Raw genomic sequence first — 57,671 nt, 5'->3', positions numbered from 1 at the left:
GCGCCGCCTGATAGATCGCCGTCTCCGGGTCCATGCCCTGATTGCGCTCGGCGTCGAGGGCAAAGTCGATCATCATGATCGCGTTCTTCTTCACGATACCGATCAGCAGGATGATGCCGATGATCGCGATCATCCCCAGGTCATTGCCACTCAACAGCAACGCCAGCAAGGCGCCGACCGCCGCGGACGGCAAGGTCGAGAGAATGGTAATCGGGTGGATGTAGCTCTCGTAGAGCACGCCGAGCACGATGTACATGGTCACCACCGCCGCCAGAATCAGCAGCAACGTGCTCGACAGCGACGCCTGGAACGCTTCGGCCGCGCCCTGGAACTGGGTCTGCACGCCAATCGGCATGCCGATGTCTTTCTGCACCTGCTCGATGATTTCCACCGCGTGCCCCAACGCCACGCCGGGCGCGAGGTTGAAGGACATCATCACCGCAGGGAACTGGCCGATATGGGTGATCGCCAGTTGTGCCTGACGCTCTTCGATATGCGCCAGGCTGGACAGGCGCACCTGCCCGCCATCGGTGGTCTTGACGTGAATCTGGTTCAGCGCATCCGGGCCGATTTTCTCGCCGGACTGCGATTGCAACACCACGCGGTACTGGCTGGCCTGGGTGTATATGGTGGAAATCTGTCGCTGACCGAAGGCGTCATACAGCGCGTCGGTAATGTTCGACACCGACACCCCGACCCGCGACGCTGCATCGCGGTCGATCACCAGATACACCTGCAAGCCTTTGTCCTGCAGATCGCTGGCGACGTCGGTCAGCTCCGGCCGTTGGGCCAGCGCTTCGACCAAGCGAGCGCTCCACAGGTTGAGCAACTCGGAGTCTGGCGAAGACATGCTGAACTGGTACTGGGTACGGCTGACCCGGTCTTCGATGGTCAGGTCCTGCACCGGTTGCATGAACAGGCGAATGCCGACCAGCTTGTCCAGTTCCGGTTGCAGCCGGGCGATCACCTCAGTGGCGCTCAGGTCGCGGTTACTGTGGGATTTGAGGTTGATCAGCAGGCGACCGCTGTTGAGCGTCGAGTTGTCGCCATCGACGCCAATGTAGGACGACAGGCTCTCGACGGCGGGGTCCGCCAGAATCACTTTGGCCAGTTCCTGCTGCCGCTCACTCATCGCTGCAAAGGAAATCGACTGCGGCGCCTCGGAAATGCCCTGGATAACGCCAGTGTCTTGCACTGGAAAAAAGCCCTTCGGCACGACCATGTAAAGGAACACGGTCAGCGCCAAAGTGCCGATCGCCACCAGCAACGTCAGTGGCTGGTGCTTGAGAACCCACTTTAACTTGCGCCCGTAAGCCGCGATCATCCAATCAATTGTGGCGCCGCTGGCCCGGTAGAAACGGCCTTGTTCTTCTTCCTTGGGTTCGCGCTTGAGCAGCCGCGCGCACATCATCGGCGTCAGGGTCAACGACACGACCAGGGAAATCAGGATCGCCACCGCCAACGTGATCGCAAACTCACGAAACAGGCGCCCCACCACATCGGCCATGAACAGCAACGGGATCAGTACTGCGATCAGCGACAAGGTCAGGGAAATCAGGGTGAAGCCGATCTGCTTTGCGCCCTTGAGCGCCGCATTCAGCGGACTGTCGCCCTCTTCAATAAACCGGGAAATGTTTTCCAGCATGACGATCGCATCGTCCACCACAAAACCGGTGGCGATAGTCAGGGCCATCAGGGTCAGGTTATTGACCGAAAAACCGGCGAGGTACATCACGCCGAAGGTGCCGATCAACGACAGCGGCACGGCTACCGATGGAATGATCGTGGCACTCGCGCGCCGCAGGAACAGGAACGTCACCATCACGACCAGCGCAATGGCAATCAGCAATTCGTGTTGCACGTCGGTGACGGACGCGCGGATGGTCTGGGTGCGGTCGGTCAGCACGGTGACGTCGAGGCCGGCCGGCAGGTTATCCGTGATGCTCGGCAGCAAGGCCTTGATCCGGTCGACCACTTCGATGACGTTGGCGCCGGGCTGGCGCTGGATGTTCAGCAACACGGCCTGGTTTTCATTAGCCCACGCCGCCAGACGTTCGTTCTCCGCCCCATCGACGATTTCCGCCACGTCCTTGAGCCGCAATGGCGCGCCGTTGGCGTAGGCCAGGATCAGGTTGGCGTAATCCTTGGGCGAGGTCAGTTGATCGTTTGCATCGAGCATCGAGACCCGGGTCGGGCCGTCGAAGTTGCCTTTGGGCTGGTTGACGTTCGACGCGCCGATCAGGGTGCGCACGTCCGACAGGTTCAAACCGTTGGCCGCGAGGGCTTCGGGGTTGACCTTGATCCGTACTGCCTGTCGCTGGCCGCCGGCAATGCTGACCATGCCGACGCCGCTGATCTGGGCAATTTTCTGTGCCATGCGCGTATCGACCAGGTCATTGAGCTTGGGCAGCAACATGGTCTTGGACGTGATCGCCAGGGTCAGCACCGGGGTGTCCGCCGGGTTGACCTTGTTGTACACCGGCGGCGCGGGCAAGTCCTTGGGCAGCAGATTGGTGGCGGCGTTGATCGCGGCTTGCACCTGCTGCTCGGCGACATCCATGTTGATGTCGAGGCTGAACCGCAGGGTCAGCACCGAAGCGCCGCCGGAACTGGTCGAGGCCATCTGGGTCAGGCCGGGCATTTGCCCGAACTGACGCTCGAGCGGCGCGGTCACGGCGCTGGTCATGACGTCCGGGCTGGCGCCGGGATAGAGGGTCATCACGCGAATGGTCGGGTAATCGACCTGAGGCAGGGCCGACACCGGCAATAGCCGATAGGCAATCACACCGGCCAGAATAATGGCCAGCATGCTCAGGGTCGTGGCGACCGGGCGAAGGATGAACAGCCGCGAGATGTTCATGCGCCGCCCTTTTTCGCCTTGTCGGTGGTGGCCGGCTCAGCCGCGTTGGCCGCCGATTTGCCTTGCAGGTGCCCGGTCGGCGTGGTCGGTACGTCCTTGGTGTCGTTGACCACTTCTACTTCGCTGCCCTCCTTCAGGCGGTCGGTGCCTTCGAGGACTACGCGATCGCCCGCCGCCAGGCCTTCGGTGATCACGGTGTTTTCACCATCGCTGGCACCGACTTTCAACTGACGGATCGTGACTTTCTTGTCGCCATCCATTGCATAGACGAAGGTGCCATTGGTGCCGAACTGGATAGCTGCCGACGGTGCGAGCACCACGTCTTTGAGGGTGTCGGCCAGCAGATGGACATTGACGAACTGATTGGGGAACAGCGCCTGATCGCGGTTTTCGTAGCGCGCCTTGAATTTCAGGGTGCCGGTGGTGACGTCGATCTGGTTATCTAGGCTCTGCAACACGCCGGTGGCCTGCAGTTTGGTGTCGCCACGGTCCCAGGCTTCGGCGGGCAGTTTGGCGCCACTGCGATAGCGGGCCAGTACCACGTCGAGGCTGTTCTCCGGCAAGGTAAAGGCAACGCTGATCGGTTGGGTCTGAGTGATGATCGCCAGCGCCGTGGTGTCATTGGCGGCAACGAGGTTACCGACGTCGAGCTGACGCAGGCCCACACGACCGGCAATCGGCGCGCGGATTTTGGTGAATTCGAGGTTGAGTTTGGCGTCGTTGACCGCCGCCTGATTGGTCTTGACCGTGCCCTGATACTGGCCCACCAGCGCTTCGGCGGTGTCCAGGGTCTGCTTGGCGATACTGTCTTCGCGGTACAGACCACGATAACGCTCGACATCGACCTGGGCGTTCTTCAGTTGCGCCTGATTCTGCAGCAAGGTGCCTTCGGCCTGCAGCAAGGCGTTCTGGTAAGGACGCGGATCGATTTCCGCCAGCAGGTCACCGGCCTTGACCATCTGCCCTTCTTCGAACGACACCTTGATCAGCTCGCCGCCCACCCGACTGCGCACATTGATGGTGTTCAACGCCGTCACGGTGCCCAGCGCCTTGTAATACAGCGGGAAGTCACCCTTGACCGCCGGCGCCACACGCACCGGAACCGGCCCGGTCGCCCCACCGAAACCCGGACGCATGCCGCCCGAACGGCCAGTGTGCCCCGCCACGGCTTTTTGTCCGTTGCCTTCTTTTGGCGCAGCGCTGCCGGGCCAGAATTTCCAGCACAGGCCAGCGATGACCAACAGGACAAGCAGGCCGAACAGCCAGCGACGAGGACTACGGGAAGCGGAGGATTGCATTGAATGATCAACCATTGGGCGCGTGGGCTTCTTCTACGGGAGGCTGAACGATAAGCACTGGCGGGCATTAAGCAAAGCGCCTTTACCGGCAATTTACCTTCGGCTTACGTAACAGGAGATTTATCTAAGACACTGAAGCACAAATGAAAACGGCCTGGACAGGGCCAGGCCGTTAACAATTGTAAAGGTATGCTTATTTCAGAACAGCGAGTGCCGCTTCGTAGTTCGGTTCTTCAGCGATTTCCTTGACCAGCTCGCTGTGCAGCACGTTGTCATTTTCGTCCAGGACTACGACAGCACGGGCAGTCAGGCCTTTGAGCGGGCCGTCGGCAATGGCCACACCGTAGTTCTCGATGAACTCGGCACCGCGCAGGGTCGACAGGTTCTGCACGTTTTCCAGGCCTTCGGCGCCACAGAAACGGGCTTGAGCGAACGGCAGGTCAGCGGAGATGCACAGCACCACGGTGTTGGCGACATCGTTGGCCTGGGCGTTGAACTTGCGAACCGACGTCGCGCAGGTCGGGGTGTCGACGCTTGGGAAGATGTTCAGTACTTTGCGCTTGCCGGCGAAATTCGCCAGGGTCACGTCGGACAGATTGCCGGCAACCAGGGAAAAGGCTGGCGCCTTGGAACCGACTTGTGGCAGTTGGCCGTTGACTTGAACCGGGTTGCCTTTAAGGGTGACTTGAGCCATGAGCGGAGTCCTTCTGAACGTTGATGTGGAGAATTCGACGAGGCAGAAGTTAACCATGAAATGGGGGTGATGACCTATGGCTGGATACAAATCGTGATGAGTTATCGAGCACAAAGGGGATTCGTTTCGACGTTGATGGTACTGCCCGCCTCGGGCCTGCACATGCCAATGTCGGATGCTGGCGAGTTTGGGCTGGCCGGATATTACAAAGAATGGTGATGTCAGCCAATTGCTGCCCCTGACAAACATAGCCCGCGACATCTTCATTACTGCAAAGGAACTGCGGGCACATTTGCGATTTCAAAGTTAAAAATCAACGCCTTTTCAATTGCAACGCCGACTTACAACTTAAAACCAGGAGCCGCCTCTAAAACTTCTTTCTTTATAACTTCAACAGGAAGTGTATGCTTAACTCCATTCTCATAATTTAAAACCAATTCAACTGGACCATAGTAAACATCATCTACATTTTTATAGCGCATCCTAAAAAGATACGTACCGTCTTGAAAGGAATCTGCATGGTTTGTTCCGCCCTCGTTCGCAAGGGACTTCGCCCCCGTCATAACCTCCACGAAATATTTGGCATTTTCGGGAAACGTAATGCTTTTTACCGACCCCATGAACTCTGCCCAATCATCTCGCAGGTTTATTTTAACTTTATAGTACTGACTGTACGTGAGAAGTATATCATGATCACCTTGATCAACATTTTCAACCTCGAAGGTAGCATTTCCTCGAAGATCGTCTGGAGCAGACAAAACATCTAATTTAGGACTTGTATTATGACTAGGAGACGAAATCGTAAAATTATATATATAGCCTTCTCTATGCAGATATAAGTCAAACAAAAAATGATAAAAAGATTCACTCCTCCAAACCACTTCTGGCGCAATCATCTCCCAAACTTGAGGATCCGGACTAAAATCAAACTTCAGATACGAACCACGGAGAAGCACTATCTTGCTAAGGCCACGTTCAAGTGGCCGCCAGCCTATTGGTCCAGGCGGTGAATAAGCAAAGTAGGTACACGACTCCCAAAAACCAGACGTAAGTACTGACTCCGACCCCGCAGGCTGAATATGTGTTTTATCGTTCATCATTGCGTCCTCTATGAAAAAACAAGCGTCGTATAAAATCATTAATCCTTAACGCAGTAAAACACCTCAACTGCGCAAATGCTGTTTACAAATCACTTCTCGTCACTCTCAAGCTGATCAATCTCAAAAGTGATTTTTAACTCATCAAACTCTTTAAATGCCACTGGCATAACAACCCTCCCACCATTAAACCCCTCCATTTTCTGAGCCCTCACGGTCATCTTACCGCCTCCTAATGAAGGCGCCTTAATAATCACATCTTTATTGCTTGACAGGCACGCCACTTTAATGCCCTGACCTTCAACATCAGCGAACGTACACATCCAGTCTTCAAAAACACTATCTTCTATTTTAGGTACGATTGATAACTCATAGCTTTTATTGAACTTCAGCAATACCGGATTGTTTCCCTGATACACACCTTCACAAAGAATTTTCAACTCATTGGAAGGTAGACCGTTGAAGTATCTGAAAATCCAGGGTTGAGATATAGCACCCTGATAGTCCAAACAAAGTTGATGACGCTTACTGGCTGCAGGATCGTCCACCCCCTTAATTTCCACGCGGGTAGTAGCACTCACTACAAACTGCTCAGGAAACTCGATCGACGGATTCAGGCCGTCCAGCCACTTTAATGCAACTGTTCTCCCAAGAAGCGGACTCGACTCGGGTAACGTTATCGTCAGCTCCGCTGAATCTTTCGTCAGCCACATTCCTTCTTTACTTAGATCAACCGGTATTGGAGATCCCCCCGCCTGCGTAATACTGATACCACTCACCTCATCATTTAAATCAGGGGATAGAACAAGAGTGGTATCCATGACAAATTCTGCGCCCCCCTCACAGGTAACTTTCGCACCGAAAGTACCGCTTCGGTCAGCTGGGCCGGTGAGTGTCCAATCATGGACAGCGTCGGGAACTCCGAATCCTGGCTGACTATTAATTGCGGTCTCAGGCAGGCTGCCTCCAGGTACATATTTGAGGCTTAGCGGTACACCGGCAATCGGGCTGTTCGACTTGGGCCTGATTGAAAAAACACCTTGTCGCCCTCGCAACATCGCAACCCCTTCAGCCGGCACCGGATTGCCGGCAAACAACAGGTCGGCTTCGTCGCGCAAATTGGCCGAAAGCAAGGTCATGACCGTGAGGGTGATCAAGGTGATCCCACCCGGGCCGGCCACCACCAGGCTGAATGTGCCGCTCTTGTCCGCCGGCCCCGTAATGATCCAGCTATGAGGCTTGATCAGTTGCTCGAGCGGCGGTTGCCAACTGAAATTCTCTTTACCCAGACCCGTCCCGCTACCCCACTGCAAGCTCATCATCAGATCAGCCACCAGGCTGCCGGGTTTCGGCTCGAGGGTCAGCGTATGCGGCTTGCTCCGGATGAAAACCTTTCCGCTGGCCGGAATGTCGGCGCCATCGATCTTGATGGTCACGTCATCCTCAAGGTTGCGCGACAACAACATGCAGGCTGGCAATTGCACCAGCGGGACCATTCCAGGCCCGACCAGTTTCAACCGGAACCTGCCGCTCTTGGTGGCTGAACCGGTAATTTTCCAGCTGTTGATCCTGGTCTCTTCGTCCAGCGCCGGCCCGCACGTAAAGTCCTCTTTTACCAACCCGTCACCGCTGACCCACTGCAGGCTCTTGAGAAGATCGCCGACGGGGCTGCCCTGTTTTGGCACCAGCGTCAGGGTTTGTTCTACGCCTCTGGTCCAAACCGTCCCGTCTGGCGTCAATTCAGTACCGCCGACCAGGAACGTGCCTTCATCGTCAAAGTTCTTCGACAGCACCCAGCACACTGGCAGTTCAAGTGGCGTCGACATGCCTTCGCACGCCAGTTTGAAACCGATGGTGCCGCTCTTGCCCACCGGACCGGTGATGCTCCAGCTATGGGCCTTGATCTTCTCGTCCAGCGCCGGATCGCAGAGAAAATCATCAGCCTCCAGCGTTCCGCTGGCCCATTGCAACGACACAGGCAAGTGACCGAACGGGCTGCCCGACTTGGCAACCAGAGTCAATGTGTTCGCCTCGCCCCTGAACAGCACCGTGCCACCCGGCGCAATGACATCTCCCTCGAGCCGGGCTTCTGCCTCTTCGTTCAGGTCGGTTGACAGCAAGACATTGAGCGGCAGAACAAAGGGCATAGTGATGCCCGGACAGGTGAAGATCAGGTTGAAAATCCCGCTCTTGGTTGATCCGGTCAGGCTCCAGGACTGCGCTTTGACTGGTTCGCCAAACCCTGGACTGCATCGCAGATTCTCGTCGTCGAGATTGCTCTTGATTTCGTAGGTCAGCGCAATTGGAAGCCCTGCAATTGCACTGTCTTCCTTGGGGGCCAGCGTGATGTCGCGGGGATCTTCGCGAAAGAAAAAGTTGCGATCGTTCGCGATAGGCTGACCGTCGTAACGAACATAGAATTCATCACCAAGATTGGGTGAGAGTACCCGACAGTCATGCTCCCAGTTTTGGGTCACCTCCTGACTCACGAACAACAAGGTGACCCTCCCACCCAGGCCCGTCTGCGGTGTGAGTGTCCATTTGAATTTGCCGTCGACGGGATCGTGAAGTTCGTTTTCTTTCGGTTCGACTTTAGTGATCGGACCGTTGACATCAACCAGATTCAGACTAAGTTTTTTCGCGATTTCCGGCGTGACTTCCACGGTCACTTCGCTTGGCTGCCCATGGGGTAATACAACGGGTGAACCCCATGGCAGAACCACACCATTAACCGTCAATTTCGCTTCTTTCCAGGGGCTACTCTCATAAACCCTGACTGGAAATGTGTGCGAAGTCCACGTGTCGTCATAGGGGTTGTAAACACAAGCCGTAATTGTGTGGAGGCCTTCCTTCTGGAATGCATATATAAACTTGCTGACACCTAATTCCACGGTGTCCTCGTTGCGCACGAACTCTTCATCGACATGCCACTTTACTTCGACACCTACCAGTTTTTTCTTGGTGTATGCAGAGATCACCTGAACTTCGATTTCTAATTTTTCATCAATCAGCGGAGAGGGAATATGGGTTTTTATACCCGTAAACTCGTGCAGATAGTGCCCCATACGCATTGGAATACAGTAAGGCGCGGCGGTGAATTCACTTTTTATCAAGCAATCGAAATCGACATCCTCGCCATCGACCGGGCATTCGACCCCCCACTCACATCCCTCCACCGATGAAAGTTTCTGGAACGTACCTACCGGAGGGGAACATTCAATCGGTAACGATTGCCCTGAACGGGAAATGACACAAAGCTCCTGCCCAACCCATGGACTGGCGTCATCCCCGGCGATGCTGAGCTTATGCTTACGGAGGCCTGATGCTCCGTAGCAGAGGTATACCAAGGGAGCTTCAACAGATCCGATTTTATGAGGCGAATTCATGGCGCTTTCCCGATAGTTGGCAATGACGAAAACTGGCAACTTCAATATCAAGAAAAAAAGCATCGGCAGGAACTGTCACAAATGACAGTTCTTAAGATCTATTTCCAATACATGCAATGAACAAACCGTCAATTTTGAAATAACGCGTTGTATTTTTCAGAGCTGCTGTCGATTTAAGCGCCGGCCATTCGACCAGGTAATGAATACTCAAACCAGCGGAGAAAAGACCATGCGATTCATGATCATCGTGAAAGCCAGCCCGGACTCCGAGGCCGGCGTGATGCCCAACGAAGAACTGTTGACGGCGATGGGCAATTACAACGAAGAACTGGCCAAAGCCGGCATCCTTCTCGCCGGCGAAGGCCTGCACCCCAGCAGCAAAGGCGCCCGTGTGCGCTTCTCCGGGGACAAGCGCACGGTCATCGACGGCCCGTTCGCCGAAACCAAGGAGCTGATTGCCGGGTATTGGCTGTGGCAGGTGAAGTCCAGAGAGGAAGCCATTGAATGGGTCAAGCGTTGCCCCAATCCAATGCCGGGCACAGAAGCCGAGATCGAGATCCGCCAGGTGTTCGAGGCTGAGGATTTCGGGGCCGAGTTCACACCGGAACTGCGGGAGCAGGAGGAACGGTTGCGTGAACAAGCGAAGAGACACTGATCAGCCATGCAAGCGCGGTCACCTCAACCATTTTGGCGAGAGGGTTTAGCAAAACGTCGCACCGCACCGAAAACGGTGATTGCGTTTCTGCAGACCAATCTCGTCTGCAGTTATGGGGCTGCTACGCACCCCAACGGGGGTAAACCCCCTCGCCACAATGGTTCTTCGAAGGCCGCTATTCGTGTTTATACGACTAGCGGTTTTTTTATTTCTGCAGGACACGAACCCATGAATCGATCCCTTCGACTGGATAACCCACCGGCAGCTGCTAACGTCATCAAATATGTCTTACAGGCTTGATAGGAAAGAGATTACGCAGTAATGGCCGCCAAGTGCCGAGTTGACCAATGAGCCACCAAGGAACCGGCGAATCATGTCGAAGCATCCAGGAGCGCGCGCCTTTCTTTTGGCGATCTCTATAACTTCTGTGGTTTGTGTCCAGGCAGACGACCCCGACATGGTCAACAAAAGCAACAATCCATTGAACCCCGAGGCGGGGATGAACCTGCTGGATTACTACACCCCGAAATACTACGGCTCCAACATCCACACTAACGACCTGCTGGTGCGCGGCACACTGCCGATTGCGCCCAACGGTTTCATTGGCGTCCCGCAATTGCTGCGTGCCACCGCGCCGATCAGCATTCGCCCCGATCCAGGTGGGGGCTACAGCACCGGTGAAGGTGATCTGAACCTGATCGATTTCTTCCTGCTCAAGACCGAGGGCGTGCAATTGGGCATCGGTCCGCAGATCACCGCGCCCTATGCCGATAAGGACGAGCTGGGAACCGGCAAATGGCAAGCCGGGCTGGCGGCCATTGCGATCGATTCATCGCCCCGTGGTTTGCTCGGTGCACTGGTGCAATACCAGAGCTCCTTCGCTGGCGACAGCGACCGCCCGCATGTGGAATCGGCCACCGTGCAGCCGTTTGTCATTCACAACCTGGAGAGAGGTTGGTACCTGCGCTCCACCGCAACCTGGGCCTTCGACCTGAAGAATGACACCCATTACATCCCGCTTGGCCTGGGTGCCGGCAAGGTCTGGAAAGCCAGGGACAATATCCTCAATGCCTTCATCGAACCGCAATGGACCGTCGAACACAAGGGTGATGGCTTGCCCCAGTTCACGCTGTTCGTCGGCTTCAACGCCACCTTCGGCCAATAAGGATTTCCCCATGCACATTGCACTTCGCGCAGCCGGTTACAGCCTGATGTCCATGTTCGTCAGTTGTGGGGTCGGCGCCCAGGACGTCAGCGTCACCGAATCCAGCTTCACCGCTATGCGGGAAGAAGTTCGAGGTATTACCGGTGGGGCCTGTTGCACCCGGACGGTGGACCAGGAGCGTGCGAAGTTCAGGACGGTCGGGAGCTGATACGCAGGGACGATGGGAGTCGGTATTCGACGACTGAAACGGCCGTCTTCGCGAGCAGGCTCGCTCCCACATTCGATCACCGGTGAACATTCAAATGCATGTTCGACTCAGTTTCTTTGTGGGAGCGAGACCGGCTTGCCGGCGATACAGCCTTCAGCCCCAATGCATTATTTGGATTTCAGCTTCAGGTAAGACTGATGCATATCCGACGCCCAGCCATCGATCACGCCTTTCACGTCATCGGCTTTCATCACCTGAGCCTCGTTTTCCAACGGTTTGCCAGTGCCTTTGCGCACCACCTGGGCCAGCACTTTATTGTTGCTGCCATCCAGGAACACGGCTTCGGTGGCCAGGTCGGTTTCCTGATCACGAATACCGCTGGCGGTACTCACCGCGGCCGCCACCAGGGCAATCGGAATCACTTCATAAGCTTTCAGGCCTTGGGTCTTGCTGCTGACGGCAGTGATCGCCGCGCGCACCACCATCACACCCGGGCCAGGGCCTGCCGCCAAAGGCAGGGATTTGCCAATCTCGCGTTTGAGCGCCTGATCGTAATAACTGGTAATCCCGTTCAAGGTGGCCTGAGGGATTTTCACGGTCGGCTGAGGCTTGGGATACAGTTGGGTCGGTTCGACATACACGCTTTTGTATTTGTTGATGTCGAGCTTCGGATCAACCCAACGCATCACCACCGCCCCCGAAGGGGATTTGGCTTCTTTGAGCTGGCTGTAATCCTTGAGAAAACCGGAATACTGGTCCGGCTCGACCTTCGAACTGGTGCAGCCCACCACGCCGATCGAGGCAATGCACAGTGTGCTCATCATTAACGCAAGCTTCATGCTGTAACTCCTGTAATGCGGTCGACAACAGTTTGGGAAACAGGTGTTACAGGTATAGCCAATGCCGCACTTTTTGTTCTGATAAATCTCAATATTCATTCGTTGGCACAATACGAGGCCGTGTCGGCGATGGCTTCGACACGGCTTCAGGTATCAATCACCAGGACGAACCACTCTTCGCCGCCAATTCCCGCCGACTATTGGCCCGCATCGCCTTGATCAACGACACCGTGCCCACCAGCAAAATCGCGGCACCGAACAGGAAGTCGATGTTGTATAGCTGAAAGTCAGTCAGTGGCCCGACCAGCAGCACCCGGATCGCGCCGATACTCACCAGCGTCGCCAGAAAGTCGATGCCCGGCTCGTCACGATAGAACACGTGCATCAGCGGCAGGCAGATCACCAGCAACAACAGCAGCACGATCACCTTGAACGAGTCTTTGCGCTCGACGCTGAACGCGCATTCATTGGCCGCGTAAGGTTTGTAATCCTCCTCGCGAACCAGTGAATTCTTCTCATTGATGTACTCGGCGCGGTTGTACTTCTGAATCGGCGTGAAGGTGTTGGACATCTCCATGCGGGTGGTGATGCGCTTGAACTTCAGATCAATCCGTTCATTGCCCTTGAGGATATACACCACGGGTTTGTAGCCATAACGATAGCTATCGAACGGAAACGCTTGCGCCCTGCCCTGGACGCCGATGGGCCGGGCTTCAAGCTCGGCGTAGGCGCTCTTGTCGAGTGAAGATAGATTGCGGCTCAGGGGCTTGATCCTGACCTGTTCGAGGAAAATCGGCGTGACGCCGTATGACCACTGCAGCGGCTCCAGGCGCAGGCGCAATTCGTTGCGACCCAGGTCATAACGGTCGAAGGTCCGCTCGGACACGATGACCGCCCCCGAGAGCATGAATTCGCCGCGCACAGTGTTAGTGATGCGCAGTGTCAGCCAATCCTTGCCCAGGGCCGCCACATCGCTGGTCGGTGGCGTTCCGCACCAGGCAGAACTGTCGGAAGCCTCCCCGAGTTGCCCGTTGCGGTTTTCCTGAAACAGATAAAAGTAACTGCCCCACAGGGCCGTCATCAGCACCAGTGCGATCAGCCCCAGAATTTTATTGCCCGCGCACAAACCAGACTCCTTTCTTTACTGACTTCCTTGTGAGGCGCGGACTCTATCAAAACGGGATCACTGCCCAAAGAAAAAAAAGATCGCAGCCTGCGGCAGCTCCTACGTGCACGGTGGCGCAGGAGCTGCCGCAGGCTGCGATCTTTTGATCCTGTCGCGTTCAGCGACGTCGGAATAGCGGCCGTGGCTCAATGACTGAACGCCCATACAACACGCTCATGCCCGCCAACCCTTTGAGCGCATCTTCGACGGACTTGTCTTCGCGCACGGCAAAGCTGTCGAAACCGCATTGGCGCATGTGGCTGAGCTGATCGCGCAGCACGTCGCCGACCGCGCGCAATTCGCCGGTCCAGCCCAATCGAGTGCGCAACAGGTACGCCTGGCTATAGGCGCGTCCGTCCCGGAAACTCGGGAAATCCAGGGCAATCAGCGGCAACTGCGCAAACCACGGCTTGAGGCACTCCACCTCGTCGTCCGGGCCCAACCAGACCCCATGCTGTTGCGGGTCTTCCAGCCAACGGGCCAGCGGCACAATCAGCTGACCTGCGGGCTGTTCAGCCTCGATATCCCTGATCAACGTCCACGGATCGTCAGCAACAATCCGCGCCTCACCCGCCTCCAGCCGCAGCAGATTGTTCATGCCGACACCTCCAGCACCTTCGGATAAACCGCTTCCTTGAACGGTTCCAGACCGATGCGTTGCAAGGTGTCGACGAACAATTCTTCGCTCTCGCGGTAGCGCGCAAACGTGGCGATGATCCGCTCGATGACGTCGGGCACTTCGACGGCGCTGAAGGACGGACCGATGACTTTGCCCAACGCGCTGTGCTTGCCCTGAGCGCCGCCAAGCGTGATCTGGTACCACTCGCTGCCATTCTTGTCGACGCCAAGAATACCGATGTTGCCGATGTGGTGATGGCCGCAGGCGTTCATGCAACCGGAAATGTTGAGGCTGATATCGCCCAGGTCATGCAGGTAGTCCAGGTCTTCGAAACGCGCCTGAATGCCTTGCGCAATCGGGATCGACTTGGCGTTGGCCAGGGCGCAGAAGTCGCCGCCGGGACAAGCGATGATATCGGTCAGCAAACCGACATTGGCGCTGCCCAGCCCGTGCTCGCAAGCCCGACTCCACAGTGCGAACAGATCTGCCTTCGGCACGTCCGGCAGGACAATATTCTGCTCATGGGCGATACGGATTTCGCCAAAACCGAACTGCTCGGACCACCCGGCCACCACGTCCATTTGCTCGCCAGTCACGTCACCTGGCGGCGAGGCGATGCCCGGTTTGGTCGACAGCACCACACTGGCGTAGCCCGGCACCTTGTGCGGCTGGACGTTGCGCGACACCCAGCGGGCGAACGTCGGGTTCTCGGCCAGGCGTGTGCCGAACTCCAGATCGGTGTCGGACAACGAACGGTAATCCGGCGGCACGAAGGCACTGGCGACACGCTCGTATTCAACGCCGGTCAATTGTGCCGGACCCTCCTTGAGGTATTGCCACTCCTCCTCCACTTCCCTGGCAAAGGCTTCGATGCCCAGCGCCTTGACCAGAATCTTGATCCGCGCCTTGTACTTGTTGTCGCGCCGGCCGTGGCGGTTATAAACCCGCAGCACCGCCTCGACGTAGGACAACAAGTGCTGCCACGGCAAGCCTTCGCGAATCTGCAAACCAAGGATGGGCGTGCGTCCCAAGCCACCGCCAACGATGACTCGCAGGAGCATTTGCCCGTCGGCGCCGGTGTAAAGATAGAGGCCGATGTCATGCATCATGATTGCCGCGCGGTCCTGTTCGGCCGAGCAGATGGCGATCTTGAACTTGCGCGGCAGAAACAGGAATTCCGGGTTGATCGTCGACCACTGGCGCAGGATTTCCGCCAGCGGTCGCGGGTCGATCAGTTCGTCCGCGGCCACCCCGGCGAAGGCTTCGGTGGTGATGTTGCGCACACAGTTGCCGGAGGTCTGGATGGCATGCATTTCCACCTCGGCCAGGCGTTCGAGAATCTCCGGCACCAGGGCCAGTTCGATCCAGTTGAACTGCATGTTCTGCCGGGTGGTGAAGTGGCCGTAACCGCGGTCGTAATCCCGGGCGATGCTCGCCAGCGTGCGCATCTGCCGGGCGCTGAGCGTGCCGTAGGGAATTGCCACGCGCAGCATGTACGCGTGTTTTTGCATGTACAGGCCGTTCTGCAAGCGCAACGGCAGGAATTCCTCTTCGCTCAATTCGCCCGCCATAAAGCGTTCGACCTGATCGCGAAACTGCGCAACCCGCTCGAAGACCAGCGCCCGGTCATAGTCGTCGTACTGATACATGTGGCTACCTCATCAGGATTGATCGGGCTCTGTGGCTGATGTCGGTCAGTTGAGCGTGTGAGGCGCTTTTCGCAGGAGCCGACTTGCTGGCGATGGCGCCCTCGAGAACGTCATCGCCAGCAAGCCGGCTCCTGCAAGTTCAATTTTCCCCAACGGATCGGCATCCCGCTCTGCGGCTCGTTTTCTGGGTGTGACTATGGACCTGCAGCGCAGTACGTTACAGATTCAGCTAAACGCAAAAAAACCGTATCAGCGCGCAGCCGATCACCGCAGGCAGGCGCCGTATCTGATCCGTATAAACTCGGTTTTTCTGAGTCTGTTTTGTTTAGGGCAGGGTTTCTACAGTGGGGTTGCATGCCAGTCCGGGTGGGCTGGCAAGACTTTGCAACCGTGGAAGCATTGACCATGAGCACAGCAACAATCGGACAGGCCTATAACTACAAGGTCGTCCGCCAATTCATCGTGGCGACCATTGTCTGGGGCGTCGTGGGGATGGCGATGGGGGTGTGGATCGCCTCGCAACTGGTGTGGCCCGAGATGAACCTCGACCTGCCGTGGACCACCTTCGGCCGGTTGCGACCGCTGCACACCAGTCTGGTGATTTTCGGCTTTGCCGGCAGCGCGCAGTTCGCCGCCAGCTACTACGCCGTGCAGCGTACCTGCCAGGTGCGGCTGTATTCGGACACCCTCGCCGCCTTCACGTTCTGGGGCTGGCAATCGGTGATCGTGGTGATGCTGATCACCCTGCCGCTGGGCTACACCACCACCAAGGAATACGCCGAGATCGAGTTCTCCGGCGCGGTGTGGATGACCGTGGTCTGGGTCGCTTACGCCATCGTGTTTTTCACCACCGTGGTGCAGCGCAAGACCAAACACATCTACGTGGGTAACTGGTTTTTCGGCGCGTTCATTGTGGTCATCGCGATGCTGCACGTGGTCAATCACTTGTCGATCCCGGTGGACTGGTTCAAGTCCTACCCGGTGTATTCCGGGGCCACCGACGCCATGGTGCAGTGGTGGTACGGGCACAACGCGGTGGGCTTCTTCCTGACCACCGGGTTTCTGGGAATGATGTATTACTTCGTGCCGAAGCAGGTCGGGCGACCGGTGTATTCCTATCGCTTGTCGATCGTGCATTTCTGGGCGCTGATCACCCTGTATATCTGGGCCGGCCCGCACCATTTGCACTACACCGCGCTGCCGGACTGGGCGCAGTCGCTCGGCATGGCGATGTCACTGATCCTGCTGGCGCCGAGCTGGGGCGGGATGATCAACGGCATGATGACCCTGTCGGGCGCCTGGCATAAGTTGCGCACCGACACGATCCTGCGTTTTCTGGTGCTGTCTCTGGCCTTCTATGGCATGTCGACCTTTGAAGGCCCGATGATGGCGATCAAGACCGTCAACGCCCTCTCCCACTACACCGACTGGACCATCGGCCACGTGCACGCCGGCGCCCTTGGCTGGGTGGCGATGATCACCTTCGGCGCGGTCTACCACATGATTCCGAAAGTCTTTGGCCGTGAGCAGATGTACAGCACACCGCTGATCAACCTGCATTTCTGGCTGGCGACCATCGGCACTGTGTTGTACATCGCGTCGATGTGGGTCAACGGCATCACTCAGGGCCTGATGTGGCGCGCGATCAACGACGACGGCACGCTGACCTACTCTTTCGTCGAAGCCCTGCAGGCCAGTCATCCGGGGTTTGTAGTGCGTTTTACCGGCGGCGTGTTCTTCCTCAGCGGCATGCTGCTGATGGCGTACAACGCCTGGCGCACCGTGCGGGTGTCCGATGTGGCGATGGCTGAACGTGAAGCGCAGATTGCCTGAGGCGAGGAGCTGGAAATGATCGAGATGGTGCTCAATGGTTTAGGCGTGGCGGGGCTTTGGCTGGCGGTCGAGTACTGCCTTAAACAGCAGACGGCGCAGAGCCTGGAAGAGGCAAGCCTGATGCCTTTTGCCGATGACCCGGAGGTGGCGCGGCGGGTGGAATTGGCGACGGGGAAAGTCGTGAAAGCGGTTGCGCCGCAAGTGGCAAAACCCGGGTGGGGAAACCTCGACATCTGATGCACCACAGATCACTGTGGGAGCGGGCTTGCTCGCGAAGGCGTCGGTAAAGTCAATATTGATGTCGCCTGACACGCCGCCTTCGCGAGCAAGCCCGCTCCCACAGGGGTTCAGCTGCGATCTCTAGGAATCAGGCTCTGCAACTGCTGCGCCAGAAAATTCGCGTCGAAGGCAAAGGTGTCCGGGTCTTTCAAACCATTGGTCTTGCGCCATTGCCAGCTGCTCGACGGCGGCAGGCATACCAGCGAAATGCTGCCATAGCGCGCAGCGGTCAGGCCCATCACGGCCAGGGAAATCTGCCCGCCCGCGCCCATCACATCCGGTACGAACTCCACCGGTTTGCCGGCGATCACGATACCGAGCTTCTCGGTCTTGAACGTCGACGTCTCGACCGGAACGCTGGGTCCCGAGGCCACGTAGGCTTCACGGCTCACTTCCAGCAGGTTCGGCGCCTTGACCGGTTCCAGCCATTGCTGGATCTGATCGAACAGCTCGCCAATGCGCGTCGCCCACACGGCCGACTGTGACTCGAACAGTTGTTTTTTGTGCGCTTCGCTGTCTGCGTAGTGGCGAAGCATCTCACCCAGTTGCTGTACGTCGTCCATTGCGGTGTTCCTTTGGTTGAAGCAGTGCTGCGGACTTCGAGCATGGCAGATGCGCGCGCCGCCCGTACAAGTCAATTGCATGGGCGGTCACATCTCGAGACACTCGCGGCCCAGGGGTAGCCATCAACAGGAGCACACCATCGCCGGATCTATCGGCAGGTCATTGAATCCCTGAGCCAGCGCGGCGCCCAGGCCATCATCCTTGGCTGCACGGAAACCGGCCTGCTGATCAACCCCGAGTACAGCGCCCTGCCCCTGCTCGACACCACCGAACTGCATGCGCAGGCGGCGGTGCCGTTCGCATTGGCGCAGTGATCAACCGGCCTTGGGCAAGCGACGCAGACGCGCCATGCTCAAGGTATCCACCAGCCTTCCGTCACGCACGGCGTAGTCGCGAAACAGGCCTTCGGTTTCAAAGCCGAACTTGCGGTACAAGCCGATGGCCGCTTCGTTGTCGGCGTACACCGAAAGCTCGACCCGTTGCAGGTTCATCCAGTTGTCGGCGATGTCCAGCGCCGTTGCCAGCAGCTTCGAACCAACGCCCTTGCCCTGCCATGCCGACAAGACGCCCATGCCAAAGCTGCCGGCGTGACTGCGACGGATCCGCGAAAACTGCTCCAGGCCAATGCTGCCGATCACCAGCCCCTGATGCAGCGCCACCAGTTTGATTTCGCGTTCGTTGTCCGACGCCAGGCGTTTGCGCCAGAGCTCGATGGATTGAAACGGCATTTGCAGGACCTGCCGGGTAACCGCCGGCTCGTTGTAGAGCGCGGTGATGCCTTCGAGATGGGATTCGTCGAAGCGTTCGAGGGTGATGACAGCGTCAGTGACGGGCATGGGTGATTCATCCTTGAGACAGACATGGCCGCTCACTCTACAACGCAATCTTCCGGCATAGCGAGAACCAAAAATGTGGGAGCGGGCTTGCTCGCGATAGCGGTAGGTCAGTCGCTATCAATGTTGACTGACGCACCGCTATCGCGAGCAAGCCCGCTCCCGCATTACTGGATAGTGTTCAGCCTTCGAACCACTCCCGGCGCTCGTTGAAGGTGTTCTGGATCAGCTCGACGATCATCTGCACCTGCGCTTCGCCCTCGGACTGCACATTAACCGCCATCCACACCTCACGCTGCATCGGCTGGCCAAACAACCCCGGCAACGCAACGAGACCGCGATCAAAGTGACCGATGTAACCGGGCAGCAAACCGATGCAGGCGCTGCAGCGAATCATCTCCAGCAGCAGCTCATAGGAATGCAGCTGCACCACACCGGCCAGGCGCTGCTCCACCAACGCATTCCACGGCACGAAGCTCTCGACCTGACGGTGAGACGGCCATTGCACCAACAGGAAATCGGCGAGGTCATCGAGACTGTCCGGGCGCGACGTCGTCCTTGAATAGCGCTTGGCGATGTGCGGCTGGTAGTCAAGCCGCGCCAGGCGGCGGGGTTCGCTGACAGCAAAACTCGGGCTCGGCCGCGGCGATTCGATGCCGGCCAGCCACACCACCACATCGGCACTGACGGCTTGCAGCGCCAGTTCGCTGTCGAGGGTGATGATGTCCAGGCGGACGCTGGCGTTGCGGCGCAACAAGGCCACCAGGTCGCGACCGAGAATGTCGTGCAGGATCGATTCAGCCACGGCCAGGCGCACCAACGGTTGCTCGATCACCGGCAAATCGCGCTCATGAGCCAATGCGATCAACTGCGCCTGAAGCTGCAAGCCTTCACGGCTGAGAGTAATGCCATTGTCGCAATGGCTGAACAGCGAACAGTGCAGTTGCGCTTCGAGCTGCGCCAGTTGCTTGCGCAGCAAGGTCGCCTTGATGTTGAGGCTGCGGGCCGCCTGCATGAAACAGCCGCAGCGAGCACTGACCGTGAACGCCTGCGCCAGTTGCGGATCAATCGCCGAGGCCCGCGCACGCAAGGACGGCGTGGTTGCTAGCGACGGACGGTATTCGGCGGGGATTTGGCGCCCTGAGGTTTCCATGAATGACATCGATGACTCCCTGTCGATATGTCCTTTGAAAACCTCATCCTGCGCACCGTTCATGAACCTGCTGTGACAACCGCTGGAATGCTGTTCACTTAAGTGCGGGCACACAAACTTGTGGCGAGGGGATTTCTTGCTCGCCTGAGGAATTTCTCAAGTGAACTCATGCACTGGGCGCTTGGCGAAAACTCACGGCCAGGCGATTCCAGCTGTTGATGGTGGTGACGGCGATGGTCAGGTCGACCATTTCGCTTTCACTGAACTGCTCCCGGGCCTGGGCGTAGACGTCGTCAGGCACATGGCTTTGCGAGAGCAAGGTCACCGCCTCGGTCCAGGCCAGCGCCGCGCGCTCCCGTGGGTTGAAGAAACCACTGTCGCGCCAGACCACGATTGAATACAGGCGCCGGTCGGTCTCGCCGAGGCGCCGCGCATCCACCGAATGCATGTCGGTGCAGAAGGCGCAGCCATTGAGCTGCGAGGCGCGGATCTTGATCAGGTGCAGCAGCGCCGGCTCGATGCTCAGGTTGCTGGTCAGCGCCTCCATGGCAATCATCGCTTTCATCGCTTTGGGCGACGCGCTGTAGTAATCCAGGCGGGAAGTCATGGCGTGCCTCGTGGATCGATAGATGCTTGTCAAGTTAGGCGCTGATGCGCAAGCGTTACAGATCCAATTCAGCGAAATTCCGGTGGACCACCCGGCAACAGTCCAATCCGCGGTATTTCATCCACGCAACTTCTGCGCAGCGGTGCTTGCGGGTAATCTGACGCGACGCACACGCGTCTCAACCGCTACAAGGAGCCCCGCCGGCATGGAACTTCATGTTGTCATCAACGGCCGCAAGGACCTGGCAGGCCAGTTGTACAACCAACTGCGCAGCGCCATCGAATCCGGCCGTCTGGCAGCCGGGACGCAGCTGCCGCCCAGTCGATTGCTGGCCGAACAGCTGGGCATCTCGCGCAAGACCATTTCCGACACCTACGCGCAACTGACGTATGAAAACTTCCTCACCGGCGTGATCGGCAAAGGCACTTACGTCAATGCCCGGACCGCAAAAGCGCTGCCCAAGCAAAGCCATTCACAGTTGGCGAGCGCCGAGGTCATCGAGTCGTGGCGCAACCTGCCGGTGTTTTTGCGTCATCCGACATTGGAAGGCTCGCTGCGCTATGACTTCATCGGCGGCGCCACCAGCAAGGGCCAGTTTCCGCAGGACGATTGGCGACGCTGCACCTCTCACGCCTTGCGGCAGATGACCGGTTCGAAGGGTTTCTACAGCCTGCCCGAAGGACTTCCGGCGCTGCGCAACGCGATCGCCCGGCATATCGCATTTTCCCGTGGTGTGAACTGTCAGGACGAAGACGTGGTGGTGTGCAACGGCGCGCAACAGGCGCTGGACCTGATCTCCCGCGTGATGACCCGCCACGGCAGCATCGTCGCCATGGAAGACCCCGGCTACCCGCCCGCGCGCCTGCTGTTCGGCAGCCACGGCGCCACGGTGATCGGCGTGCCGGTCGACGCCGAAGGCATTCAGGTCGACAAAATCCCCCTCGGTACGCAACTGATTTATGTCACGCCGTCGCATCAATTTCCGCTGGGCATGCCGATGAGCCAGGTGCGGCGATTGGCGTTGCTGGAGCGCGCGTATGAGCTGGGCGCGATCATCATCGAGGACGATTACGACAGCGAATTTCGCTATGAAGGCCGGCCCACCGATTCCCTGCAAAGCATGGATGAACGCGGGATCGTCGCCTACGTCGGGACCTTTTCGAAAACCTTGCTGCCGGAGTTGCGCCTCGGTTACGCGATTTTGCCGCCAGCGATTCTCGAAGCGGTGATCCAGGCCAAGCAACTCACCGACCGGCATACCTCCACCCTGCCCCAGTGGGCACTGGCCAAGTTCATCGCCGAAGGCTGCCTGCTCAAGCACATTCGCCGTTGCCATACGATCTACGCCGGGCGTCGTGAGCGAATCCTGACACGTGTTGCGGGAGACCTGTCCCCTTGGTTCGAAGCCATCCCAAGCACCGCCGGGTTCCACATGGTGCTCATGTGCAAAGTGCCTATCGATATGCCGTTGGTGATCGAATTGGCGAAAAAGGTCGAAGTCGGCCTGTACTCCATCGAGGACTTTTACTATCAACAAGCGCCACAGGCCGGGCTTCTCATGGGCTTTGGCGCCATTGAAACCCTCGACATCGACACCGCCCTGGACCGCCTGCGGGACATTTTGCAACAGGTCGCCTGACAGATTGGTCTGGGTTTTTATCCGGCGATTGGCTATTGGCGGTCCCAGGGTGCGGGCCTATCCTGCATATGCGTTATCCCTCAATGAGCAGGATTCGTCCGGCCTGATTCAGGAGTGTGAGCAATGTCCAACGAAGTGATCAATACCGTAAAAGTGCAGGCCGCCGCCGGCCGCTCGGACGAACTGGGCAGGCAACTGCAAAAGATTGTCGAAACCCTGCGGGAACAACCGGGCTGCGAATCCTATATGGTCGACCGCTGCCCCGAGGACAGCAACCGCTGGAACGTCAGCGCCCGCTGGCAATCGGAAGCGGCCATGCAGATGCATTTCAACTGCCCTGAAGTCCAAGGCTTTATCGGCCTTATCGACAGTCGACTGGCCAACTCCGTCGACTTCAACAGCTTTCCGATTCATTGAACGGTAGGAGCCGGCTTGCTGGCGATCGCATCACCGCGGTGCAGCTGATGCGCCGCGGTGATGCGATCGCCAGCAAGCCGGCTCCTATGGCTTTTGCATTGCCTGGCGCAAATCCCGATTGGTCCCCTGGCCTTCTCGTAAATTGGCTGTTTGATTGCCGTCACTGGCGGACTAACGTTGTTCCTGACAACTAACCCCCCAGGTGATGAATCATGAGAGTTTTGCGTTTACTTGTTGCCCCGCTTGCCGTCTTCGCCCTGACCGTATCTGCCTCGGCATTCGCCCACGACCCCTCGGAAAAAGTCACGATCCTGCAGGATGAAGTACTCAAGAACGTCCCGGGTAAAAAGGCGCTGATGATCGAGGTCGACTACAAACCCGGCCAATCCTCCATCGCCCACAAACATGAAGGCACGGCCATGGCGTACGTGCTTTCGGGATCGATCGTTTCTCAAGTGAAAGGCGAGCAACCGAAAACCTTCAAGGCCGGCGAGTATTGGTATGAACCGGCCGGGTCGGAGCATCTGGTCTCCAAAAATGCCAGTGCGACCAAGCCGGCCAAACTCTTGGTATTCATGGTGTTGTCCCCCGACGAAAAAGTGTTGATCCCATTGGAAAACTGATGGCTGAGCGTTCAGCCATAAATAAACAGGCCCGAATCTAACATTCGGGCCTGTTTATTTCCCTGCGCAATTAAACACAACGACTTAAACCAAACAAAAACTATGGTCACCTGACAAGTGCGTTTATTGGCTATTTCATTCAGTGCCCACAGGTTTAGTCTGAAAACACCGCCGACTCACTCGGCAACTAACACTTGGCGACTCAAGTTGTTTCACTGGAGAAACACCCATGAAACTTGCACTTGTCAGTACTTTGGCGATCACCGCTGTTTTAACCGGATGTTCAATTCCCACTGCGCCAACCGCTGTTTCTTCACTCGACGGGATCTTCACCTCACCCGTCGGCCGTAGCAGCGCCACCCATGTCGCCAGCGGCAGCCATGTATCGCTGGGCATTGTTTACAGCCGCAACACCCAGACCAACCGCGCTTATCTTCAGGATTACCAGGCCAATGCCGGCACCGGTTTCGGCCAGAGCCTGCTGGTGAAACCGATTCATGATGCCTACGTTGCCACCTCCAAACCCGACATGGCGGTGGATTGGGTCAAGGCCTCGTTGCAGCGCCAGTTCGGCTCGGTCACGGTGTACCCGGATCTGCAAAGCCTCAGGGCGGCGAAACCGGACATGGTGGCGATTATCGACACCCGCAGCCAATTGATCACTTCGCGCAGTTCAGACGTCGAGGCTGATGTGAGTGCGGTTTTTTATGATGCCGACTTCAACTATATAGGGACTGCGCAAGGGCATGACGCGAAAGCATTGAGTCCCGTGTGGGCGGACTATAAACGCAGCGAAGAGATTGTGGCGGATATTAACGAACAGCAAAATGTGCAAGTTCGGGCGCTGCAGAAGTTTGACCAGTCACTCAGTAATTTATTGACCGAGCCGACAGATAAAGTGTCGATGATTGATAATAAAGCTGTCTGGAAGTTGTATTGAGGCAGATGGCCCCATCGCCAGCAAGCCGGCTCCTACAGGTCTTAAGTCGTTCTCAGACCCTGTGATCGACACAAAACCTGTAGGAGCCGGCTTGCTGGCGATGGGGCCTGCCCAAACACCACAAAACATTCAAACAAAAAAAAGCCCCGCATCTCTCAATGCGGGGCTTTTTCATTCAGCGACTGATCAGGCCGCCGGTTCCAGCTCAGCGCTGACGGTAGCAGCAGCGGCAGGCACTACCGCCTGCCCGCTCAACGCCAGATCCAGCAGTTCACGGTTGGCCACCGCGTACATGGCGTAGTCGGTACCGCTCGCGGCACGGATTTCCACCAGCATGGCGCGCCAGCGTTCGATCATGCCTTCGTGCTCTTCCATCCACAGCGCCAGGCGAGTTTCCACGTCCTGAGTGCCGTCGCCCTGTTGCAGGACGGAGATGGTGATCGCACGTTGCTGCCAGTCGACGTCATCACGGAACGCTTCACGGGCCAGGGCTTGCCAGTTGTTTTCAACCGGCAGTGCGCTGATCTGTTGCAGGTACCAGGTGATGTCCAGCGCGCTGCCCACAGCGAAGTAGGCCTTGGCCACGTCCGCAGGGTTCTGGCCGGTCACGTCGGAAGCCTCGATGATCGGCAGCAGGGTGTACAGGTGCGAGGTGCCAGCCACCATGCGCGCGAGCAACTCCGGCACACCGGCTTCGACGTACGCCTCGTAGCGGGCCTGCCAGTTTTCGTGGATCTCGCCACTCAGCAGTTCATCGAGCTTGAGCCCCAACTCCTTCAGGTGCGGACCGAAGTGCGCGACGTCGCGGGCAGCGTTCTGCTCGTTGCGACGGGCACGCAGGAACCAGCGCGTAGCGCGACGGCCCAGACGCATCAGCTCGTCCATCAGCTCCAGTTGTACGTCGGCCGAAACCTGGTAGTCCAAGGCTTCGATCTGACGGAACCAGTGCGGGAGATGGAAGATGTCACGCACGATCACGTAAGCACCGGCCACGTTCGCCGGGCTCATGCCGGTGGACTCTTTGAGTCGCTGAACGAAGGTGATACCCATGTGGTTGACCAGATCGTTGGCGATCTGGGTGCTGACGATCTCGCGCTTCAGACGGTGACGGCGCATGGCTTCGGAGAACTTGCTCACCAGGCTCGGCGGGAAAGCGGTTTCCATGTCGCGCGTCAGATAGTCGTCGTCCGGCACCAGGGAGTTGAGCAGCGCTTCCTTGAGGTCGATCTTGCTGTAGGAGATCAGCACCGACAGCTCCGCACGGGTCAGGCCATGGCCTTCCGCGAGACGCTCGTTGATGGCTTCTTCCGACGGCAGGAACTCGATGGCGCGATCCAGCTTGCCGCGGCCTTCCAGATCGTTCATCAGACGCTTGTATTCGGCAATCCGCACGAAAGCACGGCGCGCCGCCAGGGACAGGGCCTGAGTCTGCTTGTAGTTGTTGCCCAGTACCAGGTTGCCGACTTCGTCGGTCATGCTCGCCAGCAACTGGTTACGTTGCTTGTCGGTCATGTCACCGGCCTGAACCACTTCGTTCAGCAGGATCTTGATGTTCACTTCGTGGTCGGAGCAGTCCACGCCACCGGCGTTGTCGATGAAGTCGGTGTTGGAACCGCCGCCATTGAGACCGAATTCGACACGACCCAGTTGGGTCATACCGAGGTTACCGCCCTCGCCCACGACTTTGCAGCGCAGTTCGTTGCCGTTCACACGCAGTGCATCGTTGGCCTTGTCGCCGACATCGGCGTGGCTTTCGGTGCTGGCTTTGACGTAAGTACCGATACCGCCGTTCCACAACAGGTCTACCGGGGCCTTGAGCAAGGCATTCAGCAGTTCGGTCGGGGTCAGCTTGTCGGCCTGAATGTCGAAGCGCTCTTTCATCTGCGGGGAAATCGCGATGCTTTTCGCGCTACGGGAGAAGATCCCGCCGCCTTCGGACATGATGCTGGTGTCGTAATCCGACCAGGCCGAACGTGGCAGATCGAACAGGCGCTGACGCTCGGCGAAGCTGTTCGCCGGTTCAGGGTTTGGATCGATGAAGATGTGCAGGTGGTTGAACGCAGCGACCAGTTGCAGTTTGTCGGACATCAACAAGCCGTTACCGAATACGTCACCGGCCATGTCGCCGACGCCCACTACGGTGATGCTGTCTTCCTGGACATTGATGCCGCGCTCGCGGAAGTGACGTTGTACGCCAACCCACGCGCCTTTGGCGGTAATGCCCATTTTCTTGTGGTCGTAACCGGCAGAACCACCGGAAGCGAACGCGTCACCCAGCCAGAAGCCGTAATCGATGGCGATGCCGTTGGCGATGTCGGAGAAGGTTGCAGTGCCCTTGTCCGCAGCGACCACCAGGTACGGGTCATCGTCGTCATGACGCACGACGTTGGCTGGTGGAACCAGCGCGCCGTCCTTCAGGTTGTCGGTGATGTCCAACAGGCCCGAAATGAAGATGCGGTAGCAGGCGATGCCCTCGGCCGCGATCTCGTCACGGTTGCCGCCCAGTGGCAGGCGACGCGGCAGGAAGCCGCCCTTCGCGCCCACTGGCACGATGACCGAGTTCTTCACTTGCTGGGCTTTTACCAGGCCCAGGACTTCGGTACGGAAGTCTTCTTCACGGTCAGACCAGCGCAGGCCGCCACGAGCGACGTTGCCGAAGCGCAGGTGCACGCCCTCGACGCGAGGCGAGTAAACGAAGATTTCGAACTTCGGTACCGGCTTCGGCAGCTCTGGAATCTGGTGCGGGTTGAACTTGAAGCTGAAGTAGGACTTGTTCTGACCGTGTGCATCGGTCTGGTAGAAGTTGGTCCGCAGGGTCGCCTTGATCAGGTCCAGGTAGCGACGCAGGATACGGTCTTCGTTCAACACCTGGACGTCGTCCAGTGCGCTCAGAATCGCGTGTTCCAGGCGTTGCTGCTTGTCTTCCAGATCGTCAGTGCCAAGCTTGCGAGCCAGGTAGAAACGGGTCTTGAACAACCGGGTCAACTCGCGAGCGATGTCGGTGTGGTTGTTCAGGGTACTGGCGATGTAGCCCAGGTCGAAACCCAGACGGATCTGTTTCATGTAACGGGCGTAGGCACGCAGCAAAGCCACGTCGCGCCACGGCAGGCCGGCGGTCAGCACCAGACGGTTGAACGCATCGTTCTCGGCATCGCCACGCACGATGTGGACGAAGGCGTCCTGCAAGGTGTCGTTGAGTTGCTGGATGTCGAGTTCCAGGCCTTCGGCCGCGGTGAACGCGAAATCGTGAATCCAGAACTCGCGGCCATTGTTGTGACGCAGGCGATACGGGAACTCACCCAGCACGCGCAGGCCGAGGTTTTCCAGGATCGGCAACACGTCGGACAGCGCCAGCGGGGTATCGGCGTGATAGAGCTTGCAATGCAGCTCGCGCTTGCCGGAAACCTGACCCAGCGGCTGATAGAAGCTCATCACCAGCGGATTGGTTTCTTTCAGGCTGAGCAGGTGCTGCATGTCGACCACAGCCGAATGCGCGGCAAAACGCTCGCGGTAACCGGCCGGGAAGCCTTTCGGGAAGTCGGCCAGCACGTTGGTGCCGTGGGCTTCGCCGAAGCTCTCGATAGTCAGTGCGGCATAGTCGTCCTGCCAGCTGCGGCACGCCTGGATGACTTCGTTTTCCAGCTGCTGCGGGTCGATGTCCAGGCGGTTTTTCGGATCGACGCGCAGAATCAGCTGCACGCGGGCCAGCACGGACTCGGAGAAGAAGGTCCAGAACTCGCAGTCCGAGGCTTTCAGGCGATCCATCAGCACTTGCTGGATCTTCTGGCGCACTTCGGTGGAATAGATGTCGCGCGGCACGTAAGCCAGGCAGTAGCAGAAGCGACCGTACGGGTCTTTGCGCAGGAACACGCGGATCTTGTTGCGCTCCTGGATCTGCACGATCGACATGACGGTGGCAAACAGCTCGTCGACCGGAGTCTGGAACAGGTCGTCACGCGGCAGCACTTCGACCACCTGCGCCAGTTCCTTGCCCAGGTGGGCCTTGGCCTGGAAGCCGGAACGGCGTTCGATCTCTTCGACCTTGCGACGGATGTACGGGATGACCCGCACGCTCTCGCCATACACCGACGAGGTGTAGAGGCCCATGAAACGGCATTCCTTGATGACCTTGCCGTCGGCGTCGATCTCGCGGATCGACACGTAGTCCGGGTACGCCGGACGGTGCACGCGGCTCGGGTGCGCAGCCTTGGCGAACGACAGCAGGGTCGGTTCGCGCAGGTAGTTCACGGCGTAGTCTTCGATGCGCAGGTCATCGTAGGTCAGGCCGGTGCGCAGCAGTTTGGTCAGGCCGAGGAACGAATCCTGGTCGTAGACGATGTGGCCGCCGTCGGCTTCATCGCGCACCACGAATTCTTCATAGCCCAGGAACGTGAAGTGGTTGCCCACCAGCCATTCCAGGAAGCTTTTGATTTCAGCTTTTTCTTCGCTGTCGACAGCGAACTGGCTGTTGTCCAGGCCGGTCAGGATTTCCTGGACCTTGGCTTTCATCGGCTCGAAATCGGCGACCGCAACGCGGACTTCACCGAGAACCTGTTCCAGCTCTTTGCTCAGAACATTCAGTTCCGCGGTGTTCGCGCAACGGTCGATTTCCAGGTACATCAGGGATTCTTGCAGGATCCCTTCGCCCTGGGTGCCCTTCGGCAGGATTTCCAGCAATTCGCCCTTGCTGTCGCGACGCACGCTCAGCACCGTGGTTTGCAAGGTATGAATGCTGTAGCCGCGACGGTTCAGCTCGGTACGCACCGAGTCCACCAGGAATGGCAGGTCGTGGTGCAGCACTTCGACCGCGGTGTGGGTCGACTGCCAGCCGTGGCGTTCGTAATCAGGGTTGTAGACGCGAACCTGCGGTTGCGCGTGATCGAAGCGCTCAAGCAGGCGCCACGCAGAAAGGGTACAGCCAGCGAGGTCGGACAGCCGACGCTGGGTCAGCTCGTCAAGGGAAATGATGCCGAAAAATTGTTCAGCGAACAGCGCCACTTGTGGCAGTGCCTGTTCACTGATGTGCTGCGCCAGTGCCGCTTGCAGTTGGTGCTGGAAGTCGGCTTTGCTGGCTGCGGTGAAGAACGCCATCTGTGGTACTCCGCTTGGGCTTGTTATTGATGGAAGCGTCGCGTGCAAAACCCCTTTCGGGGCGATCCGTCACCCTGTTCCTGATTCTCGGGCAGAGGAAACAGGGTGACAGGTGGGTGAAGCTGGACGAGACACTCAGGTCACATTCACCTTCCATGAATGGGCATCTGCAAAAACGACTGGCGAACCGATAGCGCAATGTCTTTACAGGTGCTCATCCGTTGCGCAGCTTAACGAGTGCGGCAAGGCCCGTGCTTGCAGCGCTGCGACATATTCGGTCATCGGCACGCAGCTCAAGGCCCGTGCATCGAACAACACTAGCAGTCGTGTAGGAAATTGGGCGTTTTATGCCCGGATTTACGGCGCATTCGTGCCAGAAATGACCAGCAGCCCCCCGAATGTTCACGACACATTCTCTGACAGTCAGCCGAGCAGAAATTCCCGGGGGCTGGCAGAATCGCCTTTTGTTGTGTTCACAACGCTCGCCGAGCCAGGATTTTCCCATGCAAATGACCACCTCCCTGTTGATCGTCAACCCGTGTGACGAGGAAGAAGACAACATGGCCATGCTCTGCTGCCATAGCGAACAGGGCGACATGTTCCTGATGGCCCGCTATCCCGACGAGGATGAACTGGAGATCACCCTTGATGGCGAGCCTTCAACGCTGGACGGCGTGAAAGTGACGCTGAGCCCTACGCTGCTGAAGATCGAAATCGCCGCCGCGGATGCGGATGCGTTGAATGGGGATGATTCGCTGGAGATCACGCACAACACGGATGTGAGTGATCTGGCGGAAGTGGAAGAGACTTTGCAGAACATCCTCAAGGGGATCGGGACTTACATCAGCGAGCTTTGATGGGGTTTGAGCGGGCCCCTTCGCGAGCAAGCCCGCTCCCACAGTTGACCGCATTTCGATCAGGCAATCCGGTCAACTGTGGGAGCGGGCTTGCTCGCGAAGAGGCCCGAGAGAACAGCACGGCTCTGCAACCGGCACAAATTTCCAACACTTTCACCCATCTATTCCCGCACTTTGCACAAAATGCCGTTAGTCGCCGCCCCCCGCGATGGATTAAAGTAACGCCCCCAGCCCTGGCGTTATTCGAACGTCTTCGGTCACCCTTTCCAGGAACAGTCATCGATGGAACATCGTGAAGCGCTGCTTGCGCTGCGAACCTTTCTTTCAACGCAGATTCTCGGCCAGGAAAAACTCATCGAGCGCTTGCTCATCGCCTTGCTTGCCGACGGCCACATGCTGGTCGAGGGCGCGCCGGGCCTGGCCAAGACCAAGGCCATCAAAGAACTCGCCGAAGGTATCGAAGCCCAGTTCCATCGCATCCAGTTCACCCCTGACCTGTTGCCTGCCGACATCACCGGCACGGAAATCTATCGCCCGGAAACCGGCAGTTTCGTGTTCCAGCAAGGCCCGATCTTCCACAACCTGGTGCTGGCGGACGAAATCAACCGTGCCCCGGCCAAGGTCCAGTCAGCGCTGCTCGAAGCCATGGGCGAGCGTCAGGTCAGTGTCGGGCGCAGCACCTATGAACTTTCGCCGCTGTTCCTGGTGATGGCCACGCAAAACCCGATCGAGCAGGAAGGCACTTACCCACTGCCTGAAGCCCAGCTCGATCGCTTCCTGATGCACGTGAAAATCGGTTTCCCGGACGCGGCCGTAGAACGGCGCATCCTGCAGCAGGCCCGTGGCGAAGCCTTGAACGGCGAGACCAAACCCGAGCGCCGGGTCAGCCAGCAGGCCATTTTCGCCGCACGCAAGGAAATCCTCGGTCTGTACATGGCCGATGCCGTGGAGGAATACCTGGTGCAGCTGGTCATGGCCACGCGCACCCCGGCCAAGTTCGACCCGGAGATGGCCGAGTGGATCGCCTACGGCGCCAGCCCGCGTGGCTCGATTGCCCTCGATCGCTGCGCCCGGGCTCACGCCTGGCTGGCCGGTCGCGACTTCGTCAGCCCGGAAGACATTCAGGCGGTGCTGTTCGATGTGCTGCGTCACCGCATCATTCTTTCCTTTGAAGCCGAAGCCGCGGGCATCGACCAGGATCGGGTCGTCCAGCGGATTCTCGACGTCGTAGCCGTCGCTTGACCCCGATGAACGCCACGCTGCCGCCCGAGCCGGGCATCCGGGTCAGCCTCGCCGAGCTGATCGAGATGCGCCATCGTGTGCGTGAAGTGCAGCTGTTTTCCACGCCGAGCCAGCGCAGCCCGCTGATCGGCCTGCACCACTCCAAATTGCGTGGCCGTGGCGTCGACTTCGATCAGGTGCGGGTCTATCAGGCCGGCGACGACGTGCGCAGCATCGACTGGCGCGTCACTGCTCGCACACAGGAGCCGCACACCAAGCTGTTCCACGAAGAACGCGAGCGACCGATTTTCATCATGGTCGAGCAAAGCCGACGGCTGTTTTTCGGTTCAGGGCTGATGTTCAAATCGGTGCTCGCCGCCCAGGCCGCGAGCCTGATTGGCTGGGCCGCCCTCGGCCATAACGATCGAGTCGGCGGGCTGGTGTTCGGCGATAACGAACACTACGAAATCAAGCCCCGGCGCAGCAAACAAAGCCTGCTGCAATTTCTCAACCGACTGGTGCGTGTCAATCAGTCGTTGCACACCGAAGGCGAACAGGACCGCGACGCCCTTAACCTGGCCCTGCGTCGTGCCCGGGAGGTGCTGCGCCCTGGCAGCCTGGTGATCGTGATCTGCGACGAACGCGCGTTGACCGAAGGCTCCGAGCAGCAACTGAGCCTGCTGTCCCGCCATTGCGACCTGTTGCTGCTGCCGCTGTCCGATCCACTGGACCACGCCCTGCCCGCTGCCGGCCTTTTGCGCTTTATCGAACGCGGTGCGCAACTGGAGCTCGACACGCTGAATTTCGACCTGCGCCAGACCTACCGCGCCCAGGCAGAAGCGCGCATCGCCCACTGGGAATTGCTCGCGCAAAAACTGCGGGTGTTGTTGATGCCCCTGAGCACCCAGAGCGAAATGGTCGAACAACTGCGCGAGTACCTGAACCCGCAGAAACCGGGGAAACATCGATGAGCAGCCTCGATCAACTGCAACCGCTGATTTCCCCTCCTCCGATCGGCTTCTGGCCACCCGCACCGGGCTGGTGGTTATTGCTGTTGTTGCTGCCGCTGATCGGCTTCGGCCTGTGGAAAGCGCGGCGTTTCCTGCCGAGCAAGCGCCCCATCGTGCGCGCCGAACAACCATTGGACCCGGTACGCCTCGCCGCACTGGCCGAACTGGCGCTGATGCCCAAACCGTACGACGGCGCACCGGCCGGCGCCTGGCTGCAGCAACTCAACGGCCTGCTCAAACGCCTGTGCCGCAACCATTACCCTTACAGCCAGAGCCACATCCTCAACGGGCGCAAATGGCTGGCCTTCCTCGACAACCGCTGCCCGGCCGCTGGCCTGACGCGCTGGATGGTGCTGGTCGAAGGCGCCTACAAACCCGAATGCAAACTCGACGACAAGGCCATTGCCGGCCTGACGCAAGCCGTCGACACGTGGATTCGCAAACATGTTTGAGTTCGCCTGGCCGTGGATCTTCGCCCTGCTGCCGCTGCCCTGGCTGATGCGCATTGTGCTGCCAGTGGCCGACAGCGGCGAACCGGCGCTCAAAGTCAGCTTCCTCAGCGACCTCGAAGGCCTGGCCCGGCGCCGCGCTCGCGCCAATCTGCCGGCCTGGCGCCAGCAAGCGCCGTTCCTGCTGCTATGGCTGTTTTTGCTGATCGCCGCGGCGCGTCCGCAGTGGCTCGGCGAACCGTTGCCGATTGCCGCCAGCGGCCGTGACCTGCTGGTGGCGGTGGACGTTTCCGGCTCCATGGATTTTCCCGATATGCAGTGGCAGGACGATGAGGTCAGCCGCCTGACGCTGGTTCAACATTTGCTCGGCGATTTTCTGGAGAGTCGCGAAGGCGACCGTGTCGGCCTGATCCTGTTCGGCAGTCGGGCGTACCTGCAGGCCCCCCTGACGTTTGACCGACGCACCGTGCGTGTCTGGCTCGACGAAGCGCGCATCGGAATCGCCGGCAAGAACACTGCCATCGGCGACGCCATCGGCCTCGCGCTCAAACGCCTGCGCATGCGCCCCGCGCAAAGCCGTGTGTTGATTCTGGTCACGGACGGCGCCAATAACGGCGGCGAAATCGATCCGTTGACGGCGGCGCGGCTGGCGGCCAAGGAAGGCGTGAAAATCTACCCGATCGGCATCGGCGCCGATCCCGAGGAAAGCGGCACCGCGGGATTCCTCGGGATCAACCCGAGCCTGGACCTCGACGAGCCTGCGCTGAAGGCCATCGCCGCCGCCACGGGTGGCCAGTATTTTCGCGCTCGCGACGGCAAGGAGTTGCAAGCGATCAAGGAAACCCTCGATCAACTGGAGCCTGTGACTCAGCAACCGACTCAGGCCCGCCCGGCGCAGACGCTGTATCACTGGCCACTGGCGATGGCGCTGCTGTTGAGCGTGCTGTTGGTCGTGCGCGAACGCTGGCCGGACAACCCGTTTCAGCGCCTGTTTACCAAAGACCTGTTCTTGCAGACGCCACTGCCTGACTGGCGCCAACGGCTCAAGCGCCTGCGCCTGCGGAGGCGCCGATGAGTGCGCTGTGGCCTTACTGGTTCCGCCCTTGGTGGCTGCTGCTGTTGCCGCTGCTCGGCTGGTTGCTCTGGCAGCTCTGGCATAGACAGAAGCGCGCCGGGCGCTGGCAGATGATTTTGCCGCCGGCCTTCCATTCCGCGTTACTCAGCGGCGGCAGCGGTCGCGACAGCAAACTGCCGTGGGTCGCGCTCGGCGTGGCGTGGCTGTTGACGATACTGGCGCTGCTCGGACCGAGCTGGGAGCGTGTCGAACAAGCCAGTCAAAAACCGGCCGACCCGCTGGTGGTGATTCTGGAGCTGACCCCGGAAATGCTCGCCACCGACGTCACGCCAAACCGGCTGGAACAGGCCCGGCGCAAGCTGTTCGACCTGCTGCAGAATCGCAGCGATGCCCAAACCGCCATCGTTGTCTACGCCGGCAGCGCGCACACGCTGGTGCCCCTGTCGGATGACCTCTCCACCAGTCGTAATCTGCTGGATGCGCTCAAACCGTCGCTGATGCCCCAGTCCGGCCATCGCGCCGACCTCGCAGTGACCAAGGCTCTTGCGCTGCTGAATCAGAGCGCGCTGGGTGACGGCCGAATCCTGCTGATCGGCTCGTCCCTGACCGAGCTGGAACGCGAAGGGATTCAGCAAGTGCTGGACGGCAAGTCGACAGAGTTCCTGATGCTCGGCATCGGCACCGCCGAAGGCGCGCCGATCACACAGGAAGACGGCAGTTTCCTCAAGGATGATCAGGGCGCGATTCTGGTACCGCACCTGGACGAGCCAAGCCTGAAAGCGTTCGCCAACGGCCTCGACGGGCGTTATCGGCATGCGCGGCTGGACGACGCCGACCTGCGCGGCCTCGGCCTGCTCGACAGCCCACGCCATCTGCGCAACGACGGCCAGTCCTTGCGCCTCGATACCTGGGCCGATCAGGGTTACTGGCTGTTGTTGCCGCTGTTGCTGTTGGCGGCCTGCGCCGGGCGTCGCGGCTGGCTGTTTTGCTTGCCGCTGCTGTTCCTTTTTCCACAACCGAGCTACGCCTTCGACTTCGAAGACTTGTGGCTGCGTCCGGATCAACAGGGTCTGCACCTGCTCAAGAAGAAGCGCCCCGCCGAAGCTGCGCAACACTTCGAAGATCGACAATGGCAAGGCGTGGCGCTCTATGAGGCCGGCGACTACAGTGGCGCCGCCCAGCGGTTCGCCGAGGGCAATGACGCCCACGCCCACTACAATCGTGGCAACGCCCTGGCCAAAAGCGGTGAGCTGGAAGCCGCGCTGGATGCTTACGAACAGGCGCTGGAACGTCAGCCGGACCTGCGCCCGGCGCTGACCAACAAGGCCTTGGTGGAAAGCTTGATCAAACAGAAAAACACACCGGCCCCCGTCGAACCGGACAAAACCGCAGGCGACGAAACCGGGACCCCGCAGGAACCGCCGCCCGGCGCCGCCACCCAACCGTCGAACAGTGGAGAGCCGAAGTCCGACACCCAGACGGCTACACCCGAAGCGGAACAGTCGGATACGACCCCGGCCCGACCCGGAACCAATGAGGTGCCCGGCAGCGAGTTGGGCGACGAACAGAGCACCACCCCGCCGTTGCGCCCGGCCAGCGATGCCATTGATGGCGAGCAGCGCCAGGCGCTGGAGCAATGGCTGCGCAAGATCCCGGATGACCCGGGAGAATTGCTCAGGCGCAAATTCTGGTACGAACAGCAACAACATCAGGATCAGGAAAAAACTCGATGACCCGCTTCACCGCTTTCTTGCTTGCCATGTTTCTCTGGACTGTACAGGCCCAGGCTGCGGGGCTGGTCGCCAGTGTCGATCGCAGTCGCCTGAACTCCGGCGAGACGGTCGAGCTGACCCTGGAATCCAACGACGTGACGCAGTTCGGCAAGCCAGACCTGACGGCGCTGGAGCCGCTGTTCGACGTGCGCGGCACCCGCCAGGTCAACCAGTTGACCACCATTAATGGCGACAACCGCGCCACCACCCGCTGGATCATCACCCTGCTGCCTCGCCAGAACGGCAGCGTGGTGATTCCCCCGCTGCAACTGGGCGACGTGCAGAGCCAGCCGATCACCCTGCAAGTGGTGGAAAGCGAAACCCAGGACAGCAAGAACAAACTGGCCCCGGTGTTCATCGATGCCAGCCTCGATCAGAGCAGTGTGTACGTGCAGGCCCAGGCGATCCTGACCTTGCGCATCTACCATTCCGTTTCGCTGTACGACGACAGCAGCCTGACCCCGCTGCAGATTCCCGATGCGCGCATCGAGCAACTGGGTGAGTCGCGCACTTACGAAAAAGACATCAACGGCCTGCGCCACGGCGTGATCGAACTGCGCTATGCGATCTACCCGCAACACAGCGGCCAGTTGATCATTCCGGCGCAGATCTTCAGCGCCACGCTGGTGGACGCGCAACCAGCCCAGGACGTCGAATCCCAATTGCCGAAGTCCGGCAAATTGATGCGCGTCAGCTCTGCCGCGCTACCGTTGACGGTCAAGGCCAAACCCGCCAGTTATCCCGCTGACGTGCCTTGGTTGCCGGCCCGCAGCCTGAGTCTGAGCGAGAGCTGGAACCCTGAACCGGATCACGCGCAGGTGGGCGATTCGCTGACCCGAAGCCTGACCTTGAAGGCCGAAGGCCTGGCCAGTTCACAACTGCCACCGTTGCCGGCAACCGACGTCAACGGCTTGCGCCGCTACCCGGATCAGCCCGTGCTGGTCAACCAGAACAGCGAGCGCGGCCTGATCGGCAGCCGTGAAGACCGTGAGGCGCTGGTGCCTGTTCGCAACGGTGACGTCGAGTTGCCGGCGGTGGAGGTGGTCTGGTGGAACACGTTCGAAGATCATCTGGAACACACCAGCCTGCCGGCCCGGACCCTGCAAGTGGCGCATAACCCTGGCATGCTAGTCGATAGCCCGACGGGTATGCCGGCGGTCATTTCCGCTGCTGACAACGAAGCCCTCTGGTGGTGGAAACTCAGCACCGTGATTCTGGCCTGCACCACCCTGCTGGGCTTCGGTCTCTGGTGGCGCGCCCGCTGGCAACCGGCAATTCTGCGCGCAGCCCAGACCGGCCCGAGCCCGCGCACCGTGCTCGATGATCTCAAACGCGCTTGCCAGGCCAACGACCCCCACGCCACCCGCCAGGCCCTCGACGCCTGGGCCCGACAACAACCGGAAACCCTGGCCGACATGGCGGCACGATTTGTGCCGCTGTCCGATGCGTTGGATGGTTTGAATGGCGCGCTGTACAGCGAAACCGGCCAGCATTGGCAAGGTGAAGAGTTGTGGCGCGCGATCAAGGCGATTCCGATTGCCGAGCGGGTTCATGATCCGGTGGGCGACAGTGGGTTGCCGCCGCTCTACCCGAAATAACCCCATCCTCAAGGGCCCCTTCGCGGGCAAGCCTCGCTCCTACAAAGCCGAGGTGACGCGCCCCCCCTGTAGGAGCCGGCTTGCTGGCGAAACGATCCAGAGCCCCCGCGCTATCCTCAAGCGGTTGGATTTGAGGCGGCCATCGCTGACGGCCAATTCCTGCGGTAGGTTTGGTGTCGCTTTACCCGTAAACTCTCCCCCTTTCGCGCTGTCATTTACCTCGCGGCCATTACCTCATTTCCTACGGAGCTCGCCTTGCGTCTGTTTCACACCTCCGACTGGCACCTTGGGCAGAACCTGCACGGCCAGGACCGTGATTTCGAGCACGGTTGTTTCCTCGAGTGGCTGCTGCGCCAGCTGAAGCTGGACCAGCCCGATGTGCTGCTGATCGCCGGCGACATTTTCGACACGGTCAATCCACCGGTCAAAGCTCAGGAGCGCCTCTACGACTTCATCGTCAGCGCTCACGAACAACAACCGAAACTGACCATCGTGATGATCGCCGGCAACCACGATTCCGGTTCGCGCATCGAACTGCCCGCACCGCTGATGCGCCGTTTGCGCACCCATGCGCTGGGTCGCGTGCTTTGGCTGGATGACGGGCAGCTCGATGCCGAGCGTTTGCTGCTGCCACTGCCGGACGCCAAGGGCAAAACCGTCGCCTGGTGCCTGGCGCTGCCATTCCTGCGCCCTGCCGAAGTGACTGGCGCACATCTGGGCGACAACTACTTGCGCGGGATCGGCCAGGTTCACGAGTGGCTGATCGAAGCCGCCAACGCCAAGCGCAAGAAAGGTCAGGCATTGATTGCCATCAGTCATGCGCACATGGCCGGCGGTTCGGTGTCGGAAGACTCCGAGCGCAGCCTGATCATCGGCAACGCCGAAGCACTGCCCGCCAGCCTGTTCGGCCCGAGCATCAGCTACGTCGCCCTCGGTCATTTGCACAAACCGCAGAAGGTCAACGGTGAAGAGCGCATTCGCTACAGCGGCTCGCCGATTCCGTTGTCGTTCTCCGAAATCGGTTATCAGCATCAGATTCTCGATATCCAGATAGACGGTGAAACCCTGGTCAGCGTGGAGCCGAAACTGATTCCCCGCGCCGTGAACCTGCAACGCATCGGCCCAGCGCCATTGGCCGAAATTCTCCTGCTACTGGCCGACCTGCCAAACATTGATCTGCTGGCGGATATTCAGCGTCAGCCGTGGCTGGAAGTCCGGGTTCGCCTCGACGAACCGCAACCCGACTTGCGCAACCAAGTTGAAACCGCCCTGCAAGGCAAAGCCGTACGCCTGGTGCGCATCGCCGCTGAATACGCCGGCAACGGCAACCGCGATGGCGTCGATGACGGCACGACCCTGATCGAACTGGACCAACTCACCCCTCAGGAACTGTTCAGCCGCGCCTGGCAGGACAACTACGGCAGCGAGGTTGACGAGCAAACCCTGAAGGACTTTGCCGAGCTGTTGCAGGACGTGCAGATGGAGAGCGAACAGCCATGAAAATTCTCGCGATCCGCCTGAAAAACCTCGCCTCCCTGGCCGGGCCATTTGAAATCGACTTCACCGCCGAACCGTTGGCCAGCGCCGGATTGTTCGCGATCACCGGGCCGACCGGCGCCGGCAAAAGCACCTTGCTCGACGCCTTGTGCCTGGCGCTGTTCGGCGCCGTGCCTCGATTGAGCAACGCTCAAGTGTCAGCCAAAGCGCCGGACGCCGATGGTGAGATCAGCACCGGCGACCCTCGCACGCTGCTGCGTCGCGGCACCGGTGAAGGCTATGCCGAAGTCGATTTTGTCGGCATCGATGGCCGCCGCTACCGCGCGCGCTGGGAAGCCAATCGCGCCCGGGAGAAGGCTGGCGGCAAGCTGCAACATAGCCGTCAGAGCTTGCGCGACATCGATCTGGATCAGTTGCTCGCCAGTCAGAAAGTCGAGTTCAAGGTCCAGCTCGAAGCTGTCCTGGGCCTGAACTTCGAGCAGTTCACCCGCGCCGTGTTGCTGGCCCAGAGCGAGTTCAGTGCGTTCCTCAAGGCCAACGACAACGAGCGCAGCGAGCTGCTGGAAAAACTCACCGACACCGCGCTCTACACGCGCCTGGGTCGTCGCGCGTTCGACAAGACCAAAGAAGCCCGCGAAACCCACAAGCTGTTGCAGGACCAAGCCACCGGCGTTACACCCTTGTCGCCCGAAGTCCGCGCGGAACTGGATGAACGCTTCAAAGAGGCGCAGCAGCTACTCAAGTCCCAGCAAGCGCAACTCAAACAATTAGAGCTGCAACACACGTGGCTGAAAGAACTGCGCCAGTTGCAGGACGAGCAGCTCAGCGCCACCGAACAACTGACCAGCGCTCAGCAGGACTGGCAAAGCCTGGCCGGCGAACGCTTGAAGCTGACTCGTCTGGAGCAACTGGCACCACAACGGCACCAGTTCGCCCGTCAGGCCGAACTGAGCGCCCGACTCACGCCGCTGGCAGAGCAGATTCAGCAACACACCCGGCAAGAACAGGAACTGCAGACACGTCAGACGCAACTCGAACACAGCCTCAGCGCGGCGCAAACCGCGCTGATCGAGGCGCAAAGCCAACACACTTCAAGCGCACCGCTGCTGCGTCAGGCCTTTGAGGCGCAAAGCACCCTCGCCCGCCTGATCAAGGACGCCGGCCTCAGTGCCGACCTAAAGCAGCAAGCGGAACAGGCTTGTACCGAAGGCCAGAACACGATTCAAGGTTTGCTCGATCAGCAGAATCGGGTGACCGAGCGTCTGCAAAGGATTGCTGCCGAGCTTGAGCAAAGCACCCATCTTGCGCCGCTCAGCGACGCCTGGAACGCCTACCGCGATCGCCTGCAGCAGTTGATGCTGATCGGCAATCGCCTGAACAAGGGTCAGGCGGAACTGACGTCTCTGGAGCAGAACGCCAGCCGTGCCGCCAAAGAATGGGCGGCACAAAAACAGAATCTGGAAGTACTCTACAAAGAGGCCGGCGCCGAGCCTGAGGCGGTGGCCGAACAGATCCGGTTGCTGGGCAATCTGTTGCAGGACAATCGCAAGCAACTGCGCAGCTTTGAGGAACTGACGCGTCTGTGGGCCAGCCAGCAGGAACTGGACAAGCGCATCGCCGACCTGCAGCAACGTCAAACCGCTGCCCAGGTCGAACGCGACCGTTTGACCCAGGACGGGGTAAAAACCAAAAACGAATTGACCGTCGCTGAACAGACCCTGACGGTCACCCGCGAACTGCTGGAGCGTCAGCGCCTGGCCCGCAGCGCCAGCGTCGAAGAACTGCGCGAGCAGTTGCAGGATGATCAGCCGTGCCCGGTTTGCGGCAGCCCTGACCACCCTTATCACCAGCCCGAAGCGCTGCTGCAAAGCCTCGGCCGCCACGATGAAAGCGAACAGGCAAACGCGCAGAAAGCGGTGGATTTACTCAAGGAAAAACTCACCGACCTGCGTACCGAAGTCGGCGGTGTGATCGCGCAACAGAAGGAATTGCTGCAACAGCAGGAACAACTGGTCGCTCAGCAACAAAGCCTGACACCGAGCCTCGATGCGCACCCGTTATCGGCGCAGCTTTTCAATCAGGACAGCGCCAAACGCGATGCCTGGCTGAACCAGCAAAACAGCCAGTTGAACCAAAGCATCACGCAGGACGAACAGCGGCAAACCGCCCTGCTCACCCTGCAACAGGACGCGGCGCGCTTGCAACAGCAAGTGCGTAGCGCCGAGACCGCGAGCCTGCAGGCGACCCAACAACTGGCCAGCCAGCAACGCGAGCTGAGCAATGATCGCCAGCGTCTGGACGAAGAGCTGACCGCGTTCAGCACCCTGCTCCCGACCGACACGCTGGACGCCTTGCGCAACGAGCCTGCCGCGACCTTCATGCAACTCGACCGACAGATCGCCCAGCGCCTGGAACAGCTCGACCAGCAACGGGATGAACTCAGCGAACAGCAACAACGCCAGCAGACGCTGGAAAAGGAACAGGATCGTCAACTGACCCGCGTCCAACAGCTGGAAGCGGCTCAGCAGCAATTCACCGCCCTCGCCGACCAACAACAGGCTTGCCAGCAGCAACTGACGCAACTGCTCGGCTCACACACCAGCGCCGAAGAGTGGCAGCAGCAACTGGATCAGGCTGTCGAACAGGCGCGCAATGCCGAAACGGCTGCGAATCAGGAACTGCAATCGGTACGCACGCAGCTGGTGCAACTGGCCGCGGAACTGAAAGCGCAGCAAGACCGCCTGATCGCCCTGGAAACCGAAGACCGCGAACTGAACACGAGGATCGCCGAATGGCGTGCCTTGCATCCCGAACTGGACGACGGCGGCCTCGAGCAATTGCTCAGCGTCGACGACCAGCAGGTCAGTGAATTGCGCCAACGGTTGCAGCTCAACGAAAAAGCCATCGAACAAGCCAAAGTGTTGCTGCACGAGCGCGATAAGCGCCTGGCCAGTCATCAGGCGCAACACGATGGCAACCTCGATGCCGAGCAACTCGCAAGCGCCCTGGCCGAACTGCAAAGCCAGTTCGCTGCCAGCGAGCACCGCTGCGCCGAACTGCGCGCCGAACAAGCCGAGGATCAACGCCGGCAAAATGCCAATCAGGCGTTGGCCCAACAGATCGCCGACGCCTACACCGAGTATCAGCGCTGGGCGCGCCTGAATGCGTTGATCGGTTCCGCCAGCGGCGACACCTTCCGCAAGATCGCCCAGGCCTACAACCTCGACCTGCTGGTGCATCACGCCAACGTGCAGCTACGGCAACTGGTGCGGCGTTATCGCTTGAAGCGCGGCGGCAGCATGCTCGGGTTGTTGGTGATGGACACTGAGATGGGCGACGAACTGCGCTCGGTGCATTCGTTGTCCGGCGGCGAAACCTTCCTCGTCTCCCTCGCACTCGCGTTGGGCCTGGCGTCGATGGCGTCGAGCACGCTGAAAATCGAATCGCTGTTCATCGACGAAGGTTTCGGCAGTCTCGATCCGGAATCCCTGCAACTGGCCATGGATGCCCTCGACGGCTTGCAGGCGCAGGGGCGCAAGGTCGCGGTGATTTCCCACGTTCAGGAAATGCACGAACGGATACCGGTGCAGATTCAGGTCCACCGCCAGGGCAACGGTTTGAGTACGCTGGAGGTGAAATGAATACGCTGTACTCCTTCCGCCGCTGCCCGTACGCCATGCGGGCGCGCATGGCCCTGCGTTACTCGGGGGTTGCGGTGAACATCGTCGAGGTCAGCCTGAAGGCCAAGCCTGCCGAAATGCTCGCGCTGTCGAGCAAAGGCACGGTGCCGGTGTTGAGTGTGAACGGTGAAGTGATCGATGAAAGCCTGTCGATCATGCGCTGGGCGCTGGCGCAGCATGATCCGCAGGATTGGTTGCTCAAGGATGATCCCGCCGGGCAAGTGCAAATCGCTGCGCTGATTGAAGAGAACGATCAGGCGTTCAAGGTGCATTTGAATCGCTACAAGTACGCCGAGCGTTATCCCGAGCGGCCGATGGAATTTTATCGCGCTGAGGGCGAGGTGTTTTTGCGCAGGCTGGATGGGTTGCTGGAGGGGCGCGATTACGTGTTGGCGGACCATCCCAGCCTGGCGGATGTGGCGCTGATGCCGTTTATTCGGCAATTCGCCCATGTCGATCGCGAGTGGTTCGGGCAGACGCCCTATGTGCGGCTGCAGGCTTGGCTCCAGCGGTTTTTAGAATCAGACCTGTTCACATCAATCATGAAAAAATAACCGCCCCTCTGTAGGAGCCGGCTTGCTGGCGATGGAGTGTCAGACACTGATGCGTTAACTGACACACCATCGCCAGCAAGCCGGCTGCTACAGCGTGTCGAAGATTCACGCAAACACCTCACACATCTGCAACACCGAGCAATCAACCTGGAACGGCCCGAAGAAATCGCCTTGGCGTTTCATCGGCGGATTACCAGCCAGCAAGCCCATGGCCTTTTCGGTCTGGATGCTGCGAGCGAGGTTGTGGTTGGCTTCAATCGACCGCGCGACAGAACCTGCCGAGGCTTGCCCGATTCCCAACAGTGAAGATCCATTGGTCATGAACGCCAGGAAGGCGATGACCCAGAGTCTGGCCCCTTTCATGCCCCTGCCACTCCCGCCACGTCTGCGTGATCGACCACGGCGTTTTGTGCGCGGTGCTCGAACTGGATGGCGGGATAAGCGACCTGGATCGGTGCTTCGAACTCGTGTTGCGATTGCGCGGTAATGCTGACGACCGCCACCAGGGCCACGTAAAAACCGATGGCCAGGTAGGCGCCGTATTTGGCAGAAGTGAGGATTGAGCTGGCCATGGTGTTCTCCGTGGGCATGTTTCAGTGCCCACAGAATCGATCAAAAAAGCCGTGATAACCACTCAAGGTTATCCATAGTAAGCATCAGCTTCATTGATCATTAAGCCAGTCTATTTCAGCCTTCGATAAAACTCATCATGCGCTCGCGCGCAGCGTCGGGCTCGCCGGGAACGGGCGTAGCTGCCGATAAAATGGGGGTCGAATAGAGGAACAGAAGTACCACGGCCAGACGCATCGCCATGCTGTCGATCCTTTTTATTAGAGAAGGAGTCAATAAGTCAGCGTCAAATTTAAACTCATGGCCATGTGATATCAAGCAATGCATTGATAGCAATATGATGCTGTCGTAAACGCGTTATGCAGGAGCGACATCACTCAGGCTTTCTCGAAGCTTTTCAGCTTGATCCGCGCAAGTGACTTCGCTCCTGCATAAAGGGTGCAGGGCTTAGCTTTCAGGCTTGGGTTTTGTGATCCAGGGCTGCGTAGAAATTGGCGCTCTGTTGCAGGTATTTCTGGGTGTAGCTCTGGGTGTGGGATTTTTTGTCGCTGATTTCAACGTTGGCGGCGGCTGGCAGAGCAACGGTGGCAGAGATGGCGGATGCGGCGATGACAGAGAAGAGATTGAAGTTCATGGCGGTATTCCTCGGATTCAGTTGGCTTGCTTGCCCGGTGGGGCCGTGAAGCAAACTTAACTGTCGAGGCAGGCGCCTTGAAATCTTTTGTAGCATTAGCAGATATCAGCGTCATTAATAGAAGGATGCAGGCCCCATCAACCGGGGCCTGCGGCCTATTGACGCACCAAGAATTTCAGATCGCTCGGGGCATCCATCGGCAGTTTCTGCACGGTTTTACCCAGCAGACCGCTCTTGGCGTCGCGTTCGACGACGACAATCTGGTTGCTCTTCTGATTGGCGATCAGCACGAACTTGCCACTCGGGTCGAGGCTGAACTCGCGTGGGTGATCACCGTCCACCGACCGGCGTTGCAGCTCCTTGAGGTGACCGGTGGCCGGATCGATGGCAAATACCAGCAGCTGATTGGCCGTTCCGCGATTGCTGACATAGAGGAACTTGCCATCCTTCGATGCATGCAACGCCGCGGCCGCTTTGTCCGACGTCGGTTGGCCGGCTGCCAGATCGACCATTTGTGTTTGCTCAAGCTTGCCGTTCTGGTAGTCGAACACCGCAACCTGCGCACTCATTTCCATGGTCAGCCAGGCGTGCTTGCCATCCGCGCTGAACAGCAAATGCCGCGGTCCGCTGCCGGGCGGCAACTGGACCGAGGCCGGTGTCGCGGCCGTCAATGGCAGTTCCGGATTGGCCTTGGGATCGAAGCGGTAGACAAAAATCCTGTCCGCGCCAAGGTCATTGGAGAACACAAATTTGCCGTCTGGCGAGGACACCGTCGAATGCACATGCGCCGACATCTGCCGCTCGGGATTGACCCGGCTGGAAGGATGACTGCTCATCTGCACGACAGTTTTGAGCTTGCCATCGGCGCCCACCGGCAACACCGCCAACGTGCCGCCCGGATCTTCAGCCACCGAGTAGTTGCTGACGAACAAATGGCTGGCATCGACGCTGAGGCTCGAATGGGTCGGCTCGTTGCCCAGGCTTTGCACCTGACTGACCAGGCTCAACTCATGGGTCTTGGGATCGATCGCATAACTGCTGACACGCCCGACCGGGTCTTTCTGACCCGGGCCGTTTTCGTTGACCACGAACAGGTGACGTTGATCCCGGGACGGGGTCAGCCAGGACGGGTTTTCACTGTTGACCACTTGCAGGGGTTTGGCGTCGATCTGCCCGGTGGCGCTGTCGAAATTCAGGCGGTAAATGCCCTGGCTCTGGCCGGCGGTATACGACCCCACCAGCAACTGATAATGATCGACCGGCGCGGCCTGAACGCCCATGGCGCCGATGCTGCCGGCGATCAACAGCGGCCAGAAATTACGCATCCTTTTTTTCTTCGTCATCGTCGTTTTCACCGCGGAATGCGGTCATGCACACCAACCGGTGTTCACCGGAATCACCAGTGATCAGCCAGCTTTGCAGGGTTGGATCGAAGGTTGCGGCCTCGACCTCGGCCGGGGTGAACTCCCAGTGCTTGGACACACGACCGTCGATGCACTCGATGTGCAGGTTGTCGTCTTCATCGAGAGAGAATTCAAAGGCGTGCAGCCCGTCGATTTCCACCATGTCGCAGTGTTCGAGGGTGCTGAGCAGGGTGTCGGTTGAGGCAGTCATGGCAGTCAATCTTTGAAGGGGAAAGACGCAATGATAGCTCAATGAGAGAGCGATCCAGTGCCGGTCACAAAACCCGAAGCCAACACAGAACAAATGTGGGAGCGGGCTTGCTCGCGAAAGCGGTGTGTCATTCAACAGTGATGTTGGCTGACGCACCGCTTTCGCGAGCAAGCCCGCTCCCACATTAGTTAGAGGGCCTCACGCGAAGGCTGCCCATCAACCAACCGCTGAATGCGCAGCGGATTGCCATTCTTCAACGCATCCGGCAGCAGGCTGTCGGGGCAGTTCTGGAAGCACACCGGCCGCAGGAACCGGTCAATCGCCAGCGTGCCCACCGAGGTACCACGCGCATCGGACGTCGCCGGGTACGGGCCGCCATGGACCATCGAATCGCAGACTTCCACACCGGTCGGATACCCGTTGAGCAGGATCCGGCCGACCTTCTGTTCCAGCAACGCCGTCAACTCGCCGAACTGTGTGAAGTCGTCCGGCTCACCAATGATGGTCGCCGTCAGTTGCCCGTGCAGTCCATTCAACGCGGTGCTGAGTTGCGCCTGATCCGCCACTTCGACAAACACCGTGGTCGGGCCGAACACTTCTTCCTGCAGGACTTCATCGCCCTCGATCAACAGGCTGACATCCGCCTTGAACAACTGCGGCCGGGCCTGATTCCCTTGCTGTGGACTACCCGCCAGGTGCGTCACGCCCGGGTGCGCGAGGAGTTTTTGCAGACCTTTGCCATAGCTGCTCAGCGTCCCGGCATTGAGCATGGTTTGCGCCGGCTGATCGTTGATCAACCCCGCCACCTGCTGCACGAAGGCACTGAATTGCGGCGAGCGAATGCCAATCACCAGGCCGGGGTTGGTGCAGAACTGGCCACAGCCTTGGACCACCGACGCCGTCAGGTCACGGGCCACGGTTTCAGCGCGAGCTTCAAGCGCCTGCGGCAAGACGATCACCGGGTTGATGCTCGACATCTCGGCGAACACCGGGATCGGCTGCGCACGGGCTGCGGCCATGTCGCACAGCGCTCGGCCGCCCTTGAGCGAGCCGGTAAATCCGACTGCCCGGATTGCCGGATGCTTGACCAGCGCTTCACCGACCCCGCCGCCGTAAATCATGTTGAACACACCGGCCGGCATGCCGGTTTTTTCGGCGGCACGGATGATCGCATCGGCAACCTGCTCCGCCGTCGCCATGTGACCACTGTGGGCCTTGAACACCACCGGGCAACCGGCGGCCAGGGCTGAAGCGGTGTCGCCACCCGCCGTGGAAAACGCCAATGGAAAGTTGCTGGCGCCAAACACCGCGACCGGTCCGAGCCCGATGCGGTACTGACGCAAATCGGGACGCGGCAACGGCTTGCGATCCGGTAACGCCTGATCGATCCGCGCACCATGGAAATCACCGCGACGCAGGACCTTGGCGAACAGGCGCATCTGACCGCTGGTGCGACCGCGTTCGCCTTGAATGCGTGCGGCCGGCAATGCAGTTTCGCGGCAGACCACGGCGACAAAGTCATCGCCCAACGCGTCCAGTTCATCGGCAATGGCATCGAGAAATTGCGCGCGGCGTTCGGCGCTCAGACTGCGATAGGCCGGGTAAGCGACAGCAGCGGCCTTGGCCGCAGCATCGACCTCTTCAGGTGTGGCCTGGAGGAAATCGTGAGGCAACGCTTCGCCGGTGCTGGCGTCGATGCTCTGGAGTTTGACGGTGCCGGCCGCACTGCGCTGGCCGCCGATGTAGTTGTGACCGAGAATTCGGGTCATGGTTTTTTCCTTCAAAGAGTGCCGATGGTGCCGGGCTCGAACACCGCGTCGACCGGTGCGATACCGTTGATCAACGGTGCACCGAACTCGGCCTGACTGATCTCGAACACGTCACCCGGCTGGGTGCGAATGCCGTCGGCAAAGGACAGGGTCGCGGTGCCGAAGAAGTGAATGTGCACGTCCCCCGGACGCAGGAACTGGCTGTACTTGAAATGGTGGTATTCGAGGTTTTCCAGGCTGTGGCACATGTTGGCCTCGCCGCTGAGAAACTCGTTCTGCCACAGCACTTCACCGTTACGCAAAATGCGACTGGTGCCTGCCAGATGCTCCGGTAGTTCACCGACCCGAAGTTCCGGGCCATAGCTGCAGCTGCGCAATTTCGAGTGAGCCAGGTACAGGTAATTCTTGCGTTCCATGACGTGGTCGGAGAACTCGTTGCCCACTGCAAAACCGAGGCGGTACGGCTTGCCGTCGTGACCGATGACGTAGAGGCCGCCGAGCTCGGGCTCTTCACCGGCGTCTTCGGCAAAGGGTGGCAGCGGGAACGGATGGCCCGGGCGCACGACGATGCTGCCGTCACCTTTATAGAACCACTCTGGCTGTACGCCGGCCTGCCCCGCTGCCGGTTTACCACCCTCCACGCCCCATTTGAAAATGCGCATGGTGTCGGTCATCGCCGCTTCGTCGCCGGCTTGCTGATGCATCTTGTCCCGCGCCGAAGCGCTGCCCAAATGGGTCAGGCCGGTGCCGCTGACAAGCATGTGCGCCGGGTCCGGATGGTCCAGCGGCGGCAGGATGCGCAGTTGGGCCAGCAGTTCTGCATAGTCATGGCTGATGCCCAGGCCGAGGGTTTGCACCTGTTGCTCAAGATTGACGCCCGCCTCGATCGCCGCCAACGCCAGATCGCGCACCGTGCGTGCATCCTGTACTTCGTGCACCAGACCGTTTTCGACCACGCCAACCCGACGCTCGCCGCTAATCAATTCAAACTGAACCAGACGCATGGATTTTCTCCTGTAAACAAAATTCGAAAACACCGCCGATCACGTGTGGGAGCGGGCTTGCTCGCGAAGGCGGCCTGACATTCAATATCTGTGGTGACTGACCCACCGCTTTCGCGAGCAAGCCCGCTCCCACACTCGATCGGCGGTGAGTTTTCAGGTGCGGGTGGCGCCACGCGCACTGGCCGCAAACTGATCGGCCGGCAGCACATGCTTGCGCTCCAGCAACCGATAAACCACACCCGTCAAAATCAGCCCGAACACCATCACCCCCGACAGGAAATACAACCCCGACGCCAGGTTCCCGGTGTATTCCTTCAACGCACCAATCACGAACGGCCCGATGTAGCCGCCGAGGTTGCCCACCGAGTTGATCAGCGCAATCCCCGCCGCCGCGCTCGCGCCGGCGAAGAACCGGCCCGGCAAGGTCCAGAACACCGCCGTGCAGGAGAACAATGCGAACGCCACCAGACACAAGGCCGCCAGTTGCAGCACCGGCACCGTCAGCCACGCGCTGAGGAACAGGCCGATGGCACCCAGCACATACAGCACCGCCAGGTGGCCATAGCGATCATTCAAGCGGTCGGAACTGCGCGGAATGATCAGCAAGCCGATGATCCCGAAAATGTACGGCACCGATGACACGAAACCGGTCACCAGGTCGGTGCCGCCGAACTGTTTGATCAGCGTCGGCAACCAAAGGCCCAGACCATAGATGCTCAGGGTCACTGGCAGATAAAACAGCGCCAGCAGCAATACGCGTTTGTCCTTGAGCGCATGCAATGGATTGCCGTGTCGGGTCTGGCCGTATTCCTCCAGATCTTTTTTCAGCTCGCCGGCCAGCCAGTCTTTCTCGGGCTGATCCATCCATTTCACCTGTTGCGGTCCATCCGGCAGCCAACGCAGCACCGGCCATGTCAGCAGGATCGCCGGGGCGCCAATGACGATGAACAGCCACTGCCAGCCATGCAGACCCAGAATGCCGTCCATGCCCAGCAGACCGCCGGACACCGGGCCGGTGATCAGCATGGCGATCGGTTGGGAAAGGATAAACAGGCCAAGGATCTTGCCGCGATGGCGAACCGGGAACCATTGGGTGATGTAGTACAGAACGCCCGGGAAGAACCCGGCTTCGGCGGCACCCAGCAGAAAGCGCATCACGTAAAAGCTGTGCGGCCCCTGCACGAACGCCATGCCGATCGTGATGGCGCCCCAGGTGACCATGATCCGCGCGAACCAGCGTCGCGCGCCGAAGCGTTCGAGCATCAGGTTGCTGGGGATTTCCAGCAGGAAGTAACCAATGAAGAACAGCCCGGCACCGAGGCCGTAAGCCGCATCGCCGATACCGATGTCGGCGCCCATGTGCAGCTTGGCGAAGCCTACGGCGGAGCGATCCACATAGGCGATGAGGTATAGCAGGATCAGGAAGGGAATCAGTTTCAGCGTGATGCGACGTATAAGCCGCAGTTCCTGGCTCATGAGATCGGTCTCCGATTGTTGTTGTTATAGAACCTCGGGGGACGCCTCTCGCGGAAAACCGCCAGGGCCATTCCTCCGTTGGACACGACTATATAGTAATACTATTTAAGCAAGCAACACTTCCAAAGCGGCGAATTTGCGCTTATGTTACACCTCAGCTCGCACACAATAGTCATACAATAAGAGAATCGATCATGTCTGATAAGAAACCCACCCTGCGCTCCGCCCAATGGTTTGGCACGGCCGACAAGAACGGCTTCATGTACCGCAGCTGGATGAAGAATCAGGGCATCGCCGACCACCAGTTCCACGGCAAGCCGATCATCGGTATCTGCAACACCTGGTCGGAACTCACCCCGTGCAACGCGCATTTCCGTCAGATTGCCGAGCACGTCAAACGCGGCGTGATCGAGGCCGGTGGTTTCCCGGTGGAATTCCCGGTGTTCTCCAACGGTGAGTCGAACCTGCGCCCGACCGCCATGCTCACCCGCAACCTGGCGAGCATGGACGTTGAAGAAGCCATTCGCGGCAACCCGATCGATGGCGTGGTGCTGCTGACCGGTTGCGACAAAACCACCCCGGCCTTGTTGATGGGCGCTGCCAGTTGCGACGTGCCGGCGATCGTTGTCACCGGCGGGCCGATGCTCAATGGCAAACACAAGGGCCAGGACATTGGCTCGGGCACCGTGGTCTGGCAGCTCAGCGAACAAGTGAAAGCGGGCACCATTTCCATCGATGACTTCCTCGCGGCCGAGGGCGGCATGTCCCGTTCCGCCGGCACTTGCAACACCATGGGCACCGCATCGACCATGGCGTGCATGGCCGAAGCACTCGGCACTTCCCTGCCCCATAACGCGGCGATTCCAGCCGTGGATGCGCGTCGTTATGTGCTGGCGCACATGTCCGGCATGCGCGCGGTAGAGATGGTTCGCGAAGACTTGCGACTGTCGAAGATCCTGACTAAAGAAGCGTTCGAAAACGCCATTCGGGTGAACGCAGCCATTGGCGGTTCGACCAATGCTGTGATCCATTTGAAAGCCATCGCCGGGCGTATCGGTGTCGAACTGGACCTGGACGACTGGACCCGCATCGGTCGCGGCATGCCGACCATCGTCGACCTGCAACCCTCCGGACGTTTCCTGATGGAAGAGTTCTACTACGCCGGCGGCCTGCCTGCGGTGCTGCGTCGCCTCGGCGAAGCCAACCTGATTCCCAATCCGAATGCCTTGACCGTCAACGGCAAGACCCTCGGCGAAAACACCAAGGACGCGCCGATCTACGGCCAGGACGAAGTGATCCGCACCCTCGATAATCCGATCCGCGCCGACGGCGGAATCTGCGTGTTGCGCGGCAACCTGGCGCCGCTCGGTGCCGTGCTCAAACCATCCGCCGCCAGTGCCGAATTGATGCAGCATCGCGGTCGTGCAGTGGTGTTCGAAAACTTCGACATGTACAAGGCGCGGATCAATGATCCCGAACTGGACGTCGATGCCAACTCGATTCTGGTGATGAAGAACTGTGGGCCGAAGGGTTATCCGGGCATGGCCGAAGTCGGCAACATGGGCTTGCCGGCCAAACTGCTGGCGCAAGGCGTGACTGATATGGTGCGGATTTCCGATGCGCGCATGAGCGGCACGGCCTATGGCACCGTGGTGTTGCATGTCGCACCGGAAGCGGCGGCCGGCGGTCCTTTGGCGACCGTGAAGGAAGGGGACTGGATCGAGCTCGATTGCGCTAACGGGCGCTTGCACCTGGACATTCCGGATGCGGAACTGGCAGCGCGCATGGCCGATCTGCAACCGCCGCAAAACCTGATCGTCGGCGGCTATCGCCAGCTGTATATCGACCATGTATTGCAGGCGGACCAAGGCTGCGATTTCGACTTCCTGGTCGGTTGCCGCGGCTCCGAAGTACCGCGCCACTCTCACTGACCCCGCAACCTCTGCAGGAGCCGGCTTGCTGGCGATAGCGGTGGGTCAGTCGACACATCTATCGCCTAAAAGGACGCCATCGCCAGCCAGCCGGCTCCTACAATTGATCTTCATAGAGTTCAGGATTGCTTGCTCTGGCGACCGTCCTCGCTGCGCCTGCTATCATGCGCAGCACCTCCCCCGCACAGGATCGCGCCGTTCCCCATGGATTACCGCAAACCCTCCGACCGCAAAAGCATGCACTCGCGCATTGTCCAGGAACTGGGCATGCAGATCGTTTCGGGACGCTTCAAACCGGACGACAAGCTGCCCGCCGAAGCCCTGTTGTGCGAGGAATACGCGGTCAGCCGGCCGGTGCTGCGCGAAGCCACTCGTGTGTTGGTCGCCAAAGGGTTGGTGTATTCCCGTCCGCGAGTGGGCACAGTGGTCAAGCAGCGCAAGGAATGGCACATGCTCGACCCGGATGTGCTGCACTGGCTGATGCAAAGCAGCCCGCAGAATCAGTTCTTCGATTTGCTGACCAGTGTGCGCAGTATCATCGAACCGGCAGCGGCGGCCCTCGCCGCGCAGTTTGCCACCGACGCGGACATCGCCTCCATCGGCGAAGCCTACCAACGCATGGAAGCCGCGCCGACGCCTGAAGCGCTGTTGCAACCAGACCTGGATTTCCACAGCCGAATCGCCGATGCGACGCACAATGACTTGCTGGCGAACCTGTGCAACATGTTGTCGGTAGCGATTGCCGAAGCGTTGAAGCATTCTAACCAGCGGCCGAACCTGCATGAATTGGCGTTACCACGGCACAAGGCGATTCTCACCGCAATCGAGAATCGCGACGCACTGGGTGCGCGGCATGCGACGCTGGTGCAGCTGGATGATGCGCGTAGTGCGCTGAATGTCGTGCTCGGAACCGATCCTTCGTAACCCCCCCTGTAGGAGCCGGCTTGCTGGCGATGGTGTGTCAGCCACATTGATGTCGATTGACACAGCATCGCCAGCAAGCCGGCTCCTACAAAGGGTTGTGTGAAGCATCAGATGCAAAAAAGCCGCAACCCTGGGGTTGCGGCTTTTTTATTTCAGCTAAGGATCAGTGAGCAAACAACGAGTTGCCCTTCTGCCCCGCCAGCTTCTCCGGCTTGATCAGGAACCGTGCAAGCGCCGGCAACAGCCACAGCGCGCCGAACATGTTCCAGAGCAGCATGAAGGTCAGCATCAGGCCCATGTCGGCCTGGAACTTGATGGCCGAGAAGATCCAGGTGCACACGCCGATGGCCAGGCACAGACCGGTGAACAACACGGCTTTACCCGTGGATTTCAAGGTCTGGTAATAGGCTTCCTGCAACGGCAGGCCAGCACGCAGGAAACTTTCCAAGCGGCTGTAGATGTAGATCCCGTAGTCCACGCCAATCCCCACACCCAGAGCCACCACCGGCAAGGTCGCGACTTTCACGCCGATGCCCATGAAGGCCATCAGGGCGTTACCGAGCACCGAGGTCAGCACCAGTGGCAACACGATGCACAAGGTCGCCGCCCAGGAACGGAAGGTGATCATGCACATGGTCGCAACGCAGATGTAGACGAGGATCAGGATGGTCAGCTCGGATTCCTTGATCACCTCGTTGGTGGCCGCCTCGATGCCGGCATTACCGGCGGCAAGGATGAATTCCAGGCCTTCCTTGTTGTTCTCCTTGGCGAAGTCCTGCACGGCATGGACTGCGCGATCAAGCGTTGCAGCCTTGTGATCGTTTAGGAACACCAGCACCGGTGCCAGGGAGCAACTGTTGTTGTACAAACCATCAGCCCGGGCAATGGAGTTGTTCAGCACGTCCGGGTTGCGCGACAGGGTTTCCCATTTCAGGTTGCCCTCGTTCATGCCCTTGATCATCTGCTTGGACACGGTCACCAGCGAGATCGCCGACTGCACGCCCTCGGTGTTCTGCATCTTCCACATCAGCTCGTCGATCGGCGCCATGGCTTCGTAGCGCGAGCAACCTTCGGACTTGGTCTTGACCATCACCACCAATACATCGGAGCTGGTGGAGTAGTTACTGATGATGAAGTTGTTGTCCTTGTTGTAGCGCGAGTCCGGACGCAACTCAGGTGCACCCTGGTCGAGGTCGCCGATCTTCAGGTTCTGGCTGTACCAGAGGCCGCCACCGAAGGCCAGCAAGGCCAGGATGATCGACACCGGTGCGACTTTCGGGCTGGCAAAGTTCGACAACAGGCGCCAGAACGGGTGTTCACGGTGTGCGTCTTTCTTGCTGCGCTCGACGGCGCGTTTGCTGATGCCGACGTAGGAAATGGCGACTGGGAGCAGGATCAGGTTGGTGAAGACGATCACCGCCACGCCGATGGAAGCGCCGATGGCCAGTTCGCGGATCACACCGATATCGATGATCAGCAACGTGATGAAACCCACCGCATCCGCAAGGATCGCGATCATCCCCGGCAGGAACAACTGGCGGAAGGTGCGTCGCGCGGCGGTCAGCGCGTTGTCGGCTTCACTGGACTGCAACGCGATGCCGTTGATCTTCTGCACGCCGTGGGAAATACCGATGGCGAAGATCAGGAACGGCACCAGCATCGAGTACGGATCAAGCCCGAAGCCGAAGAAGTGCATCAAACCGAGCTGCCAGACCACCGCCACCAACGTCGTGCTCAACACCGCCACGGTGCTGCGCATGCAGTTGGTGAACCAGTACAGCAGGATCAGCGTGATGACGAAGGCGACGCCGAAGAACATTACCACCATGACAAGACCATCGATCAGGTCGCCGACTTTCTTGGCGAAACCGACGATGTGGATCTGCACGTTGGGGTTTTGTTTTTCAAACTTGTCGCGGATCTTTTCTTCCAGCTCGTGGGAGAACTTGCGGTAGTCGAGGGCCAGCAGTTTGCCCTGGTCCTGCGGGTCCGGGTAGGACTCCAGCAGCGGGATATCGACGATGCTCGACTTGAAGTCGTTGGCCACCAGGCGCCCGACCTGTCCGGACTTGAGTACGTTGTTGCGCAGCAGATCGAGGCTTTGCTGGGAACCGTTGTAGCTCTGCGGGATCACTTCACCACCCGCGAAGCCCTCCTCCGTGACCTCGGTCCAGCGGACGCTCGGACTCCACAGCGACTTGAGGCCGGAACGATCGACGCCGGAGATGTAGAACACCTCGTCGTTGATCTGGCGCAGGGTCTCCATGTACTCCTTGGAGAAGATGTCGCCATCGGTGGCTTCCACCGAGATCCGCACGGTGTTACCCAGGTTCGCCAGATCGTTGCGGTGCTCCATCATCTTCTGAATGAACGGATGCTCGAGCGGGATCATTTTTTCGAAACTGGTGGACGGGCGGATCAGTGTCGCCTGCCAGAACAGGAAAATACTCACCAGCAGGCAGATCACAATCACTGCCGGTCGGTTGTTGAAGATCAGACGCTCAAGAAACGTCGCCTTGTCTTGGTGATGGCTGCTCAAGGATGTCATAGACCCGCCTTCTTATTATTTGCCCGGCTCATTTGGACGACCCGTTTTTTCCATTCTCTGCGCCGGCACCGGTTGGCGAGGTGACGCGAACGCCGCCCTGTCCTGCCAGGATCAGATTGCCGTTGCCTGCATCGGTGACCGCCGCGACGGAAATACGGTCCGGGCGGTTGAACACGCTGAAGGTTTCGCCATTATCGTCGCTGCGGATGACGCTGCCACCGTTGCCGACGATCACGATAGAGCCGTCGTCGAGCAACGTTGCACCGGACAGACCAAACTCCAGAGCACCGCGGGCCGCTTTCAGCTCGACCGGTTCCCAGGTGCTGCCGAAATCGGTGGAGCGAAACAGGTTGCCGCGCAGACCGTAGACCAGCAGCGTGTTGGGTTGAGCGGTGCCGATCACGCCGAACAGCGAACCTTCGTATGGGCCTTCCAGCTTTTCCCAGGTCTGGCCCCAGTCTGCGGAGCGGAACATGCTGCCCTGCTCGCCGACGATGAACAGCCCGGCATCCTTGATCGCAGCAATGCCGTTGAGGTGGTACTGGTCTTCGTTGTCGAGGCGATCGCTGGCGTCTTCCCAGTTTTTGCCGCCATCGGTGGTGGCCAGCAGCGCGCCGTAAGCGCCCACGGCAAAGCCGCTGTTGGCGTCCTGGAACCAGACGTCGAGCAGCGGCGATTCGCGTTTCAGATCTTCAAATTGCTTGGTCCATGTGACGCCGCCGTCCTCGCTGGCGAGGATCTGTGCATCATGACCGACGGCCCAGCCGTGCTTGTCGTCGACAAAATAAACCGAGGTCAGCAGTTGCCGGGTCGGCACCTTGGCCTGGGTCCAGGTCGCGCCCTGGTCATCGGAATACAGAATGTGCCCGCGATCGCCGACCGCCACCAGGCGCTTGCCGGCGTGCACGACATCGAGCATCAGGCTTTTGCTGGCCTTGGCGGATTCAACGGAATAGACAACGTCAGATGCTGGCGCCGCGGCGGCCAGCACAGGTGCCGACAACACGGCACAGCCCAACAGCGAGAGCGCTGTAGCCAGCAACGCGAATTTGCGCAGTGCCGGCGGGCGGCAGGTACCCACACCCATGACAGGCTCACTCATAGACCTTCCCCCATTATTATTGTTAGGTCGTTCAACCTTTCAGGGCGCCGTTAGGGGTGCTCATCGGGATTGGATGGTTAGGAGCATAGTCCTGAAACCCGCAATCCAGAGCCCCTTCGGAAGCTGGCTTATCCTATCGGTGTTTGGAAAGGTCTGACAATCGACGCCACGTTATGTTTTGTTAACCTGGAGGGGATGGGGGGTTTTCTGAATGGTGGGGTATCAGGTGGGGTGATTAGGGTTTGGTGGTTGGTGGTTGGTGGTTGGTGGTTGGTGGTTGGTGTACATATCCGTTGCTGCGGTAATGGCTGCTATGGGTTCCGCTCTTACAGCGGGTTACTTGGAGAAGCGCCAAGTAACCAAGCGCTTTTGCCCCTTTCGTTCGGTGCCTCGCTAAGGCTCGGCATGCCCTCCTTCCGGTCCTGCTCCGTGGGCCCGCCGCCATCGGCCATCCATGGCCGGGGGCGGCTAACCCGGCATCCTTGCCGGGTTTCCCACTGCGCAGAACCTCCACTCGGCCTCTCGAGGGCGCGACTACCGCCACAGCACCCGAGGCGGCCTTCGGGCCGACCTGGGCGTCAAGCGGGCGCGCTTCGCTGACTTGATCGTTCACATCCCTCTGGAAGCAACCCCGATGAATGTGGGCTTGCTCGCGAAGGCGTCCAGTCAGTCGACATCAATGCTGAATGCCAGTCCGCATTCGCGAGCAAGTCGAATCGTCGCACCACCGCTCCCACAGTTGGATTTTGGGTGGGCATAAGGTTGGTGTTCG

General features: G+C 59.5%; 46 protein-coding genes and 1 pseudogene (1 of these 47 running past the window's edge). 22 read left to right on the top strand and 25 right to left on the bottom strand.

The window, feature by feature from the left end:
• The 5 genes from PMI01S_RS14340 to PMI01S_RS14320 form a co-directional block, all read right to left on the bottom strand.
• Nucleotides 1-2,860 carry the 5' portion of an MdtB/MuxB family multidrug efflux RND transporter permease subunit gene (locus PMI01S_RS14340; RefSeq protein WP_084320658.1) on the bottom strand. The gene continues 245 nt to the left of window position 1, outside the view, so the window shows 2,860 of its 3,105 coding nt (coding positions 1-2,860); it begins with the start codon at nt 2,858-2,860; its stop codon lies off the left edge, out of view.
• Nucleotides 2,857-4,173, bottom strand: coding sequence for an MdtA/MuxA family multidrug efflux RND transporter periplasmic adaptor subunit (locus PMI01S_RS14335; protein ID WP_084320657.1), 1,317 nt, complete (start codon nt 4,171-4,173; stop codon nt 2,857-2,859). The genes PMI01S_RS14340 and PMI01S_RS14335 overlap by 4 nt, the downstream gene beginning before the upstream one ends.
• Nucleotides 4,174-4,351: 178 nt before the next feature.
• A complete protein-coding gene (gene tpx / locus PMI01S_RS14330) occupies nt 4,352-4,852 on the bottom strand; it encodes a thiol peroxidase (protein ID WP_084320656.1) in 501 nt (166 codons plus the stop codon).
• 341 nt (nt 4,853-5,193) lie between these two features.
• Nucleotides 5,194-5,949, bottom strand: a complete 756-nt coding sequence (locus tag PMI01S_RS31110) for a hypothetical protein (protein ID WP_139273043.1) — start codon at nt 5,947-5,949, stop codon at nt 5,194-5,196.
• A 92-nt stretch (nt 5,950-6,041) separates the two neighbouring features.
• Nucleotides 6,042-9,335 (bottom strand): hypothetical protein, encoded by a 3,294-nt coding sequence (locus PMI01S_RS14320; RefSeq protein ID WP_139273041.1) that lies wholly within the window; start codon nt 9,333-9,335, stop codon nt 6,042-6,044.
• A gap of 229 nt (nt 9,336-9,564) precedes the next feature.
• Here PMI01S_RS14320 and PMI01S_RS14315 point away from each other — a divergent pair, with 229 nt between their 5' ends.
• From PMI01S_RS14315 to PMI01S_RS14305, 3 genes are all read left to right on the top strand, one after another.
• Nucleotides 9,565-9,990 (top strand): YciI family protein, encoded by a 426-nt coding sequence (locus PMI01S_RS14315; protein WP_084320653.1) that lies wholly within the window; start codon nt 9,565-9,567, stop codon nt 9,988-9,990.
• A gap of 373 nt (nt 9,991-10,363) precedes the next feature.
• Complete coding sequence (locus PMI01S_RS14310; RefSeq protein WP_084320652.1) at nt 10,364-11,155, top strand: hypothetical protein; 792 nt, start codon at nt 10,364-10,366, stop codon at nt 11,153-11,155.
• A 10-nt stretch (nt 11,156-11,165) separates the two neighbouring features.
• Nucleotides 11,166-11,363: a hypothetical protein gene (locus tag PMI01S_RS14305; protein ID WP_084320651.1), complete on the top strand. Its 198-nt coding sequence runs from the start codon at nt 11,166-11,168 to the stop codon at nt 11,361-11,363.
• Between the two features lie 167 nt (nt 11,364-11,530).
• Here the strand turns inward: PMI01S_RS14305 and PMI01S_RS14300 are convergent, their stop codons facing one another.
• From PMI01S_RS14300 to nirA, 4 genes are all read right to left on the bottom strand, one after another.
• Nucleotides 11,531-12,202 (bottom strand): DUF3313 domain-containing protein, encoded by a 672-nt coding sequence (locus PMI01S_RS14300; RefSeq protein ID WP_084320650.1) that lies wholly within the window; start codon nt 12,200-12,202, stop codon nt 11,531-11,533.
• A gap of 157 nt (nt 12,203-12,359) precedes the next feature.
• Nucleotides 12,360-13,328: a hypothetical protein gene (locus tag PMI01S_RS14295; protein WP_084320649.1), complete on the bottom strand. Its 969-nt coding sequence runs from the start codon at nt 13,326-13,328 to the stop codon at nt 12,360-12,362.
• A gap of 157 nt (nt 13,329-13,485) precedes the next feature.
• Entirely contained in the window at nt 13,486-13,965 is a 480-nt protein-coding gene (locus PMI01S_RS14290) for a DUF934 domain-containing protein (RefSeq protein ID WP_084320648.1), read from the bottom strand.
• The gene (gene nirA / locus PMI01S_RS14285; protein WP_084320647.1) at nt 13,962-15,635 is read right to left on the bottom strand and encodes a nitrite reductase NirA; all 1,674 of its coding nucleotides are present in this window, start codon (nt 15,633-15,635) and stop codon (nt 13,962-13,964) included. Before nirA ends, PMI01S_RS14290 begins: the two co-directional genes overlap by 4 nt.
• A gap of 405 nt (nt 15,636-16,040) precedes the next feature.
• Here nirA and ccoN point away from each other — a divergent pair, with 405 nt between their 5' ends.
• Together ccoN and PMI01S_RS14270 are read left to right on the top strand one after the other, a co-directional pair.
• The gene (gene ccoN, locus PMI01S_RS14275) at nt 16,041-17,468 is read left to right on the top strand and encodes a cytochrome-c oxidase, cbb3-type subunit I (protein WP_084320646.1); all 1,428 of its coding nucleotides are present in this window, start codon (nt 16,041-16,043) and stop codon (nt 17,466-17,468) included.
• 15 nt (nt 17,469-17,483) lie between these two features.
• The gene (locus tag PMI01S_RS14270) at nt 17,484-17,705 is read left to right on the top strand and encodes a hypothetical protein (RefSeq protein WP_084320645.1); all 222 of its coding nucleotides are present in this window, start codon (nt 17,484-17,486) and stop codon (nt 17,703-17,705) included.
• Between the two features lie 110 nt (nt 17,706-17,815).
• Here PMI01S_RS14270 and PMI01S_RS14265 read toward each other — a convergent pair whose 3' ends face one another.
• Nucleotides 17,816-18,310 carry a hypothetical protein gene (locus PMI01S_RS14265; RefSeq protein ID WP_084320644.1) on the bottom strand — a complete coding sequence of 165 codons (495 nt, stop codon included), beginning with the start codon at nt 18,308-18,310 and terminating at the stop codon, nt 17,816-17,818.
• 141 nt (nt 18,311-18,451) lie between these two features.
• Here PMI01S_RS14265 and PMI01S_RS14260 point away from each other — a divergent pair.
• Nucleotides 18,452-18,625 (top strand): annotated as a pseudogene (locus tag PMI01S_RS14260) (aspartate/glutamate racemase family protein); the annotation flags it as partial.
• Here the strand turns inward: PMI01S_RS14260 and PMI01S_RS14255 are convergent.
• From PMI01S_RS14255 to PMI01S_RS14245, 3 genes are all read right to left on the bottom strand, one after another.
• Nucleotides 18,626-19,147, bottom strand: coding sequence for a GNAT family N-acetyltransferase (locus PMI01S_RS14255; RefSeq protein ID WP_084320643.1), 522 nt, complete (start codon nt 19,145-19,147; stop codon nt 18,626-18,628).
• A 178-nt stretch (nt 19,148-19,325) separates the two neighbouring features.
• On the bottom strand, nt 19,326-20,306 hold the full coding sequence (locus PMI01S_RS14250; protein WP_084320642.1) for a LysR substrate-binding domain-containing protein: 981 nt from the start codon (nt 20,304-20,306) through the stop codon (nt 19,326-19,328).
• 157 nt (nt 20,307-20,463) lie between these two features.
• Complete coding sequence (locus PMI01S_RS14245; protein WP_084320641.1) at nt 20,464-20,904, bottom strand: carboxymuconolactone decarboxylase family protein; 441 nt, start codon at nt 20,902-20,904, stop codon at nt 20,464-20,466.
• Between the two features lie 205 nt (nt 20,905-21,109).
• Here PMI01S_RS14245 and pdxR point away from each other — a divergent pair, with 205 nt between their 5' ends.
• The 4 genes from pdxR to PMI01S_RS14225 all read left to right on the top strand — a co-directional run bounded on the left by pdxR (nt 21,110) and on the right by PMI01S_RS14225 (nt 24,523).
• Entirely contained in the window at nt 21,110-22,543 is a 1,434-nt protein-coding gene (gene pdxR, locus PMI01S_RS14240; protein ID WP_084320640.1) for a MocR-like pyridoxine biosynthesis transcription factor PdxR, read from the top strand.
• A gap of 123 nt (nt 22,544-22,666) precedes the next feature.
• Entirely contained in the window at nt 22,667-22,960 is a 294-nt protein-coding gene (locus tag PMI01S_RS14235; RefSeq protein WP_084320639.1) for a putative quinol monooxygenase, read from the top strand.
• Nucleotides 22,961-23,172: 212 nt separating this feature from the next.
• Entirely contained in the window at nt 23,173-23,583 is a 411-nt protein-coding gene (locus PMI01S_RS14230) for a cupin domain-containing protein (RefSeq protein ID WP_084320638.1), read from the top strand.
• A gap of 229 nt (nt 23,584-23,812) precedes the next feature.
• Nucleotides 23,813-24,523, top strand: coding sequence for an ATPase (locus tag PMI01S_RS14225; protein WP_084320637.1), 711 nt, complete (start codon nt 23,813-23,815; stop codon nt 24,521-24,523).
• A gap of 186 nt (nt 24,524-24,709) precedes the next feature.
• Here PMI01S_RS14225 and PMI01S_RS14220 read toward each other — a convergent pair whose 3' ends face one another.
• Nucleotides 24,710-29,614 carry an NAD-glutamate dehydrogenase gene (locus PMI01S_RS14220; RefSeq protein WP_084320636.1) on the bottom strand — a complete coding sequence of 1,635 codons (4,905 nt, stop codon included), beginning with the start codon at nt 29,612-29,614 and terminating at the stop codon, nt 24,710-24,712.
• Between the two features lie 503 nt (nt 29,615-30,117).
• Here PMI01S_RS14220 and PMI01S_RS14215 point away from each other — a divergent pair.
• From PMI01S_RS14215 to PMI01S_RS14170, 10 genes are all read left to right on the top strand, one after another.
• Nucleotides 30,118-30,471, top strand: coding sequence for a hypothetical protein (locus PMI01S_RS14215; protein ID WP_084320635.1), 354 nt, complete (start codon nt 30,118-30,120; stop codon nt 30,469-30,471).
• A gap of 282 nt (nt 30,472-30,753) precedes the next feature.
• Entirely contained in the window at nt 30,754-31,713 is a 960-nt protein-coding gene (locus PMI01S_RS14210; RefSeq protein WP_008150800.1) for an AAA family ATPase, read from the top strand.
• 5 nt (nt 31,714-31,718) lie between these two features.
• Entirely contained in the window at nt 31,719-32,663 is a 945-nt protein-coding gene (locus PMI01S_RS14205; protein ID WP_084320634.1) for a DUF58 domain-containing protein, read from the top strand.
• Nucleotides 32,660-33,154 (top strand): DUF4381 domain-containing protein, encoded by a 495-nt coding sequence (locus PMI01S_RS14200; RefSeq protein WP_084320633.1) that lies wholly within the window; start codon nt 32,660-32,662, stop codon nt 33,152-33,154. Before PMI01S_RS14205 ends, PMI01S_RS14200 begins: the two co-directional genes overlap by 4 nt.
• Nucleotides 33,147-34,226 carry a vWA domain-containing protein gene (locus tag PMI01S_RS14195; protein ID WP_084320632.1) on the top strand — a complete coding sequence of 360 codons (1,080 nt, stop codon included), beginning with the start codon at nt 33,147-33,149 and terminating at the stop codon, nt 34,224-34,226. The genes PMI01S_RS14200 and PMI01S_RS14195 overlap by 8 nt, the downstream gene beginning before the upstream one ends.
• Complete coding sequence (locus PMI01S_RS14190) at nt 34,223-35,959, top strand: tetratricopeptide repeat protein (protein ID WP_084320631.1); 1,737 nt, start codon at nt 34,223-34,225, stop codon at nt 35,957-35,959. Before PMI01S_RS14195 ends, PMI01S_RS14190 begins: the two co-directional genes overlap by 4 nt.
• On the top strand, nt 35,956-37,596 hold the full coding sequence (locus PMI01S_RS14185) for a BatD family protein (RefSeq protein ID WP_084320630.1): 1,641 nt from the start codon (nt 35,956-35,958) through the stop codon (nt 37,594-37,596). The genes PMI01S_RS14190 and PMI01S_RS14185 overlap by 4 nt, the downstream gene beginning before the upstream one ends.
• 255 nt (nt 37,597-37,851) lie before the next feature.
• Nucleotides 37,852-39,096 (top strand): exonuclease SbcCD subunit D C-terminal domain-containing protein, encoded by a 1,245-nt coding sequence (locus PMI01S_RS14180; protein WP_084320629.1) that lies wholly within the window; start codon nt 37,852-37,854, stop codon nt 39,094-39,096.
• Nucleotides 39,093-42,734, top strand: coding sequence for an AAA family ATPase (locus PMI01S_RS14175; protein WP_084320628.1), 3,642 nt, complete (start codon nt 39,093-39,095; stop codon nt 42,732-42,734). Before PMI01S_RS14180 ends, PMI01S_RS14175 begins: the two co-directional genes overlap by 4 nt.
• The gene (locus tag PMI01S_RS14170) at nt 42,731-43,327 is read left to right on the top strand and encodes a glutathione S-transferase (protein ID WP_084320627.1); all 597 of its coding nucleotides are present in this window, start codon (nt 42,731-42,733) and stop codon (nt 43,325-43,327) included. Before PMI01S_RS14175 ends, PMI01S_RS14170 begins: the two co-directional genes overlap by 4 nt.
• 105 nt (nt 43,328-43,432) lie before the next feature.
• Here the strand turns inward: PMI01S_RS14170 and PMI01S_RS14165 are convergent, their stop codons facing one another.
• From PMI01S_RS14165 to PMI01S_RS14130, 9 genes are all read right to left on the bottom strand, one after another.
• On the bottom strand, nt 43,433-43,690 hold the full coding sequence (locus PMI01S_RS14165) for a hypothetical protein (protein WP_084320626.1): 258 nt from the start codon (nt 43,688-43,690) through the stop codon (nt 43,433-43,435).
• Nucleotides 43,687-43,899 (bottom strand): hypothetical protein, encoded by a 213-nt coding sequence (locus tag PMI01S_RS14160; protein WP_084320625.1) that lies wholly within the window; start codon nt 43,897-43,899, stop codon nt 43,687-43,689. Before PMI01S_RS14160 ends, PMI01S_RS14165 begins: the two co-directional genes overlap by 4 nt.
• A 115-nt stretch (nt 43,900-44,014) precedes the next feature.
• Nucleotides 44,015-44,140, bottom strand: coding sequence for a hypothetical protein (locus PMI01S_RS32010; protein ID WP_008030104.1), 126 nt, complete (start codon nt 44,138-44,140; stop codon nt 44,015-44,017).
• Between the two features lie 211 nt (nt 44,141-44,351).
• Nucleotides 44,352-44,531 carry a hypothetical protein gene (locus tag PMI01S_RS14155; RefSeq protein WP_084320624.1) on the bottom strand — a complete coding sequence of 60 codons (180 nt, stop codon included), beginning with the start codon at nt 44,529-44,531 and terminating at the stop codon, nt 44,352-44,354.
• A gap of 155 nt (nt 44,532-44,686) precedes the next feature.
• Nucleotides 44,687-45,856 (bottom strand): lactonase family protein, encoded by a 1,170-nt coding sequence (locus PMI01S_RS14150; protein WP_084320623.1) that lies wholly within the window; start codon nt 45,854-45,856, stop codon nt 44,687-44,689.
• Complete coding sequence (locus PMI01S_RS14145; RefSeq protein WP_084320622.1) at nt 45,849-46,145, bottom strand: DUF5629 family protein; 297 nt, start codon at nt 46,143-46,145, stop codon at nt 45,849-45,851. Before PMI01S_RS14145 ends, PMI01S_RS14150 begins: the two co-directional genes overlap by 8 nt.
• 188 nt (nt 46,146-46,333) lie before the next feature.
• Nucleotides 46,334-47,914, bottom strand: coding sequence for an aldehyde dehydrogenase (NADP(+)) (locus PMI01S_RS14140; RefSeq protein WP_084320621.1), 1,581 nt, complete (start codon nt 47,912-47,914; stop codon nt 46,334-46,336).
• An 11-nt stretch (nt 47,915-47,925) separates the two neighbouring features.
• The gene (gene araD1, locus PMI01S_RS14135) at nt 47,926-48,918 is read right to left on the bottom strand and encodes an AraD1 family protein (protein WP_084320620.1); all 993 of its coding nucleotides are present in this window, start codon (nt 48,916-48,918) and stop codon (nt 47,926-47,928) included.
• Between the two features lie 153 nt (nt 48,919-49,071).
• On the bottom strand, nt 49,072-50,394 hold the full coding sequence (locus PMI01S_RS14130; protein WP_084320619.1) for an MFS transporter: 1,323 nt from the start codon (nt 50,392-50,394) through the stop codon (nt 49,072-49,074).
• A gap of 194 nt (nt 50,395-50,588) precedes the next feature.
• On the opposite strand from PMI01S_RS14130, the gene PMI01S_RS14125 reads away from it, so the two are divergent.
• Complete coding sequence (locus PMI01S_RS14125) at nt 50,589-52,325, top strand: IlvD/Edd family dehydratase (protein WP_084320618.1); 1,737 nt, start codon at nt 50,589-50,591, stop codon at nt 52,323-52,325.
• 204 nt (nt 52,326-52,529) lie between these two features.
• Complete coding sequence (locus PMI01S_RS14120) at nt 52,530-53,249, top strand: FadR/GntR family transcriptional regulator (RefSeq protein WP_084320617.1); 720 nt, start codon at nt 52,530-52,532, stop codon at nt 53,247-53,249.
• A gap of 163 nt (nt 53,250-53,412) precedes the next feature.
• Here PMI01S_RS14120 and PMI01S_RS14115 read toward each other — a convergent pair whose 3' ends face one another.
• Both PMI01S_RS14115 and PMI01S_RS14110 read right to left on the bottom strand, forming a co-directional pair.
• A complete protein-coding gene (locus PMI01S_RS14115) occupies nt 53,413-55,797 on the bottom strand; it encodes an efflux RND transporter permease subunit (RefSeq protein WP_084320616.1) in 2,385 nt (794 codons plus the stop codon).
• A 28-nt stretch (nt 55,798-55,825) separates the two neighbouring features.
• Entirely contained in the window at nt 55,826-56,899 is a 1,074-nt protein-coding gene (locus tag PMI01S_RS14110) for a WD40/YVTN/BNR-like repeat-containing protein (protein WP_084320615.1), read from the bottom strand.
• Between the last annotated feature and the right edge of the window lie 772 nt (nt 56,900-57,671).

The organism is Pseudomonas migulae NBRC 103157 (genome assembly GCF_002091715.1).
In the GTDB taxonomy this organism is placed as follows: domain Bacteria; phylum Pseudomonadota; class Gammaproteobacteria; order Pseudomonadales; family Pseudomonadaceae; genus Aquipseudomonas; species Aquipseudomonas migulae_A.
Note: the sequence above shows the minus strand (reverse complement) of the source record. Positions and strands in the feature narration are given on the sequence as shown.

Coding starts and splice junctions, on each gene's coding strand:
- PMI01S_RS14335 (WP_084320657.1), bottom strand. CDS start 4,173: ATGGTTGATCATTCAATGCAATCCTCCGCTTCCCGTAGTCCTCGTCGC.
- tpx (WP_084320656.1), bottom strand. CDS start 4,852: ATGGCTCAAGTCACCCTTAAAGGCAACCCGGTTCAAGTCAACGGCCAA.
- PMI01S_RS31110 (WP_139273043.1), bottom strand. CDS start 5,949: ATGAACGATAAAACACATATTCAGCCTGCGGGGTCGGAGTCAGTACTT.
- PMI01S_RS14320 (WP_139273041.1), bottom strand. CDS start 9,335: ATGAATTCGCCTCATAAAATCGGATCTGTTGAAGCTCCCTTGGTATAC.
- PMI01S_RS14315 (WP_084320653.1), top strand. CDS start 9,565: ATGCGATTCATGATCATCGTGAAAGCCAGCCCGGACTCCGAGGCCGGC.
- PMI01S_RS14310 (WP_084320652.1), top strand. CDS start 10,364: ATGTCGAAGCATCCAGGAGCGCGCGCCTTTCTTTTGGCGATCTCTATA.
- PMI01S_RS14305 (WP_084320651.1), top strand. CDS start 11,166: ATGCACATTGCACTTCGCGCAGCCGGTTACAGCCTGATGTCCATGTTC.
- PMI01S_RS14300 (WP_084320650.1), bottom strand. CDS start 12,202: ATGAAGCTTGCGTTAATGATGAGCACACTGTGCATTGCCTCGATCGGC.
- PMI01S_RS14290 (WP_084320648.1), bottom strand. CDS start 13,965: ATGAACAATCTGCTGCGGCTGGAGGCGGGTGAGGCGCGGATTGTTGCT.
- nirA (WP_084320647.1), bottom strand. CDS start 15,635: ATGTATCAGTACGACGACTATGACCGGGCGCTGGTCTTCGAGCGGGTT.
- ccoN (WP_084320646.1), top strand. CDS start 16,041: ATGAGCACAGCAACAATCGGACAGGCCTATAACTACAAGGTCGTCCGC.
- PMI01S_RS14270 (WP_084320645.1), top strand. CDS start 17,484: ATGATCGAGATGGTGCTCAATGGTTTAGGCGTGGCGGGGCTTTGGCTG.
- PMI01S_RS14265 (WP_084320644.1), bottom strand. CDS start 18,310: ATGGACGACGTACAGCAACTGGGTGAGATGCTTCGCCACTACGCAGAC.
- PMI01S_RS14255 (WP_084320643.1), bottom strand. CDS start 19,147: ATGCCCGTCACTGACGCTGTCATCACCCTCGAACGCTTCGACGAATCC.
- PMI01S_RS14250 (WP_084320642.1), bottom strand. CDS start 20,306: ATGTCATTCATGGAAACCTCAGGGCGCCAAATCCCCGCCGAATACCGT.
- PMI01S_RS14245 (WP_084320641.1), bottom strand. CDS start 20,904: ATGACTTCCCGCCTGGATTACTACAGCGCGTCGCCCAAAGCGATGAAA.
- pdxR (WP_084320640.1), top strand. CDS start 21,110: ATGGAACTTCATGTTGTCATCAACGGCCGCAAGGACCTGGCAGGCCAG.
- PMI01S_RS14235 (WP_084320639.1), top strand. CDS start 22,667: ATGTCCAACGAAGTGATCAATACCGTAAAAGTGCAGGCCGCCGCCGGC.
- PMI01S_RS14230 (WP_084320638.1), top strand. CDS start 23,173: ATGAGAGTTTTGCGTTTACTTGTTGCCCCGCTTGCCGTCTTCGCCCTG.
- PMI01S_RS14225 (WP_084320637.1), top strand. CDS start 23,813: ATGAAACTTGCACTTGTCAGTACTTTGGCGATCACCGCTGTTTTAACC.
- PMI01S_RS14220 (WP_084320636.1), bottom strand. CDS start 29,614: ATGGCGTTCTTCACCGCAGCCAGCAAAGCCGACTTCCAGCACCAACTG.
- PMI01S_RS14215 (WP_084320635.1), top strand. CDS start 30,118: ATGCAAATGACCACCTCCCTGTTGATCGTCAACCCGTGTGACGAGGAA.
- PMI01S_RS14210 (WP_008150800.1), top strand. CDS start 30,754: ATGGAACATCGTGAAGCGCTGCTTGCGCTGCGAACCTTTCTTTCAACG.
- PMI01S_RS14205 (WP_084320634.1), top strand. CDS start 31,719: ATGAACGCCACGCTGCCGCCCGAGCCGGGCATCCGGGTCAGCCTCGCC.
- PMI01S_RS14200 (WP_084320633.1), top strand. CDS start 32,660: ATGAGCAGCCTCGATCAACTGCAACCGCTGATTTCCCCTCCTCCGATC.
- PMI01S_RS14195 (WP_084320632.1), top strand. CDS start 33,147: ATGTTTGAGTTCGCCTGGCCGTGGATCTTCGCCCTGCTGCCGCTGCCC.
- PMI01S_RS14190 (WP_084320631.1), top strand. CDS start 34,223: ATGAGTGCGCTGTGGCCTTACTGGTTCCGCCCTTGGTGGCTGCTGCTG.
- PMI01S_RS14185 (WP_084320630.1), top strand. CDS start 35,956: ATGACCCGCTTCACCGCTTTCTTGCTTGCCATGTTTCTCTGGACTGTA.
- PMI01S_RS14175 (WP_084320628.1), top strand. CDS start 39,093: ATGAAAATTCTCGCGATCCGCCTGAAAAACCTCGCCTCCCTGGCCGGG.
- PMI01S_RS14170 (WP_084320627.1), top strand. CDS start 42,731: ATGAATACGCTGTACTCCTTCCGCCGCTGCCCGTACGCCATGCGGGCG.
- PMI01S_RS14165 (WP_084320626.1), bottom strand. CDS start 43,690: ATGAAAGGGGCCAGACTCTGGGTCATCGCCTTCCTGGCGTTCATGACC.
- PMI01S_RS14160 (WP_084320625.1), bottom strand. CDS start 43,899: ATGGCCAGCTCAATCCTCACTTCTGCCAAATACGGCGCCTACCTGGCC.
- PMI01S_RS32010 (WP_008030104.1), bottom strand. CDS start 44,140: ATGGCGATGCGTCTGGCCGTGGTACTTCTGTTCCTCTATTCGACCCCC.
- PMI01S_RS14155 (WP_084320624.1), bottom strand. CDS start 44,531: ATGAACTTCAATCTCTTCTCTGTCATCGCCGCATCCGCCATCTCTGCC.
- PMI01S_RS14150 (WP_084320623.1), bottom strand. CDS start 45,856: ATGCGTAATTTCTGGCCGCTGTTGATCGCCGGCAGCATCGGCGCCATG.
- PMI01S_RS14145 (WP_084320622.1), bottom strand. CDS start 46,145: ATGACTGCCTCAACCGACACCCTGCTCAGCACCCTCGAACACTGCGAC.
- PMI01S_RS14140 (WP_084320621.1), bottom strand. CDS start 47,914: ATGACCCGAATTCTCGGTCACAACTACATCGGCGGCCAGCGCAGTGCG.
- araD1 (WP_084320620.1), bottom strand. CDS start 48,918: ATGCGTCTGGTTCAGTTTGAATTGATTAGCGGCGAGCGTCGGGTTGGC.
- PMI01S_RS14130 (WP_084320619.1), bottom strand. CDS start 50,394: ATGAGCCAGGAACTGCGGCTTATACGTCGCATCACGCTGAAACTGATT.
- PMI01S_RS14125 (WP_084320618.1), top strand. CDS start 50,589: ATGTCTGATAAGAAACCCACCCTGCGCTCCGCCCAATGGTTTGGCACG.
- PMI01S_RS14120 (WP_084320617.1), top strand. CDS start 52,530: ATGGATTACCGCAAACCCTCCGACCGCAAAAGCATGCACTCGCGCATT.
- PMI01S_RS14115 (WP_084320616.1), bottom strand. CDS start 55,797: ATGACATCCTTGAGCAGCCATCACCAAGACAAGGCGACGTTTCTTGAG.
- PMI01S_RS14110 (WP_084320615.1), bottom strand. CDS start 56,899: ATGAGTGAGCCTGTCATGGGTGTGGGTACCTGCCGCCCGCCGGCACTG.